The organism is Streptomyces sp. NPDC088730, from assembly GCF_044751215.1.
In the GTDB taxonomy this organism is placed as follows: Bacteria; Actinomycetota; Actinomycetes; order Streptomycetales; family Streptomycetaceae; genus Streptomyces.
Genome location: NZ_JBIVLK010000002.1, coordinates 1,052,164 through 1,107,265, shown reverse-complemented (window position 1 = coordinate 1,107,265; position 55,102 = coordinate 1,052,164). Strand labels below are relative to the sequence as shown.

The following is a 55,102-nucleotide window of genomic DNA, read 5'->3' as shown; positions in this document are numbered from 1 at the left end:
CGGCGCGCACCCAGCTGCTCCGGCGCCTGGACGCACTGCCGCCCAGCGACCGCAATCACCGCGCGCGGGCTCGGGCCGTGCGGCTCTTCGACGAGGCCATGTCCGGCGGCCGGGCCCCGGCCGAACTCCGAGGGGAGACCGCACTTGACTGAGCAGAGTCCGCCGGCCGGAGCGGGGACACAGCCGTCCCGGTTCCCGCACGACAGCACGGCACTCACCGCCTGGCTCACCGCCCTCGTCCGCAACCGCGAGTACGGAACGCTCGCCGAGCTCCGCCGGGACCGGGTCCGCACCAACGCGCACATCCGCGCGGGCTGGTTCGGAGGCGACGACCACCGCGACCTCTTCGAGCGGATGGCGTTCCTGTTCGCGCTCTACCACCAGGGACGTCCCGCACCCTCGTACGGCCACGGCAGCCTCGGCGCCGCGGCCCGCAGGATCGGGGACGGGACCGGGCGCGGGCCGGACAATCCGGGTGCCCAGCGGCTTCTGGACCGTGTCGTCGCCAGCCGGCGCATCCCCTGGCGCCACCTCCAGCACACGATCACCCGGCTGCGGTCCTGCGAACAGCCCCCACCGTCCTGGTCGGGTCTGACCGAGGACCTCATCCGATGGCACGACCGCAAAGCGCGCGTCGCCTATCGGTGGTCGGTCGAGTTCCACACTCCGCCGGGCGCGGCCGGAACTCACCGGACGGACCGATGACGCCACCGGCGGCTCCACCCACGATTCGACCGACGACGCGGAAGGACACCACCTCGTGACCGAGTCACCTCGCAGCCAGTTCCTCTCCTTGCACCTCATCGAGACGCTGGCCGCGGTCCTCCCGGTGCGCGACGAGAACGGGCAGCCCAAGACCCTCGTTTTCGGCGGCGTGGAACGCCACATGATCACGAGCCAGGCCCGCAGGCGTGCGGAGCGGGTCCACGCCCGTAACCGGGCCAACGCCGGCCGCGGGGCGCTCAAGGGACGCAGCATGGGCGTCCGCACCCGGGAGTGGGCCTTGCTCACCGGACGTGCACTCGAGTCCGCGCACGGCTGGGATGCGGACACGGCTCTGACCACGGCCCGAGCCGTGCTGGAGGCGAGCGGCCTCAAATTCGGCGACCCGAACAAGAAGACCGTGGCCCATCTGACCCGGGTGCTCATCTTCGCTCCGTCCGACGCCGGGGCGAGGATCGCACAGCACATCGTCGATCAGGCGGCGGAGGTCGAGGAGTGGCGCGGGGCCTATCTCGAAGCCCAGGCGCAGGCCGAGGCAGCCAAGAAGACGCGGCGCGGAGCGAAGAAGAAGGCCGCGGCACCGCCGGAGGCGGACGACGTCACGGTGGAAGCCGCGGCGGAAGCCTCCCTTCCTCCTCTGCCCAAGGCCACACGCGACGCCGTGCTGCTGGCGCTCGCCCCGCGCGACGCCGTGGACATCGCTCTCTACGGCCGCTTCCTCGCCGAGATTCCCGACTCGCCGAACGTCGACGGCGCCGTCCAGACGGGGCACGCCTTCACCGTGCACGAGTCGGAACAGATCGAGGACTTCTACGCGGCAGCCGATGACGCGAAGCTCGATCGCAAGCGCAATGCTCTCGACTTCCTCGACGCGGCGGACGACGCGGGAGCGGGCATGACCGGGTACCAGTCCCTGATCTCCGGCACCTTCTACCGCCACGCGGTTCTCGACCGCACCCAGCTCCGCACCAATCTACGGGTAGCCGGAATGGAAGAGGCCGAGGCCGAACAGGCCGCGTCCGAGGCGGAGAAGGAGTTCGTGAACTCCTTCGTCGAGGCATTCCCGGAAGCGAAGAAGAACTCCACCGCGTCCACCGGATCGCTCCCCGCGCTCGTCCTCGCCTTCGAAGGGGAACGCCCCTACAACTACGCCTCCGCCTTCCAGAAGGCGGTCGACGAGGGGCCCTCGTCGGCCGGCGGGGAAGGACCGGCCGGCCCCGCCGCCGTACGCAGGCTGCTGCGCCACCACACCTTCGTCAGCCGCCGCCGCGGCGACCTGCGTTCCGCGAGGGTGCTCACGTACGACCCCGAGATCGACCTGCTCCTGGGCGAGCTGGGGCTGCCGGAGTCGCTGTCCGTGGTGGAGCGGGCCGAGGACCTCACGCCGTGAGCGGAGAGACCGGGGCGCACGTCCTGCTCGTCCGGCTGGCCGGGCCTCTCCAGTCCTGGGGCGTCAACGGCAGGTTCTCCCGCCGCGACACCCACAGCCGCCCCACGAAGTCGGGCGTGATCGGCATGTGTGCCGCGGCTCTCGGGCTGCCCCGGGAAGAACCCCTCGGGGAACTCGCCGAGGTGCTCTTCGGGGTGCGGGCCGACCGGCCGGGCGTGCCGCTTCGCGACTACCACACGGTCGGCGGGGGAACGTATCCGCTGCGCCCGCGCGACCTCATCACCGACCACCAGCGGGCCGCCAGAGCGACGACGGAACCGCCGTCGGTCCCACCGCAGGATGCCTCGGAAGCCGGTCCGTTCGGCCGGGGGGAGCTGGAGGCCTGGTACGGATCGCCGAAGTACGTGGCCACCGACCCGGTGTCAGGAGCCCTTGTGTCCCGGGAGGTTCGCCGCCACAGCATGATCACAGAGCGCTGGTACCTCTCCGACGCCGCCTTCCTCGTCGGTCTGGAACACCCGGACACCAAGCTTTTGGAACGCATCGCCCACGCCCTGGAGCACCCGAGGCGGCTCCTCTGGCTCGGCCGCAAGGCCTGTCCGCCTTCGGGGGACCTCGCCCTCGGTATCGTCCCCGGCCCTCTCCGGTCGGCGTTCGAGACACATGCCCTGCTCCCCGATGCCGTCGGCCCCGAAAGCGGGCCGCAGGCCGCGGCGCGCGAACGCCCATGGGCCTGGATCGAGAGTCCGAGACCGCTCCCCGGTGTCGGCCCCCTGTCCGACCAGCCCGTGCGCTTCGGAGCGGACGGGGGCACCCACAGCCTCCGCTGGGAGACCCGTCACCGCATCACCATCGCCGCACACGCCCGTGGATGGGACATCATCCTGTGAACACGACCGCCGCCGCGTCGAACGCCCCGGCCGCCCGGTTCGTCGCCGCCCAGACCCTGCTGACCCTGGATTCCCGGCATCCGTACGCCGGTAAGTCACTCATCGACGCACAGGACATGCACCGGACCGTCATGAGCGGCTTCCCCGGCTGGGTGGACGACGGCAGCCCGGACCCGCGTGCCCAGATGGGCATCCTGTCGACCTGGACCCTCGACCTCCGCCAGGCGCGGCTCAACCTCGTGGTCCAGTCGTCGATCCCGGCGGACTGGAGCGGTATCCCCCAGAGGGCCTTGGCAGAGAAGCCGGAGCCCCTCACCATCGACCGCACCTTCCGCGTCGGTGACCAGGTCGCCTTCCGGACAGTCGTCAATCCGGTCCGCAGCGTTCCGCCTCCACCGGGCTCTCCGCCGAAGACCCGAGGTACCCGCGTCCCCCACACGCGCCCCGAACACGTGAAGGGATGGTTCGCGCGCCGCCTCCAGCCGCCCGGCGAACCCGCGGTCGCCCCGGACGGGGTCACCCGTATCGGCGCGGACACCGACACCGACCGGATCGCCGTGCGCATGCTTCCGCGCGTCTCCAGCCCGGCACCGCACAAGGGCCTGCGCATCGCCCGCGCGGAGCTCAAGGGCACCCTCACAGTCACCGACCCCAAGGCGTTCGTCGCGGCCCTCACCCAGGGCATCGGTCACGCGCGTGCGTACAGCTGCGGGCTGATCCTCGTGCGCTGAACCCCTTCGGCCGCGGCATGGTCCACGCGCGCCTGTGGGGATCCGCACGGGGCGTCCCGGCCATGCCGACGAAGTCCCCGCTCCCGTACAACCCCCCGGCCACGCCAGAGGTCTCCTGAGCGAACAAGCGTTCCCGCGTTGTCGCGGTTTCCGCATCTGTCACTTCACTCAGAGGTTTCCATGGCCCATGCTTCTCCCCGCCGTCGCGCCCTCCTCCAGACCGCCGGGGCTGTCGGCGCCGTTGCACTGATGGCGCTGGGTGCCGCGCCCGCGGGTGCGGCGGACTCGGACGCCGCCGGTCTCGCGCTGGGCAGGATCGGCCCGATCGACGGGGTGAAGCCGGGCAGCGAGCTCGGCCTGCCGGGTTCCTTCACCAACACGGGCACCGCGGCGCTCGACAAGGTCTGGATGGCCTGGTCCGTGACCCTCGGTCTCGGGTTCTCCCAGACACCCGCCAACTGCGCGACCCAGAACCTCGGCGGCGCCGACGAGATGCCGCAGTCCTTCGTCATGGTCTGCGAGTTCGACCAGACGGTGAGCCCCGGCGTCGTCTACGCGCCCGAGGGGCTGAAGCTGAAAGTAGCGGACAGCGCCCTGAACGACGAGCTGGCCGTGCGGGTCAGCGACAGCCGCATCGAGACCGGTACGGGCGATGAGGGCCCGCCGGATCAGGGCACCGGGCCCGCGGTGAAGCTGGTGGAACGACCCGACGAGACCCCGGCCGCCCCGGGCTCCACCGAGCCCGCCTGGCGCAAGACGAACGTGACCGCCAAGAGCACGGCCGACTTCCAGGTCACGGGCGCCCAGCTGAAGGGCAAGGTCGGCGACACGGTCCCGTTGTCCGTGAAGTTCACCAACGCGGGGCCCGGCTGGGTGGCCGGGGAGCCCTACACCTCCGTGACCCACATCCGCGTCAAGATGCCCGCCGGCACGACGGTCACCCAGTCGTCCTGCCAGAGCCAGGGGCAGGGGACGTACGACTGCGGCACCTACAACTCGTGGGTCTACGCGGACAGCGAGACCACCTACAAATTCAAGCTGAAGATCGACAAGGCGGTGGCCGGGGCCAAGGGCTCGGTGGCGCTCGAAAAGAAGCCCCGTCCCTTCGACCCGGTCAAGTCGAACGACACGGCGGACATCCTGCTCGACGTCGAGGGCGCGGACACGACGGGTGGCGGCGGCTCGACGTCCGGTTCGGGCGGTACGGGGACGGCCGGATCCGGCAGTTCGGGGACGGACGCGTCCGGCGGTTCCGGCTCCGGCGGTTCGGGCACGGGCGCGGCCGGCGGTTCCGGTTCTGCGTCAGGTTCCGGTTCGGCGTCCGGCTCAGGGGGCTCCGCCACCGGCGGCGGCTCCGCCCCGGGCTCCTCCGGCTCGTCCTCCTCAGGCGGTGACCTGGCGGCGACCGGCTCCGGTTCCGTCCTGCCCCTCGCGGCCGCGGCCGCCGGTGCCGTGGTCCTCGGGGCGGGCGGAGTCCTGGTGGCACGCCGTCGCGCCGCCCGGCAGCGGTAACGACGTCCGATCCGACGGGGCGGGCGCGAGCCTGTCCCGTCGCACGCCCCGCCGTCCCCGCCCGGACCCCGTCCGGGCGGTGGGGCGCGCCTCTCGGCCAGGCGGAAACAGCGCCGCAGTCTCGCGGACGCCCTGTCGCGCACCGGCCCCAGGCAGGAGACTGGACCTTCAGGCGGCCGGATGCGGGCCGGCCGAGAGGACCGGAACCGAGGGGGACACACATGCGGGACAGCCATCGCGCGGAAGCCGAACGGCTGTTGGTGCGGGCCGTGGAGGAGGAAGTGCGGCGCACCGGCGGACGGGCGGATTCCGGTGTGCTGATGACGCGTGCGCGGGGCGCCCTGGACTCCATGGCGTCGGGTGCGGCAGAGGAGTACACCTCGTACGTCCAGGCACTCGACGCCGCGGCGGCCGGAAAGCCGAAGTTCGACAAGGCCTCGCTCGGAACACCGTTGCTGGTGACCGGAGTTGCCGCGACGGCCGCTTTCGGGGCGGATCTGGCCCTCGGCACGGCGTCGGGGCTGGCGCTCGGCGCGGGGGCGGTCGTCGCGGTCGCGGGCGCCACCGCGACCGTCGCCAAGGTCACCGCCGCGCACTGGCCGGCCGCCTCCCGCCGGGCCGGAGCCCTCGGACAGCCGGGCGGTACGGAGCAGTTGAGACTGCAATGGCTGACGGCGCTGGAGGTACGCGGCATCCGGCCGTTCCTCGACCAGCAGCGGATGCTGACCGCCTCGTCCCGCACCCCGGCGAAGAAGGCCGCAACCGCCAAGGCCCGCACCGCCCCGGTCCTGCGCGGCGGGGACCGCAGCGCGGCGGCACGCATGCGCGCCGTCCTCGACCAGTCGTTCAGTCATCTCCCGTCCACCGATGGCCAGTTCGCCGGGCGGCGGGCCGAACTCACCAGGATCGGCCAGTGGGTACACGCGGCACGCGCGTCCACGGAGACGAAGCCCACCGTGGTCGTCCTGCACGGGCCGCCGGGCGCCGGGCGCACCACGCTGGCCGTGCGGGCGGCCCACGATCTGAAGGACCAGTTCCGGGGCGCGTGCGTGGTGGACCTGCGCGGCGGCGCGGACGGAGAGCCGCCGCTGCCGACCCGTGACGCGCTGCTCCACCTGCTGAACCGGCTGGGCGCGCCGCGCGAGCAGCTGCTGTTCCGGGACGGGGGCTCGGCCGGGCGCTCCGCGGGGTCCTCCGCCGAGCAGCAGGTGCGCCGGCTCAGCGAGTTGTACCACCAGCATCTGACCGGGACACCGGTGACGGTCGTCCTCGACGACGCCAGTGACGTGGAGCAGATCCGCACGCTGATCCCGGAGCGTTCCGACAGCCTGGTCCTGGTCACCGCCCGCCAGCCGCTCGAACTGCCCGGGTCCCTCCAGGCGTGGGTGCACCAGCTGGAGGTCGGGGCGCTGGACCCGGCGGGCGCGGAGGAGCTGCTGCGCGAGGCGTCCCAGGAGGAGGACCGGGGGCCGTACGACTACCCGTCCAGCGAGGCGATCGCCGAACTGTGCGGCGGGCTGCCGCTGGCGCTGCGGATCGCGGGCTCCTCGCTCGGGGAGCGCACTCCGAGCGCCCTGGCCGCGGACCTCGCCGCGTACGGCCCGGTGACACCGGTCGAGCGGGCGCTGTGGCTGCGGTACACGGACCAGTCGGAGCAGGCGCGGCGGCTGCTGCGGCGGCTCGCGCTGGCCGGGCGGGCCAGTCTGGGCGCCGCCGCGGCCGCCGCGCTGCTGTCGGCGGACGAGCAGGAGGCCGAGCGGCTGCTGACCGCCCTGTCCCGGGCCGGGCTGCTGGACCACGTACGCGGTTCGCGCTACCGGCTGCACGACCTCGTACGGGGCTTCGCGCTGGCCCGGCTGCTCGACGAGGAGGAGCCGGCCGAGCGCACGGCCGCGCAGGAACGGCTGATCGTGAACTACGCGGAGCTGGCCGGTGCGGTGATCCGGATGGTGGACGGCAAGATGTCCACCAGGGCCGGACAGTTCGGCTCGCACGGCTTCACCTCGCTGGACGCGGCGCTGCGCTGGCTGGACGAGGAGTCGAGCTTCATCACCTCCGCGCTGCGGCACGCGGAGGGCGTCGACCAGGCGGCGGTGCTCGACCTGCTGGGCGCGCTGTGCGACTACTGCCTGCTGCGCGGCGACCTCTACCGCCTCGGCGAGATCAGCGAGTTGACGCAGGCGGTCGACCAGGGGCTGCTGGAGCGCTCTGTGCAGTGGCGGACCGGGATCGCGGCCCGCCAGCTGGGCGAGCTGGACAAGGCACGCACCACACTGTCCTCCGTCGTCGGCCTGTACCGCGAGGCGCAGAACGACTCGGGTACGGCGCTGGCGCTCTGTTCGCTCGGCATCACCCTGCACCACCAGGGCAATCTGACCGAGGCGGCGGCCCGGCTGCGGGAGGCGCTGGAGCTGCAGACCTCCGAGGAGCAGGCCGGCGACCGGGCCTGGTCGATGCACGCGCTGGCCGCGGTGGAGCGTGACCGGGCGCACCCGGCCGAGGCTTTGGCGCTCCTGGACACGGCGCTGGCCCTGCATCGCGAGGGCGAGTCGCTGCACGGGGAGGCGTGGACGCAGTTCCAGCTGGGTCAGGTGTGGCTGCGGTTGGGCGATGTGGAGCGGGCCGAGCTCGCGCTGCGGACGGCCCTGGATCTGTACGGGCGCACCCGCGACGAGCGCGGCGAGGCGTGGGCGCTGACCCAGCTGGCCCGCGCCCGGCTGCTGGACGGCGATCCGGCCCCCGCGGTCGAGCAGCTGAACGCCGCGCTGTCCCGGCACCGCGACAACGAGGACGCCCGGGGCGAGGCGTGGACGCTGTACTACCTGGGCCAGGCCCTGGAGGAGACCGGCGAGACCGATCAGGCGGTACGGCAGCTGGAGCGGTCGCGCACGATGTTCTCCCGGATGCGGGACGTGTACGGGCTGGCGTGCGCCCGGCACCACTCGGGCCGGGTCACCCGCGACCAGCGGGCCGCCCAGACGGGCAACCTGCGCAACTCCGGTTTCGCCCGCCAGCTCCTGGTGGACGCGCGGGCCGACTTCCGGCGGATCGGGGTCGCCCACGGGGAGGCGTGGACGTGTCTGGAGCTGGCCCTGATCGACGCGGGCAACCAGCGCGCGCCGCAGGCGCTGGGCCTGTGCGGCGAGGCGGCCGGGCTGTTCGACTCGTACGGCGACGCGCGCGGCGCCGACTGGGCCCGCTTCCTGCGCTGCACGCTGCTGCCGTACGCCTCACCGGGCGGCATCGAGGTGGGCACGGTGGTGGCCCAGCAGGAACTGGCCGACCTGATCGCGGCCGGCCACACGAGCAGGGACGGCAAGCTGGAGGAGTGCGCGGAGGCGTTCCGGGTGGTCCTGAACCGCGGGGTGGACCTGGAGGACGGCTGGCAGGCCTGGCGCCTGGGCCTGACCCCGACCCGTCACGCCCGAGAGATCATGGGCGTCCCGGCCCCGACGTCCTGAGTCCTCCCGGCCGGAATCCGGCCCGCCCGGCGGCTGAGGCCGTCTTTCCACCCCGCCGGGCGGCCACTTTTCCGGCCCATGCCCAGCCCGGCGCGGTCCAGCCCAGCCCGGCGCGGTCCGGCCGGCGCTTGAGGACACCGGACGCACCGGTCCCGTCGGCGTCCGGGGGCGGATCGGTCACCGGCCTCCGGTACCGCCCCGCCCCCGCCCCACTACTTCCGCTTGACGGAACCCGCGGAACCCGCGGAACCGGCCGCAGCCGACGCCTTCGGCGTCCCCTGCGTACCCGGGACCTCCGGAGCCTCCTCGAAGTCGACCTTCCCCATGTGCCGGTTCATGGACTTCATCAACGCCCACACGCCCACCGCGAGCGCGGCGAAGACGATGAAGCCGAGGACCCCGGGGGTCACCTTGTTCTTGTCCAGTTCCTCGGCGAGCGGGACGAGGTGCGGCAGTGCCTGAGTCGCGTACATATCAGGCATTGTCGCGGATGCCCGCGAAGAGGTCGCTCTCGGGGAGGGAGGTATCGACGAGAGACTTCGCCAGCTCGTACTCCTCGGTCGGCCAGACCTCCTGCTGGATGTCCATCGGGACCCGGAACCAGCCGCCGTCCGGATCGATCTGGGTCGCGTGCGCGATCAGCGCCTTGTCACGGATCTCGAAGAAGTCCGCGCACGGAACATGCGTGGTCAGCGTGCGTTCCGCGCGCTCGAACTCCTTCCAGCGCTTCAGCCAGTCCGCGTACGGGGACTCCAGGCCGCGGGCCAGCAGTGCCTCGTGCAGCGCCACCGTGCGCGGCTTGTTGAAGCCCTGGTTGTAGTAGAGCTTCTGCGGCGTCCAGACCGGACCGAACTCCGCCTCGGGGAACCTCTCGGCGTCCGCCGCGCCCTCGAAGGCGATCATCGAGACCGTGTGGGTCATGATGTGGTCGGGGTGCGGGTAGCCCCCGTTCTCGTCGTACGTGGTGATGACCTGCGGCCGGAACGCGCGGATCTTGGCGACGAGGCGTCCGGCGGCGACGGTCTCGTCCTCCAGCGCGAAGCAGCCCTCGGGGAGCGGCGGCAGCGGGTCGCCCTCGGGCAGTCCGGAGTCGACGAAGCCGAGCCACTCCTGCTTGACGCCCAGGATCTCGCGGGCCTCGTCCATCTCCTTCCTGCGCACCTCGTGGATGTTCTCCTCGATGTACGCGTCGCCCTGGAGTTTCGGGTTGAGGATGGAGCCGCGCTCACCGCCCGTGCAGGTCACTACCAGCACGTCCACCCCCTCGGACACGTACTTGGCCATGGTGGCCGCGCCCTTGCTCGACTCGTCGTCGGGGTGGGCGTGCACGGCCATCAGTCGAAGCTGCTCAGTCAAGACTCGTTCCTCAGTGATCGGTCGCCATCAGGTTGCCGTCCCGCGGGGACGTCGGTGTGGGGTGGCGGTCGGGTGCCGGGTGGAGGCTTCTATAGTGACCGAACCGGGGGGCGGAAAATTCCTTCGATCCCCGGCACGGGAGGAACGATCATGACTGCGGTGCGCGAGGCGCCCCCCGAGAACCGCTACGGCCGCTCCGCGGACCAGCGTGCGGACCGCAAACTCAAGATCATCGGCTCGGTGCTGGGCGTCGCCCTGCTCGGCGTGATCGGCTGGATCGGCTACGACTACGTCTCGGGCCAGGGGGTCAGCGCCGAGGTGATCAAGTTCAAGGTCGTCTCGGACGACCGGGTCGAGGTGCATCTGGAGGTCCGCAAGGACCGGGATGCCAAGGGTTACTGCACGATCCGCTCGCAGCGCGAGGACGGCACCGACGTGGCCCGCAAGGACTTCCGCTTCGACGAGGACACCGACCGGATCGACCGCGTTCTCTCGCTGCGTACGACGTCCAGGGCGACCAGCGTCGAGCTACTGGGCTGCACGGACGACAACGGGGCGTCGCGTTGACCGCCGCACGCAGGCCCTGACCTGCTCTTGACGCCGCTGACCTGCGGTTCGGCAGGATAAGTCGGTTACCTTCTCCCCCTTTTCCCGGTGAATTGTTAGGCTCGTGGTTTCGCCCACCCGTGGAAGCGCATGCTTCGGGGTAGGGCGATGCTTTGTATTCCCAGTACCGACGAGGAGCACCCTGTGACCCAGACCAGCGAAAACGTCACCTGGCTCACGCAGGAGGCGTACAACCAGCTCAAGGCCGAGCTGGAGTACCTGTCTGGTCCCGCGCGCACGGAGATCGCCGTAAAGATCGCGGCGGCCCGTGAGGAGGGGGACCTGCGTGAGAACGGCGGGTACCACGCGGCCAAGGAGGAGCAGGGCAAGATGGAGCTCCGGGTGCGCCAGCTGACCCAGCTCCTGGAACACGCGAAGGTCGGCGAGGCGCCGGCCGACGACGGTGTGGTCGAGCCCGGCATGGTCGTGACGATCGCTTTCGACGGCGATGACGACGACACGACGACCTTCCTCCTGGCCTCCCGCGAGTACGCGAGCGCGGACATCGAGACGTACTCACCGCAGTCCCCGCTCGGGGTCGGCGTGAACGGCAAGAAGATGGGCGAGACCGCGGACTACGAGCTGCCGAACGGCAAGACCGCGACGGTGAAGATCCTGTCGGCGAAGCCGTACTCCGGCTGATCCGCACAGCTGCACAGCTCGGCAGATGACAGAGAGCAGAGAGCCCCGGCCGCAGGCGGCCGGGGCTCTCTGTTCGTCCTGTGCGGTCAGACGGCGACCGAGCGGTACTTGCGCACGGCCAGGGTCCGGAAGAACAGGATGATCAGCACGGACCAGATGAGCGAGGCCCAGACGGGGTGTTCCATGGGCCAGGCGCCCGTCACGGACTTCGGCACGCCCTCGATCGTGTTGCCGAACAGCTCGCGGGCCGCGGCCACCGTGGCACTGAACGGGTTCCACTCCGCGACGTACTGCAGGAACCTCGGCATGCCGTTGACCGGCACGAACGCGTTCGAGATGAAGGTCAGCGGGAACAGCCAGATCAGCCCGCCCGAGGTGGCCGCCTCCGGGGTGCGGACGGAGAGGCCGATGAGCGCGCCGATCCAGGTGAACGCGTAGCCGAGCAGCAGGAGCAGGCCGAAGCCCGCGAGCACCTCACCGATGTTCTCGTGGGTGCGCCAGCCCACGAGCAGCGCGACGGCAGCGAGTACCGCGAGCGTGATGGCCGTCTGCACCAGGTCGGCCAGGGTGCGGCCGGTCAGCACCGCGCCCCGCGCCATGGGCAGCGACCTGAACCGGTCGATGAGCCCCTTGTGCATGTCGTCCGCGATGCCCGCACCGGCGCCCGCGGTGGCGAAGGTGACGGTCTGCGCGAAGATGCCGGCCATCAGGAATTCCTTGTAGGCGCCGGCACTGACGCCCGCGCCCGGAATGGCGATCGAGCCGCCGAAGACGTACGTGAACAGCACCACGAACATGACCGGCTGGATGATCCCGAAGAGGATCATCTCCGGAATCCGGGTCATGCGGATGAGGTTGCGACGGGCGATGACCAGCGAGTCCCGCACGGACTGGCCGATACCGCCGCTCGACCTGGGTGCGCGGGTGGGGGCCGCCGTGTCGCTGAGGGCGCTCACTTCCCTGCCTCCGATCCGGCGGCCGCGGGCTGTCCGTCCGCCCCGTCGCCCTCGCTCTTCTGCTGTTCGGCCGCGTGGCCGGTGAGGGAGATGAACACGTCGTCGAGGGTCGGACGCCGCAGACCGATGTCGTCGATCTCCACGCCCCGGCTGTCGAGGTCGCGGATGATCTCGGCGAGGAGCTTGGCCCCGCCGTCGACCGGAACGGTCAGTTTGCGCATGTGCGGGACGACGGCGACCTCCCCCTTGCCCAGTGTGCCCAGGACGGAGCGGGCCGGATCGACCTGGTCCGGCTGGTGCACGACGACCTCGACGCGCTCGCCGCCGGTGCGGGCCTTGAGCTGGTCGGAGGTGCCGCGGGCGATGACGAGACCGTGGTCGATCACGCAGATGTCGTGGGCGAGGCGGTCGGCCTCCTCCAGGTACTGGGTGGTCAGCAGCAGCGTCGTGCCGCCCGCCACCAGCTCCTCGATGACCTCCCAGAGCTGCTGCCGGTTGCGCGGGTCGAGACCGGTGGTCGGCTCGTCCATGAACATGACCGGCGGGGAGACGACGAGCGCCGCCGCCAGGTCGAGCCGGCGGCGCATGCCGCCGGAGTACGTCTTGGCGGGCCGGTCCGCCGCGTCGGCCAGGTGGAACCGCTCCAGCAGCTCCCCCGCCCGGACCTTCGCGTCGCGCCGGCTCATCTGGTAGAGCTGGCCGACCATCTGAAGGTTCTCGCGGCCGGTCAGGTATTCGTCGACGGCGGCGAACTGGCCGGAGAGCCCGATCGAGCGCCGTACCTCGTTGGGCCTCTTCAGGACGTCGATGCCCGCGACGAAGGCGCTGCCGCTGTCGGGCCTGAGCAGCGTCGTCAGGACGCGCACGGCGGTCGTCTTGCCCGCGCCGTTGGGGCCGAGAAGGCCGAGGACGGTGCCTTCGGGCACGTCGAGATCGACACCGCCGAGTGCGGTGACGTCACCGAAGGTCTTGACCAGACCTTCGGCGTATATCGCGCCTGGCATATGGGGTTCCCCCAGTGGGTTTGGGTGACTTCCTCACAGATCCTAGATTTGCCCGCCTCTCCCCGCCCGGCGAACAGCGAAAGCGAACACATGTGCGCCGAAGGGCCGGGCGATGGCACAGTAACGCGATACATCGCGATACACAAGGCTCCGGTCTCGGAGCAACGGGCCGACGGAGCGGTTCAGTTCGGTCCGGTCCGGTCCGGTTGGTTCGGTCAGTTCGGGCCGGTTAGTTCAGTTCGGTTCAGTTCAGTTCAGTACCAGGTATCCCGCCTCGCGCAGCGCCGCCGCGACCTCGGCGCAGTGCTCCGGGCCCTTCGTCTCCAGATGGAGCTCCACCTCGGCCTCGGTGAGGCCGAGCCGGGGGTCGGTGCGTACGTGGCTCACGTCCAGCACGTTGGCATCGGCCACCGAGAGCACGGCGAGCATCGTCGCCAGCGCGCCGGGCCGGTCCGTCAGCCGCAGCCGCAGGCTCAGATAGCGGCCGGCCGCCGACATGCCGTGGGTCAGGATGCGCTGCATCAGCAGCGGGTCCACGTTGCCGCCGGAGAGCAGCGCCACCACCGGCCCGCGGAACGACTTCGGGTCGCTCAGCAGGGCCGCCACCGGGCTCGCCCCGGCCGGCTCCACCACCATCTTCGCCCGCTCCAGGCAGAGCAGCAGCGCACTGGACAGCTCGTCCTCCGACACCGTACGGACCTCGTCGACCAGCTCCCTGATCAGCGGGAAGGGGACATCGCCGGGCCGCCCCACCTTTATGCCGTCCGCCATCGTCTGGAGCGAGCCGACCGACACCGGGTGACCGGCGGCCAGCGAGGGCGGGTAGGCGGCGGCGCCCGCCGCCTGCACACCGACGATCCGCACATCGGGCCGGACCGCCTTCACCGCCACCGCGATGCCCGCGGCAAGACCGCCGCCGCCTATCCCGACGACGATGGTGCGCACCTCCGGGCACTGCTCCAGGATCTCCAGGCCGACCGTGCCCTGGCCGGCGATGATGTCCGGGTGGTCGAAGGGGTGGATGAAGACCGCCCCGGTCTCCCGGGCGTACTCCTGCGCCGCGGCCAGCGTCTCGTCGACGACATGGCCGTGCAGCCGCACCCGCGCCCCGTACTCGCGCGTAGCGGCGACCTTCGGCAGCGGCGCCCCGACCGGCATGAAGACCGTCGAGCCTACGCCGAGCAGCGCGGACGCGAGCGCGACGCCCTGCGCGTGGTTCCCGGCGCTCGCGGCCACCACGCCCGCCGCCCGTTCCACCTGGGACAGTCCGGCGATCCGTACGTACGCACCGCGCAGTTTGAACGAGCCGGTCCGCTGGAGGTTCTCGCACTTGAAGTGGACGGGAGCGCCCACCAGCTCGGTCAGATGGCGGCTGCCCTCCATGGCGGTGACCCTGGACACGCCGGAGAGCATCTTCTGCGCCCCCTTGATGTCATCGAGGATCAGCGGGGGGAACTGGGTGGCCGGCGGGAAGTTCATATGGCAAGTCTTGCAGCTGGAAGGGGTGGCGGCCGCCGCGAGGGATGGCGTCCTGCGCCGATGTCCGCAGGTTTGTGCAGCGCTGGTACGCGTTGCCCCGGGGCCGCGTACTCTGTCCCCCACCCATCCGACACCGCACGAAGAGAGCCTCCGGCCATGCCCCCTCAGGACATGACGACTGCCGCGTCTCCTTCCGGGGGCGCAGCCCCGGAGAACCCGGGTCCCGACCACCTCCTCGACGCCCTCCAGCACCAGGTGGCGGTCTTCGCCCGCCGTGCCGAGCAGACCCGCCTCGGGGGTGTCGGCCAGGTGCGCAACTCCATGGACCGGGCCGCGTACCTGCTGCTCAACCGGCTCGACCGGGAAGGTCCGATGGGCGTGAAGGCGCTGGCCGCGGGGATGGGGATCGACTCCTCGACCGTGACCCGGCAGGTCGCGCCGCTGGTGGACACCGGCCTGGTCAAGCGGACCTCGCACCCGGAGGACGGCCGGGCCGTCGTGCTCCAGCTCTCCCCGCGCGGGCAGGCCCGCCTCGACGAGGTCCGCGCCTCGCGGCGCGAGCTGATGTCCCAGGTGACGGACGACTGGGACGCCGAGGAGCGGGACACGTTCTGCGCGCTGCTCACCCGTTTCAACGCGGCGCTGGCCGCACGGCAGAGCGCGCACCAGCCGCCCGCCGCGGACTGAGGGCCCTGCCCAGGCCTCCCAGGCCTTGACCGGGGGCCCGCGGCGCGCTCGGATAACAGGGTGCGAGAACGCCAGGCGGGCCGACAGCGGCGCCGCGCCCAGGAGTTCGAGGCCTTCGTGGCGGGCGCGGCCGGCCGGCTGCTGCACGCCGCCACCCTGCTCACCGCGGAACCCGCCCGGCCGCCGGGTGCCAACGAGCTCGCGCAGCGGCTGCTGACGGCCGCGCTGGCCCGTACGTACGCGGACTGGAACCGGCTGCACGGCGAGGACCCGTACAACCGCACCCGGCAGGATCTGGCCACCCGGTTCGCGCGTGAGGCCTGGCGCCACCACCACTCGCACGGCGGGCTGCTGGCCGGGCTGACCCCGCAGGAACGGCTCGTCCTGGTGCTGCGGCTGCACGAGGGCGTCCCCGAGGAACAGACCGCGGCGCTGCTCGGACTGCCGGCGGACCGGGTCCGCGCGATCTGCAACCGCTCGGTGGCGACGATGCGCGGCACTCGCGGCCCCACCGTCCGGCGGGAGGCCGCGCCATGAGCGGGGTGGGCCGCAAGGAGGACGAGGTCCGGCGGATGCTGGAGGGGCCGCATCCGCAGGTGCCCGCCGATCTCGCGGAACGGGCGGTGGAGCTCGGCGGCCGGGTGCTGCGCCGGCGGCGGGCCCTGCGCCTGCTGGGGCTGCTGGTGCTGATCGCCGCGGTGGCGGTGTTCGCGGTGTGGGCGGTGACGGTCCAGCCCTGGCAGGCGCCGCCGGCCTTGACGACGCCGCCGCTGGGCGACTGGTAGCGGCGGTCTGCCGTCGGGGCGGCGCGCGGGTGCCGCGCACCGCCCCGGGGGCGTACCGCCGCTACCGGCCGGGGAGCCGGACTCAGCCGAGGGCCTGCGTCAGGTCGGCCAGCAGGTCGTCGCCGTTCTCGATGCCGACGGAGAGCCTGACCAGGTCGGCGGGGACCTCCAGCGGCGATCCGGCCGCGGAGGCGTGCGTCATCCGGCCCGGGTGCTCAAGCAGCGACTCGACGCCGCCGAGGGACTCACCGAGCGTGAAGAGCTTCGCCCGGTTGCAGACCTCTACCGCCGCCTGCTCGCCGCCCGCGACCCGGAAGGACACCATGCCGCCGAACGCCTTCATCTGCTTGGCGGCGATCTCGTGCCCCTGGTGCTCGGGCAGTCCCGGGTACAGGACGTGGCTGACCTTGGGGTGCCGGGTCAGCAGCTCCGCGACCTTGGTGGCGTTCTCGGTGTGCCGGTCCATCCGGACGGCGAGGGTCTTGATGCCGCGCAGCACCAGCCAGGCGTCGAAGGGGCCGGCCACCGCGCCCATCGCGTTCTGGTGGTACGCCAACTCCTCCGACAGCTCGGGGTCGTTGACGATCAGCGCACCGCCGACGACGTCCGAGTGGCCGCCCATGTACTTGGTGGTGGAGTGCACCACCACATCGGCGCCCAGGGCGAGCGGCTGCTGGAGGTAGGGGCTGGCGAAGGTGTTGTCGACGACCAGCCGCGCACCCGCCGAGCGGGCGACACCGGCGATGGCCGCGATGTCGGTGATGCCGAGCAGCGGGTTGGAGGGCGTCTCCACCCAGATCGCCCTGGTGCGCGGCTGGATCGCGGCCCGGACCGCCGCCACGTCCGAGGTGTCCGCGACCGAGAACTCCACGCCCCAGCGCGAGGCGACCTTCGCGAACAGCCGGAACGTGCCGCCGTAGGCGTCGTTCGGGATGACCACGTGGTCGCCGGGCGTCAGCAGCGTACGGAGCAGGCAGTCCTCCGCCGCCAGACCGGAGGCGAAGGCGAGCCCGCGGCGGCCGCCCTCAAGGGCCGCGAGGTTCTCCTCCAGTGCGGTGCGCGTCGGGTTGGCGCTGCGGCTGTACTCGTAGCCGCCGCGCAGCCCGCCCACGCCGTCCTGCTTGTACGTGGACACCTGGTAAATGGGCGGAACAACAGCGCCGGTGAGGGGATCGGCGGTGTTTCCCGCGTGGATCGCGAGAGTTTCGAAGCTGTGCTGGTCGCTCATGGGGGCGAGCGTAGTTCGTCGCGAGGGCGCTCACTGAGTCCCTGGGCCGTCCGGGGACAATGGGTGTATGGAGATTCTCTGGTTCCTGCTCGCGCTGTGCCTGCTCGCCGCCGTCGCCGGCCCGTACCTGCTGCGGCGCCGCGGCGGTATCCGGCAGGTGGCGCCCGGCTCCCCGGACGCCGCCGACCCGGACACCTACGGCTTCGCGCGCCAGGAGGAGCTCGACATCCGGATGCCGGGCCCCGACCAGGACCTGCTGGACGTCCTCGACGTCGTCCAGGGCACCCAGGAGTGGCGGGCCGCCTCGCAGCTGCTCTCCGGGACGCCGAAGGAGGGCGAGGTGCGGTGGCAGCGGGTGCAGGCGTTCGCCGGCGCCGCCTCGCTGGAGCTGGCGCAGCGTCCGGGTGCCGGCGGGGCGTGGCTGCGCAAGTGGCGGGCCGAGTCCCCGAAGGACGCGGGCGGCGCGGCCGTGCACGCGGAGTTCCTGGTCCAGCAGGCCTGGCGTTCGTCCACCGTGGGTACGGACGACTTCCGGATCATCCTGGAGGAGGCCCGTACGGTCGTCGGCGAGGCGGCCCTGCTGGCCCCGGGCGATCCCGTGCCGTACCTGGTGGAGCTGGCGGCGGCGCGTGGGCTCGGCTACTCCCACGAGGAGTTCGACCAGCTCTGGGCGAAGATCATCGACCGGGCGCCCGCGCACATGGGCGCGCACATCGCGGCGCTGCACTTCTGGTGCGAGAAGTGGCACGGCTCCCGCGAGGAGGCCGATCGCTTCGCCACCGCGGCGGCCGCCCGCGCCCCGCAGGGTTCGCTGCTGGCCGCGCTGCCGCTCTTCGCGCTGTACGAGCACCTGCCCGAGGTCAACATGGTGCGGAGCTTCTATCAGAGCCAGTCGGTGACCATGGCGGTCGAGGGCGCCCTGTTCGCGGTGCACGCGGCCCGCCCGGACGACCCGATGCTGGCCCACGTCCGGCACCTGCTGGTGCTGTTCCTGGTCCGGATGGAGCGCTGGTCGGAGGCGATGAACCAGTTCGTCCGCATCGACGGGCACGTGGGCGCGCTGCCGTGGTCGGAGAGCTCGGACCCGGCCGCCGAGTACACCGTGTACCGCGCGCTGGCGGTGGCCGGCTACGAGGCGAACGGCGGCAGCCCGGCGACGCTGCCGAGGTAGAGCGCCCGGCGCAGGGGGTGTGCGACGGTAGGCACCGACACGGCGACCGACTGACTGATGGGACCGGTACACCTCATGGCCCGACTGATACCCCTGATCCTGATCGGCCTCGGCCTCTACTTCTGGTTCAAGGCGCGCAAGCGGACCGCCGCCTACGTCGAGGACGCCGAGTCGGACAACGGCACGCCCCGCCGCTGAACGGGCGGCGGAACCTTCCGCGGAACCGGCGGCGGAATCCACGGCGGTCCCGGTGCGTTGTACGGACAGCACGCCGACCCACGAGGAGCCCCCGCATGTTCCTGCACCGCCGTACCCCGCAGCTCCCCACTCCGCAGGAGGCGCTGCGCGGCCGCCCCACCCCCGAGTTCACCGTCCCGTCCCGCCACACGGTCCTGGGCAACGCCCTGCTGGGCCCGTACCCGGAAGGGCTGGAGGTCGCGGACTTCGCGATGGGCTGCTTCTGGGGCGCCGAGCGCAAGTTCTGGCAGACGGACGGCGTCTGGACGACGCTCGTCGGCTACCAGGGCGGCTACACGGAGAACCCCGCGTACGAGGAGGTCTGCTCCGGCCTGACCGGCCACACGGAGGCCGTCCGCGTCGTGTACGACCCGCGCGTCGTCACGTACGAGCAGCTCCTGAAGGTCTTCTGGGAGTCGCACGACCCCACCCAGGGCTTCCGCCAGGGCAACGACGTGGGCACCCAGTACCGCTCCGCCGTCTACACCCACTCCCCCGCCCAGGCGGCGGCCGTGGCGGCGTCCCGCGAGGCGTACCAGAAGGTCCTCACGGGCTCCGGCCACGGCGAGATCACCACGGAGATCCTGCCCGCGGAGGGCCGCCCCTTCTGGCCGGCGGAGGCCGCGCACCAGCAGTACTTGGACAAAAACCCGGCGGGCTACTGCGGAATCGGCGGGACGGGCGTCTCGTGCCCGATCGGGGTGGCTCCGGCCGAGGGGTGAGCGGGTCCGGGGGCCGGACCTGCCACGGAGCGCCCGCACCGTTACGGCGTCACACGACCAAGCCCCGGCCGACACGGACCGGGGCTTGTCGCTTCCCTCCGCTCGGCCTTCAACCGGTGAAGGTGCCTTCCTCGCTGACACCGGTCAGAAACGCACGCCAGACGTGGTCACCGAGCACGATCACAGGGCCGAGGAGATTCTTGCTGTCCCGCACCGGAACAACGCCTCCTCCCACGGCTGCGATCTCCACACACGATGATTGGGCATTGCTGTAGCTGGATTTGACCCAAGATGCTTCGGCCAGATCAACCCTGTTCATAGCTCCCTGCCACTTCAGAGATCAGGCTTTGCGAAGCCTGATCGTCGCTCGCGTTGTTCCAGATATCCACGAAGGCGGCGTCATAGCTCGCCACCTCGGCCGGCTTGTCCAGGTAGAGATCGCCCGTGTATCCGTCCGCGTAGACAGTCGGGGGCTCACTCTCACTTCCGTCTCTGTTGGTGGGGAACCTCAGAACCTGGAAAGGTCCAGTCATGACCCCCAGGGGAAGCCCCGCGCTGAAGGGGACCACCCTTACCGTGACGTTCGGCAGGCTGCCGACATCCAACAGATGGCGAAGCTGTTTCGCCATCACTTTGTTACCGCCAACACAACGACGCAGCACAGCCTCGTTCACAACGACCTTGAGCCGGACTGGGGCAGTCGTGCGGGTCAGCAGAACCTGACGTGCGATGCGGAGATCAACCCTGCGATCCACCTCCTCGGAGTCCTCATCGGGCTTGCCCTTCCGGATGATGACGCGTGCGTACTCCTCGGTTTGCAGCAAGCCTGGAACCAACTCACTTTCATACCAGTCGACTTCTGAGGACGCTCAAATCCTTCCGTTCACGCGCTTGTTCTTCAGGTTCGATAGGCACTGAACGGTGTGGCACTTTCTAGCGCGAGATCCCGCTACGCGAGATACTTGTCGATGTCAGGGTCTTGGATCAGTTCCCGATTGATCTGCGTTCCGTTGGGGCGGTAGTTGAGGTGCACCACGGTTGATTCGTCGAACAGCCAGAAATCCTGCTCCGGCAGCCCTGGATTCGGTCGGTCCGTCAAATCAACTATTTGGCAGTTCTCCCCAGCTGCGACGTTTCCGGGAACGCACCACTCGAACAGATACCGGCTGTACGGCGTGAGCGGGCGGCACACGATCTTGGCCCGGGTCATCGTCCGCCCGGCCGCCGTATGATCCCGGACCGTCCGGTGCCATGACCCGTTGAAGCCCTCGGGCATCGACCCACCGGTCAGGAAGTCGCGGACCGTCTCAGCCTCCGCGGGCATGGTGTAGGTCTGGTGGACTTCCAGCCGGAACGCCGAGCGCTCGAAGTCGCGAAAGTACGCCTGCCACTCGTCCCCGTCCAGCAGTACGGGGCTAGAACCATCCACGGGCACGTGCGGCCTCCTTGAGGATGTCTTCCGGGATCAGTACGACCGACTCGCCATCCCGCGTCGGGTGGACCACGTCGTAGCCCTGGACGGCCAACATGCCCGGCTCCGGAGTGACGTACACGGTCGGGCAGTCGCCGTTCCCGCATTTGTCGGCGTCGCCGCTCCTGCACGGCCCGCCGGCAATCATCCGCAGTTCGTCCACTGAGACCCCCTTCGGTCTGTGTGATCAGCAAACTACGGACCGTCATGCCCGAGGGGCAAGGGTGGCCGTCGTCCAGTCACGAAGTCGCATAGACCCGTGGATGCGAGTCACCGGCCCGGACTGCCTGAGCCGCTAAGACGGTGGCGGGCTACGTGCGCTGCGCCTGACCTGCCCCAGCCCCCAAGCCGTAACTCTGGGGCCGACCATGAACATTCCACGGTGGGCCGTGCCTCCGTTCCCAGCGCGGTCTCAGCGTTCCCGGCCTCCGCGCTCGGACAGCACCTGGAGGCAGAGGCATACGGGATTGCCCGCGGGCGCAGCGGCGATTGCAGCCCGGCGACCACGACCGCCTGCGGACCCACGTACTGAGAGGCTGGGCAGCATGGATTGGCACGGACCTGCGGGCGGCTCGCGGACAAGGTGACGGACCCCGATTCGCGGTGGCTGGCGACGGTGGCGTCCGGAGCGCGGAGGGAGAGGAGGTCAGTACGGGCCGCTACCCGGTGGTGAACGTGGCGACCGCGTGGGAGCTGCGATCCATGCCGGAACTCACCGCGCCACCGGCGCATGTCCGCTCATCCCTCCCCCAGCGATGCGCCGATCATTTGCCTGATCTTGAGCGCGCACCGGTTTTGGTTGGCGAGCCCTGGATGGTCCAGCAGGTGTTTTCCGGCCACATCCATTTAGATGATCAAACAGTTGACGCATGGAAAATGGTGGCCTGCTGCGCTCATTTTCGGGCATACCGGTTGGCAAGAACGGCCGGTTTGGGACGTTCCGCGTCTGCCGTCCGGAAAAGTCGCCTGCATGAAGTGAAGATCCCGTGACGACGCGCCGAGCTCGGCCGCCGGTGAAGGCCGGCTCCGACAGCTTCGAGCAGGCCGTCGCGGCGTACGGGAGCGCGGGTGGGGGCCACCGGATCGACCGCGACCCCCACCGCACAGGAACTCCCGGTCAGATCAGGCCCTGCGCCAGCATCGCGTCCGCGACCAGTTCGAATCCGGCGATGTTGGCGCCGACCACGTAGTTGCCGGGGCGGCCGTAGCGTTCCGCCGTGGTGTAGCAGGAGTCGTGGATGTGACGCATGATCTCCGCGAGGCGCTCCTCCGTGTGGGAGAACGTCCACGAGTCGCGCGAGGCGTTCTGCTGCATCTCCAGGGCGCTGGTTGCGACGCCGCCCGCGTTGGCCGCCTTGCCGGGGGCGAAGGCCACGCCCGCCTCCTGGAGGACGCGGACGGCCTCGGGGGTGGTGGGCATGTTGGCGCCCTCCGCGACGGCCTTCACGCCGTTGCGTACGAGGGTCAGCGCGTCGGCCTCGTGGAGTTCGTTCTGCGTGGCGCAGGGCAGGGCCACGTCGCAGGGGACGTTCCAGACGCCGGTGCCGGGGACGAACACCGCCTCGGCGCGGCGTTCCGCGTACTCGGCGACGCGGCCGCGGCCGGCCTCCTTGATCTCCTTGAGCAGGGCGAGGTCGATGCCCTTCTCGTCCACGACGTAACCGTCGGAGTCGGAGCAGGTGACCACGGTGGCGCCGAGCTGCTGGGCCTTCTCGATCGCGTAGATCGCGACGTTGCCCGAGCCTGAGACGGCGATGCGCTGGCCGTCGAGGGACTCGCCCCGGCTGCGGAGCATCTCGGCGGTGAACATGACGCAGCCGTAGCCGGTCGCCTCCGTACGCACCAGGGCGCCGCCCCAGCCGAGGCCCTTGCCGGTGAGGACACCGGACTCGAAGCGGTTGGTGATCCGCTTGTACTGGCCGAAGAGGTAGCCGATCTCGCGGCCGCCCACGCCGATGTCCCCGGCCGGGACGTCGGTGTACTCGCCCAGGTGGCGGTGGAGTTCGGTCATGAACGACTGGCAGAACCGCATAATCTCGGCGTCCGAGCGGCCCTTCGGGTCGAAGTCCGAGCCGCCCTTGCCGCCGCCGATGGGCATGCCGGTGAGGGCGTTCTTGAAGATCTGCTCGAAGCCGAGGAACTTCACGATGCCGAGGTTGACCGAGGGGTGGAAGCGCAGTCCGCCCTTGTACGGGCCGAGGGAGCTGGAGAACTCGACCCGGAAGCCCCTGTTGACGTGGATGTCGCCCGCGTCGTCCGACCACGGCACCCGGAAGATGAGCTGGCGCTCCGGCTCCGTTATGCGCTCGATGATCCGGGCGTCCACGAACTCCGGCCGCTGGGCCAGCACCGGGCCGAGCGTTTCGAGCACCTCCCGGACCGCCTGGTGGAACTCCTTCTCGCCCTGGTTGCGGCGGAGGATCTCCGCGTACAGCGGCTCAATGACGCGGTTCTCGGCGGCGTGCGGGATTGCGGAGTCAGGGGTGGCCGTCATCTGATCAAGACCTTCCATGGGTCGGCTCATCGCGAAGGCGCCCCCGTCCCGGAGGGCGCCAGGTCCCCCCTCCCCATTGAGGGCGTCGCCCGGATAGCGCGGGTACCACGCGCTCACGACTGCGACGTACAGGACCGTTGTGACCTACCGAGTCTCCCAGTGGGACCGCCGAATCCTCCATGCCATCCACATGGTGAATCCCGGCCGGCCCGGTGCGGGCCGGGCGCGGAGGCCTTGCCCCGGGCCGGTTCCGGACGGAACGACCGGGTTGGGGCGTATGCCCGGACACCCCCCGAAGTGGTGAACCTCACAGTGCGCCGACAGCCGCTGTGAGGTCCGGCGGGCGGCCCTCAGTACTCGTGGTCGCGGGGTGTGCGCAGCATCCACAGGCGCACGCCCGACGCCAGGACGACCACGCCCGAGACGACGCTCAGGGCGATGTGCAGGCCTTCCCGCCCGTCCATGAAGTTGAGGGAGACGTTCGCGACGATCGCGGCGAGGAGCACGATCCAGAGCAGCGGCTTCACGGGGTTCCTCCGAAGGCTCGGGGCGGGATGGGGCGAGGGACGCGGGCCGGGCCGGTGTCCGGCCCGCGTCACCATGCTTCCGCCCGGCGGGCCCCGGCACGAGGGTGCCGGCCCCCGGACCGGTGGTGCAGCCTGCTACACCACGGCTCCGGCGCGCAGGGCGGCGGCGGTCGCCCTGGGGTCGTAGTCCGGTGCGACGCCGTCCACCAGCACCACGTCGCCGGGGATGTTCCTGGTCCGCAGCGGGGCCAGCTCCTGATAGGCGGGCGAGGCGTACCAGGTGCGGGCGGCCTCGATCGTCGGGAACTCCAGGACCACCACGGCGCCCGGCCAGTCGCCCTCCACGACCTCGACCGGCGAGACGTGCACCAGGAAGCGGCCCCCGTGCGGATCCATCGTCGACTGGATTCCGTCGATGTAGTCGATCACCTCCCCGTTGGGGAGGCCGTCGGGCTGCAGGTGAGCGATCGCGTACGCGGTCATGGTCTCGTCCTCCGGTCTTCGTCCGCTGGTGCACACCATGCTGCCGGGGGCGGCGGGAGGCGTCGATTACCCCTGGGGTAGGGGGAGCGCGCTGCCCGGTCCCGGCCCATGGTGACGGAGGATCAGAGATGATGCCGCCATGAAGACATCGCGGGGGAGCCACCGGGCGCGGGCTCCCCACCAGCCTTACCGGTCAACGCCGTTGGCCGGACATACGCCCTCCGGATACGGCCCCGCGCGGCCCACGCACATACCCGGCCGGACCGGGTACCGCACACCGCCACGGGCCGGGGAGACCCGCCGCTATCTCGCGGTGGGCCTCGACTGCTATCTCTGCCTGGTCACCGCCGGGTTACTGGCCCGGCCGCACGTGGACACGGCGTCCCCCTCCGGAGACGTCGCCCTGCTGCTCGGGCCGGTGCTCGCCCTCTCCTTCCTCAACCAGGTCGTGCTCACCGCGCTCGTCGGCGCCGGAGCCGGAAAACTGATCATGGGCATCCGGGTCGTGAGCCTGCCGGACGGCGGCCGCCCGGGGCCGGGGCAGCTCGTGCGGCGCTGGCTGCACGGCCTGTGCTGGCTGCCGCTCCAGCCCTGGTACGGGCTCCGCGCCCACCTCGCCCGTACCGGCGACGGCCACGGGCCCGCCGCACGCGGCTGCGAGGAGGGCGATCCCTACGCGGAGCCGTACGCGGACCCGGCGGGGGTGCGCCAGGTCCGCCGGAGCGATCTCGCCGCGCACCGCCGGGCCGCCGCGGGACGGGCCGCGGGACGGGTCGTGTGAGGCTGCACCTTCCGCCCGCCCGAGGCCGCGCCTTCCGCCGGCAACAGCCCGACGGGTGCGGGGCGTTCAGGCCGCCGCGTTCTCCGTGATGGTGACCTTGCCCTTGCGGATGGTCGCGAGCCGCGGCGCCCGGCGGGCGATCGCGCTGTCGTGGGTGACCATGATGAAGGTGAGCCCGTGCTCCTTCCACATGGTCTCCAGCACCTCCATGATCTCGTCGCGCATGGACTCGTCGAGGTTGCCGGTGGGCTCGTCCGCGAGCAGCACCTTGGGCTGCTTGACCAGGGCCCTGGCTATCGCCACCCGCTGCTGCTGGCCGCCGGACATCTCGCCGGGGAGGTGGCCGAGGCGCTCGCCGAGGCCGACCGAGTCGAGCGCCTCCGCGGCTCTTCTGCGCCGCTCGGACGCCTTGCCGCCCAGCGGTACGAGGGCGGTCTCGACGTTCTCCTGGGCGGTGAGCGTCGGGATGAGGTTGAAGCTCTGGAAGACGAAGCCGATGTTCTGCGCGCGCACCTTGGTGAGCCTGGCCTCGCTGAGCTTCGCGAGGTCGACGCCGTCGAGCTCCACGCTGCCGGCCGTGGGGCGGTCCAGGCCGCCGAGCATCTGGAGCAGCGTGGACTTGCCGCCGCCGGTGGGGCCCTGGATGACCAGGCGGCCGCCGTCCTCGATGGTCAGGTCGACGCCGGCGAGCGCGTGGACGGTGGACTTGCCGCGCGTGTAGCGCTTGGTGACGCCTTGAAGGGTGTACATGGGTCAACTCCTGCTGGGCGGTGGGGAGACGGACTATTCGACGCGGCGCAGAGCGTCGGCGGGACGCAGCCGGGAGGCGCGCCAGCCGCCGAAGGCGCCCGCGATCAGCCCGCCCGCCACGGCCAGGGCGACGGCGATCAGGATGATGGAGAGGGAGACGGGCGCGGTCAGCGCGATGTCGAGGGACTTGGCGGCGCTCTGCCGGCCGGGGCCGCCGCCGCCCGTCATTCCGCCGCGCATCCCGCCGCCCCCGCCGCCGGAGGAGCCGAGCTGGGCGGTGAGGGTGGGGCTGACGGCGGTGACGGCGTACGCGCCGGCCAGGCCGACCGCGATGCCGAGGACGCCGCCCATCAGGCCGTTGACGAGGGCCTCGCCGACGACCTGGCGGGTGACCCGGCCGCTCTTCCAGCCGAGGGCCTTGAGCGTGCCGAACTCCCGTACCCGGCGGCTGACCGCGGAGGAGGTGAGCAGTCCGGCCACCAGGAAGGCCGCGATCAGCACGGCGACGGAGAGCCATTTGCCGACGCTGGAGGCCAGGTCGGAGGCGGTGGACAGGGAGCCGGAGACGGTGTCGGCGAGATCGGCGGAGGTGGTGACGGTGGTGCCCGTGAGGTTCTTCTGGATGGCGGTCTTGACGCCGTCGATCCGCTGCGAGTCCGCGGCCTTCACGTAGACCGTGGTGACCTTGTCCTTGGCGTCGGCCAGGGTCTGGGCCTGCTGGAGCGGGAGGTAGAGGTTGGCGGCCGCGTCGCCGCTGTCGGCCGCCGAGACTCCGACGATGGTGAACTTCGTGCCGTGGACGGTCACCGTCTTGCCGACGGTGAGCTTCTTCTCCTTGGCGTACGCGGCGTCGACGACGGCCACCTTGGCGTTGGTCTCGGTGGACTTGAACGTGCGTCCCGCGGTGATCTTCGACGAGGTGAGCGGGCCCAGGTCCTGCTTGGTGACGTCGGTGCCGTAGACCGTGTAGGAGTTGACGTCGAACGAGGCGCCGCCGCCCTTGACCTCGCCCTGCGGCTGGCCGCCGCCCCCGAAGCCGCCCCGGCCGCCCTGGGACGTACCGCCGTCCTGCTTGAACTCACCGCGCTTGAACTGGCCGTCCACCTTCATGACGGTCATGCTCAGCCCGCCGACGGCGTCGGCGACGCCGTCCTGCTCGCCCACCTTGTCCACCGTGGTGGCGGCCAGCGTCTGGAAGCCCTGGACCATCACCCGGTCCGTGCTCTGGGTCGAGTCGTCGCCGTCCTCCTTGGCGTCGAACTCGAACCGGGGCCGCTCCGTGCCCGAACCGGGCGCCGCGGCGGCCTTGGTGACGGTCATGTCGGTGCCGAGGCCGTACAGCGATTCCAGGACCTTGTCCTGGGCCTTGCTCATGCCCGAGGAGACCGAGCTGACGATGATGACCAGCGCAATGCCGAGGCCGAGCCCCGAGGCGACGACGAGCGCCGCCTTTCTGCGGCGGCGCAGCTCGCGCCGGAGGTAGGTGAAGAACATGGCGCGAGGTTATGGAGCGGTTGTGATGGCGGGTTAAGGCCACGATGAGAGACGGATGAGAACGCTCCGGATACGCCGCAGGCGGCGGCACCCGTGATCCGTGGGGATCGGGGTGCCGCCGCCTGCGGTGAGGGGATCGGGGCGGGCGGTCAGGCCGCGGAGCCCGCCGTCCACTGGGCCCAGCTCATGTTCCAGCCGTTGAGGCCGTTGTCGGGCTGGATGGTCTTGTCCGGGGAGTTCTTGATGACGACCACGTCACCGATCATGGAGTTGTTGTAGAACCAGGCGGCGGGCTGGCTGGCGTCGCCCGCGCCCTTGACGTCGGCGAGCCCGACGCAGCCGTGGCTGGTGTTGGCGGTGCCGAAGATGCCCTTGCCCCAGTAGTTGCCGTGGATGAAGGTGCCGGACGTGGAGAGCCGCATGGCGTGCGGCACGTCCTTGATGTCGTACTCACCCTTGCCGTCGTCGTCCGTGAAGCCGACCGTGGAGCCGTCCATCCGGGTCTCCTTGTACTTCTCGGAGATCACCATCTGTCCGTTGTACGTGGGGTTCTCCGGCGATCCGGCGGAGATCGGGATGGTCTTGACCGTCTTCCCGTTCTGGGCGACGGTCATCGTGTGCGTCTTGGCGTCCACGGTGGAGACCTGGTTGCGGCCGATCTTGAAGGTGACCGTCTTCTGCTGCACGCCGTAGACGCCGTCCGAGCCCTCGACGCCGTCCAGCGCCAGCTTCAGGGTGACGGTGGAGCCGCCCTGCCAGTAGTCCTGGGGGCGCAGGTCCAGCCGCTGGGCGTTGAACCAGTGGCCGACGACCTGCTGGCCGCTGCTGGACGTCACGGTGATGCCGTCCTGGACGGCCTTCTTGTCCGTGATCGCCTTGTTGAAGTTGATCGAGACGGGCATGCCGACGCCGACGGTGGAGCCGTCCTCGGGGGTGAAGTTCCCGATGAAGCTGTTGGCGGGCGACACGGTGGTGAAGGAGGAGTTCTCGTGCGCCTGGCGGCCCTTCGAGTCCTTCGCCGTGGCGTTGATCTTGTACGTGGTCGAGCGCTCCAGCTGGACGTCCGGCTTCCAGGTGGTGCCGTCGGCGGAGAGGGTGCCCTTGACGCTCGCACCGGCCGCCGTGGTCATCGTGACGACCGTCAGCTTGCCCTTGGCGACGGTGACCTTCGCGTCGTTGTTGATGCTCGCGTTGGTCGCGCCGTTCTTCGGAGAGATCGCTATCTGCGCCTCCGAGGTCTCCTCGGCCGCCGCCTTGTCGACCTCGGCCGCCTGTGACTTCTTCGAGCTGTCGGGGCTCGCGCCCTTGTCGCCGCCGTCGCTGCAGGCCGTGAGCACCAGCACGCCGCCGAGCAGTGCGGACGCGGCCATGAGGCCCTTGCGCCGCTTGCTGTCCGTCATCACACGCTTCTCCATCGTTGCCGAAATCCCCGAAAACCCCGAGCCAGGCCGTTGACCGGCGATACCCGTCAATGTTCCAAGAACCCCCTGAAAGGGTTACCCGTTCCACATCCGCGGGGGATGTGGGGAACACCACTCATCGGCGTATCGGTATCCGCGGTGGTTCCCGTGCGGTGGTTCTGTGCTCCACCACGTGGGTGCCGCCGGGGTCCGGCCCTGTTGTGCGGCAGCTTCGCGGTCCGGTGGGCCGGCTGTCACGCGCACCGGCCCCGGGCCGCCGGAGACGGGCCGGGGCCGGTGGCTCTCCACCTGTTTACGCCCGCCGCTCCGCACTGCCGTCGTCGTCGTTCTCCTCCCCATTGTGCGGGACGCGGGAGGCGGCTTCGCCGTCCTCGTCCCCGTACTCCTCGTCACCGTCCTCGTCATCGTCTTCGTCGAGGTCCCATCCCTCCGGGTCCTGCGGGTCGTAGGCGATGCTCTCGCTGCTCCAGGAGGCCTGGGTCAGCTCGACCCCGGGTACCTCGCTGACCAGGTCGAACGGGTCGATCAGTGAGGCGAGGGCCTCCGCACCGTCTTCCCGGACCGCGGTCTCGGCATGCGTCCGCTCCTCGGCGGAATCGCCGCCGGGCTCGCCGTACTCGGCCGCGAGGCTCTCCAGAGCGGTTCCGCTCAGGGCGTCGGCGTCCGTGATCTCCAACACCATTTCGACCCGAAGGCGAACATAACGTGACGTCTCAGATGTGCTCATACGCCGGAGCGTAAGCTCCCGGCCGCCCCGGCTTTCCCACGACCCGCTGCTTTCACTAGCATCGCCCGCAGCACCGGCCGCAGGCCTAACTCGCGGCTGTCACAAGGGGGATCGATTCCGTGGCCAGCACCAGCCGCCCGCTCCTGACCGCCACTGCCGCGGGAACGCTGCTGTGCGCCCTCTGGTTCGTCCCGACGGCCACCGCGACGGGCGGGACCGCCGACGTCCAGGACACGCCGGACCGGACGGCAGCCATCGCGGCGATGGGCGCCACCGACGCGGAGAGCGCGAAGCTCGCGGACACCGGTACGGGGACCGACACGACCCCGTATCTGATCGGGGGCATGGCGTTCCTGGGCATCGGCGCGGGCTTCGTCACCTACTCCGCCCGCCGCACGGGCCCGCTGCCGGCGCGCTGACGGTCACGCGGCAGCGGGCGGTACGACAGACCCTCGGGCCTGCCGTCGGACCGCCGTCCGCCGCCCGACGCCAGCCCCCGGCCACGATCCGCCGGACGGGCCCTAGGCGAGCTTCCCCGTCACCGCCTCCACCGCCGCGACGAGCCCGCCCGCGCGCACGAAGGCGTCCGCGGCGGCCAGGTCCGGCGAGAGGAAGCGGTCAGGCCCCGGGCCCTCCGCACCGGCCGCGCGCAGCGCCTCGACGGCCGCCAGCGAGGCGGGCGCCGGGGTCAGCCCCTGCGCGGCCCGCAGCTCGACCGCGCGGGTGGCCGCGTACAGCTCGACGGCGACGATCCGGGCGAGGTTGTCCACGGCGGTACGGAGCTTGCGCGCCGCCGACCAGCCCATCGAGACGTGGTCCTCCTGCATCGCGGAGGACGGGATCGAGTCCGCGGAGGCCGGTACGGCGAGCCGCTTCATCTCGCTGACCAGGGCCGCCTGGGTGTACTGGGCGATCATCAGGCCGGAGTCGACGCCCGCGTCGTCCGCGAGGAACGGCGGCAGCCCGTGCGAGCGGTTCTTGTCGAGCAGCCGGTCGGTGCGGCGCTCGGTGATCGAGCCGAGGTCGGCGGCGACGATCGCGAGGAAGTCGAGGACGTACGCGACCGGCGCGCCGTGGAAGTTGCCGTTGGACTCGACCCGCCCGTCGGCCAGCACCACCGGGTTGTCCACGGCGGCGGCGAGTTCGCGGTCCGCGACGAGGACGGCGTGGGCGAGGGTGTCCCGGCCGGCGCCGTTGACCTGCGGGGCGCAGCGCACCGAGTAGGCGTCCTGGACACGCGGGGCATCGTCCTGGTGGTGACCGGTGAGGCCCGAACCGGCCAGCACCCGGAGCATGTTGTCGGCGCTGGCGCCCTGGCCCGGGTGCGGGCGGATGGCGTGCAGCTCAGGGGCCAGGACCTTGTCCGTGCCGAGCAGGGCCTCCAGGGAGAGGGCCGCGGTGATGTCGGCCGAGGTGTAGAGGTTCTGGAGGTCGGCGATGGCCATGACGAGCATGCCGAGCATCCCGTCGGTGCCGTTGAGGAGGGCGAGGCCCTCCTTCTCGCGCAGCTCGACCGGGGTGATGCCGTGGGCGGCGAGGAGCTCGCCCGCGGGGCGCACGGTGCCGTCGGGGCCCTCCGCCTCACCCTCGCCCATCAGGGTCAGCGCGCAGTGGGAGAGCGGCGCCAGATCGCCGGAGCAGCCGAGCGAACCGTACTCGTGAACGACGGGTGTGATCCCGGCGTTCAGGACGTCGGCCATGGTCTGCGCGATCTCGGGCCGCACTCCCGTGTGGCCCGAGGCGACCGTCTTCAGCCGGAGGAACATCAGCGCCCTGACGACCTCGCGCTCGACCCGGGGGCCCATGCCGGCCGCGTGCGAGCGGACGATGTTGCGCTGGAGCCGGGCGCGGAGCTCCGGGCTGATGTGGCGGCTGGCCAGTGCGCCGAATCCGGTGGAGACGCCGTAGACCGGCTCGGGCTTCGCGGCGAGCGCGTCGATGACCTCGCGGGCGGTGGCGAGTGCGGCCACCGCGGCGGCGGAGAGTTCGACACGGGCGTTGCCGCGGGCCACGGCGATGACGTCCTGGGCGGTGGTACCGGACGTCCCCACCACGACTGTATGCATATCCATATTCAGAAGCGTACGGATTGAATCTCTTCATGTCACTAGTGGTCGCCGGGTTGACCCCTTACCGATCGAACCGCGTGACCACCGACCGGTCCGGGTGGCCGCGGCCGTGACCACCGACCGGACCGCGCGGCTCAGGGGCGGTTGCCGCGCAGCCGGCGGCGGTCGTGGGCGGCCTTGGGCGGGGAGTCGGCGAGCCGGATCACCTCTCCGTCGCGACCCGCCACCACGGGCCGCAGCGAGCGGGCGGCCTTCGCCCGGTACTGGGCCGCGTCCGCGAGCCGGAACAGCCGCCGGGCGGAGACCACCGGTCCGATCGGGTCGCCGGTGGAGGCGATCCCGCAGGCGACCCCGTTGCCGAACTCCAGCTCGGCCGCCCGCTCGCACAGCTCGGTGGCCACCGCGACCACCTCGTCCGCGCCGGGCCCCACCGCCAGCAGGCAGAACTCGTCCCCGCCGAGCCGGGCAGAGAGCGCTCCGGGCAGCATCGCGCCGCACCGGGACAGCACCGAGCCGAAACGTTCCAGCAGACGGTCACCGACCGCGTGGCCATGGGTGTCGTTGACCCACTTCAGCCCGTTGAGATCGCAGACGGCCAGACTGACCACCGAACCGTCCGCCCGGTGCCGCTCCACCGCCTCGTCGAGGCGCATATCGACGGCCCGCCGGTTGGCGAGGCCGGTCAGCGGGTCGGTGAAGGCCAGCTTGCGCACCTCCTCCAGCCGCTCCGTCTGGGAGATCCCGGCGGCCACGACGGCGGCCAGCACGGTGGCGAAGTCCGCGTCCGCCCGCCCGAACACCGGCTCCCCCACCGGCCGCGCCACGTACAGCTCGCCCCAGGCCCGGCCGTGCAGCACGATCGGCGCCACCACGCAGCAGCCCCGCCCGCGCCGGCGCAGGGCCGCCACCCGCTGATGGCAGTAGCCCCGCCGGTAACCGTGCGCACCCGCCGCCCCGGCCTCCCCGCCGGCGCCGGCGGGCCCCGGCTCCACCGGGCCGTCGGCCGTCTCCACCCAGGCGTCCGGCTCACCGCCCCCGGCCCAGCGTTCGTGGAGGAACTCGGTGATCTCCGGGAACTGGTGCACCGGATACGTCTCCTCGTCGGGGAACTCCTCCTCCCCCGCGGCCCGGTCGCCGGCGTTCACCAGGACCCGCAGCCGCCCGCGTCCGCGCTCCCAGACCGACAGCGCGGCGAAGCTGCCGCCCAGCGCCTCGCACGCCCCCAGCGCGGCCGCCCGCCAGCACCCCCGCGGGGTGTGCGCCGCCGCCATCGCCTGTGCAAGCGAAACCACGGCCCGGAGCCGCGCATCATCACCACCCATCACAGCAGCTTATGTAGATTTGTGGTGATTTGATCAGTTTGCAATCATGATCATGTGCACTGTGTCGCCTCGCGGCCACCAAGCGTTACGGTCGCGTCATTCGCGGGCCAGTTCGGCTTCCGCTTCTCGTTGAACGCGGCGACCCCCTCCGCGCGGTCGCCGGAGAAGGCCACGGAGCGCCACGCGGAGTCCTCCACCTCCAGGCCGGCCCGCAGATCGAGCCCGTGCCCGAGCCGCAGCGCCCGCTTGGCCGCCCGCAGGCCCACCGGGGAGTTCCCCGCGATCCGCCCGGCCAGCGCCAGCGCCTCGGTCCGGTCCTCGCCCGCCGCCACCAGCTCGTCGACCAGCCCCAGCTCCCGGGCCTCCGCCGCCTCCACCCGGCGGGCGGTGAAGACCAGCTCGGCCGCCCGCGCCGCCCCGACCCGGCGCGGCAGCAACTGGGTGCCGCCGCCGCCCGGGATGACCCCGACGGAGACCTCGGGCAGGCCCACCAGCGCGGTGGCGTCGGCCACGATCAGATCGCAGGACAGCGCCAGCTCGAAGCCGCCGCCGAGCGCGAACCCGTGCACCGCGGCGATCGTCGGCATCGACAGCTCCAGGACACCGGTGTAGGCGGCGCGGGCGGTGGGCCGCTGCCGCACCAGGTCGGCGTCGGTGAAGGAGTTCCGCTCCTTGAGGTCCGCCCCCACGCAGAAGGCCCGTTCGTGGCTGGAGGTGAGGACGGTGACGCGCACGTCCGGGTCCGCGGCGAGCGCGGCACAGGCGGCGGCGATCGAGCGCGCCATGTCGGTGGACACCGCGTTCATGGCCTTGGGCCGGTCGAGAACCAGCTCGGCGACGTGCTCCAGGCCCTCGTGACCCCGTACGAAGACGAACTCCCCGAACCGCTGCTCGGACGTGACGGTCATGGCTGCACCCCTGTTCGGTTAACGAGCGTTACCGGAGGGATCTTAGAGCTCTCCCGCACAAGGGGGTCCGGAACGGACCAGGAGCCGTCGCGCGCTCTGCCGGGCAGCCCGTCGGGGCGGGGTCAGGAGCCGCCGCGACGGGCCAGTAGCCACGGTTCGACGACGCCGAGACCGCGCACCGGGCGCTGCCACATCGGCTGGAGCCCGTAGCGGTACTTGGGCACCGGCCTCGGCTCCTCGCCGTCCGCGCCCTCCCGCCCCGCGCGCTCGGCGGCAGCGGCGGCCTCCTCCGCGGCCCGCGCCTCGGAGGCGGGGGCGTCGCCGGTACGGGTCAGCTCCTCCGCGAACGCCCCGTCCACCAGGACGGCGTCCTTCGGCGCTATCGAGGTGAGCCGGCTGGCGAGGTTCACGGTGGTGCCGAACACATCGCCCATCCGGGTGGTGACCGTGCCGAACGCGATGCCGACGCGCAGCGCGGGCATCTGCTCGTCCAGCGTCATCGCCTCGATCAGGCGCAGCGCGATCTCGGCCGCGGTGCCCGCGTCGTCGGCGGCGAAGAGGACCTCGTCGCCGAGGGTCTTGATGAGCCGGCCGCCGTGGGCGGCGACCAGGTCGGCACAGGTGGTCTCGAAGGCCTCGACGAGTTCGCCGAGCTCCTCCTCCTCCAGCCGGCGGGTGAGCCGGGTGAAGCCGACGAGGTCCGCGAAGCCGACGGCCAGCCGGCGGTCGACCATCTCGTCGTCGTCCGCCGCCTGCACGACCCGGCCGGTGGCGGCGGCGAGCTGGCGCCGCCACACGTAGACCAGGAACTCCTCCAGCTCCGGCAGGAGCAGCTCGACCAGCGGGTAGGTGACCTCGGTACGGGTCATGCCGGGCTCGGGCGGCTCGGTCAGGCCCTCCAGGAACGAGTCGATCTGCCACTCCGCCAGCCGGGCGGTGGTCTGTCCGGTGGACCGGGCCACCTGGATCGCCATCGGCTCGCTCAGCAGCCCGGCCTCGACCAGACCGGAGAGCCGGCGCAGCGCCAGCACGTCCGCCTCGGTCAGCGCCTTGGCCTGGCCGATGTCCGCGAAGCCCATGGCCCGCCAGAACCGTGACGCCAGGTCCATCGAGACGCCCGCGGTCCGGGCGGCCTGGAACGGGGTGTAGCGCCGGTCGGCGCCCAGGATCAGCGCTTCCAGCCTGATCGCGAGGGGATCGTCGGTCGGCTCTGCCGTGTGGTCGACTTCGTGATGGGGTGTCGCGTGGACCGATGGGTCCGACGAGGGCTCCGAGCCATCGCCGGACGTCGTGTCGTCGACGGTCACCAGCCGCCTCCTGCCCGTTCCCTGCGCACTGCCCTGCCGATCTGTCGGTGGATCGCCTCAACGATACGGCAGGTGTGCCCTACCTCACGTCCTCAGTCCGCCCCGGCCTGGGGCGCGCCGCTCAGGTCAGACCGCCCCCTGCGCCCCTCAGGTGCACGATGTCACCCGCGGAGACCGGCTCCTGGAGACCGTCGCCGGCCGACAGGACGAGGCGCCCGTCCCCGTCGATCGCCACCGCCTCCCCGGTGAGCGTGCGGTCGCCCGGCAGCTGGGCCCGCACCGTGCGCCCGAGCGTCGCGCAGCCCGCCGCGTACGCCTCCTGGAGGCCGCTCGCGGCCGCGTCCCCGTCCGCCGCACGCCACTTCCCGTACCACTGCTCCAGTGACCGCAGCACGCCCCTGAGCAGCGTCTCGCGGTCGGTGGAGACCGCTCCGGCCAGGGCGAGCGAGGCGGCCGTGGGGGCGGGCAGCTCGTCCTCGCGCAGGGAGACGTTGAGGCCGATGCCGATGACGACGCCGTCCCCGGCGCGCTCGGCCAGGATGCCGCCGGCCTTGCGCTCCTGGGTGCCGACGGTGACCAGCAGGTCGTTGGGCCACTTCAGTGCCGTGTCGACGCCCGCGGACCTCGCCAGGCCCGTCGCCACCGCGACCCCGGTGAGCAGCGGCAGCCAGCCCCAGCGCTGGACGGGCACCGCGCCCGGCGTCAGGTAGACGGAGAAGAAGAGGCCGGAGCGGGCCGGTGCGGTCCAGGTCCGGTCCAGGCGTCCGCGCCCCGCCGTCTGCTCCTCCGCGACGAGCACGGTGCCCTCGGTGAGTCCGGCGGCGCGCGCCGCGAGGTCGGAGTTGGTGGACCCGGTGGCGTCCACGACGTCGAGGGCGCTCCACAGGCCGTCCGGCCGGAGCAGACCGCGCCGCAGCGCGGGAACGTTCAGGGGCGGCCGGTCCAGGTCCGACCAACGGCTGTGAGACGCATCCGAGGGTGTCATGCAAGCCACCCTAGGTGTGTCAAACGACGCACTGCCGAACCGTATCCGCGCCGATACGCTACGGGGCAGTAGCTGTTCATCCGCTGATCAGCAGCACAGTCGTCCCCGTGACCAGGCAGGGAGCCGCAACCCGATGTCCGAGCCGGAAGAGACCGACATCCACACCACCGCGGGCAAGCTCGCGGACCTGCAGCGCCGCATCGAGGAGGCGACCCACGCCGGGTCCGCCCGCGCGGTGGAGAAGCAGCACGCGAAGGGCAAGTTGACGGCGCGCGAGCGCGTGGACCTGCTGCTGGACGAGGGCTCCTTCGTCGAGCTCGACGAATTCGCCCGGCACCGCTCGACGAACTTCGGGATCGAGAAGAACCGGCCGTACGGGGACGGTGTCGTCACCGGGTACGGCACGGTCGACGGCCGCCCCGTCTGCGTGTACTCGCAGGACTTCACCATCTTCGGCGGCTCGCTCGGTGAGGTCTACGGTGAGAAAATCGTCAAGGTGATGGACTTCGCGATGAAGACCGGCTGCCCGGTCATCGGCATCAACGACGGCGGCGGCGCGCGTATCCAGGAAGGCGTGGCGGCGCTGGGCCTCTTCGCGGAGATCTTCCGGCGCAATGTGCACGCCTCCGGTGTCGTCCCGCAGATCTCGCTGATCGTCGGACCGTGCGCGGGCGGCGCGGTCTACTCCCCCGCGATCACCGACTTCACGGTCATGGTCGACCAGACCTCGCACATGTTCATCACCGGGCCCGACGTCATCAAGACGGTCACCGGCGAGGACGTCGGCTTCGAGGAGCTGGGCGGCGCCCGCACCCACAACACCACCTCCGGGGTGGCGCACCACATGGCGGGCGACGAGAAGGACGCCATCGAGTACGTCAAGTCGCTGCTCTCCTACCTCCCGTCGAACAACCTCTCCGAGGCCCCCTCCTTCCCGGAGGAGGCGGACCTCGCGGTCACCGACGAGGACCGCGAGCTGGACACGCTGATCCCGGACTCCGCGAACCAGCCGTACGACATGCACACCGCGATCGAACACGTGCTGGACGACGGCGAGTTCCTGGAGACCCAGGCCCTGTTCGCGCCGAACATCCTCACCGGCTTCGGCCGGGTCGAGGGCTATCCGGTCGGCATCGTCGCTAACCAGCCGATGCAGTTCGCCGGCTGTCTGGACATCAACGCGAGCGAGAAGGCCGCGCGCTTCGTCCGCACCTGCGACGCGTTCAACGTGCCGGTGCTGACCTTCGTGGACGTGCCCGGCTTCCTGCCCGGCGTCGACCAGGAGTACGGCGGCATCATCCGGCGCGGTGCCAAGCTGATCTACGCGTACGCGGAGGCGACCGTCCCGCTGATCACGGTGATCACCCGCAAGGCGTTCGGCGGCGCGTACGACGTCATGGGCTCCAAGCACCTGGGCGCCGACATCAACGTCGCCTGGCCGACCGCGCAGATCGCCGTCATGGGCGCCCAGGGCGCCGTCAACATCCTGCACCGCCGCACGATCGCCGCCGCGGAGGATCAGGACGCCACCCGCGCCGAGCTGATGGCGGACTACGAGGACGCGCTGCTCAACCCGTACGTGGCGGCCGAACGCGGCTACGTGGACGCGGTGATCATGCCCTCGGAGACCCGGGCCCACGTGGTCAAGGGACTGCGGCAGCTGCGGACCAAGCGGGAGTCGCTGCCCCCGAAGAAGCACGGCAACATCCCTCTCTAGAAAGGGCTCTGGCCATGATCAAGGTCGTACGGGGCAACCCGACCCCGGAAGAACTGGCGGCCGCGCTCGCGGTCGTCCAGGCACGCGCCGCCGCGGTGGCCGCCGTCTCGTCCGGGACGCCGGAGCTGCCCGGACAGTGGTCCGACCCCGGCCGGGTCGCCCGGCGCGGCCGCCATCTGCCGGGGCCGCGGGCCTGGGCGCGTACGTACTGGCCCGGTTAGCCGGTACGGGCGAGGCGGTTGTTGAGTACGCGTACTCAGGCGCGGGCCCGGCCCCCGCAGCAGGATCGGAGGCATGCTGTGGTCCGATCCCGAGAACAAGCCGCCGAAGGAACTGCGCGACGCCCAGGACATGATGCGGCGCGTGGGTCTGGTACTCGCGCTGGCCATGGTGGTCGCGATGTTCGTGAGCGGCACCCGGTGACGGTGCGGACCCCCTCCCCCGGCGCCGGGGCCGCTCGCACCGGCTGATTTGTACGATGGCGCGCATGACTGATCCCGCGCCCCGCCGCCTCGTGCTCGCCTCCGCCTCCCCCGCCCGCCTCGGTCTGCTCCGGCAGTCGGGCTTCGCGCCCGAGGTGATCGTCAGCGGGGTGGACGAGGACGCGCTGAGCGCCCCGACCCCCGCCGAGCTGGCGCTGGTGCTCGCCCAGGCAAAGGCCGCCGCAGTCGCCGCACTGCCGGAGGTCGCGGGGGCCCTGGTCATCGGCTGCGACTCGGTGCTCGAACTCGACGGCCAGGCGCTCGGCAAACCGGCCGACGCCGAGGAGGCCACGGCCCGCTGGAAGTCCATGCGGGGCCGGTCCGGGGTGCTGCGGACCGGCCACAGCCTGACCGACACCGCGAGCGGCCGGACCGTCTCGGAGACCGCGTCCACGACGGTCCGCTTCGGTGAGCCGACGGACGCCGAGATCGCCGCCTACGTGGCCTCCGGCGAACCCCTGCACGTGGCGGGCGCCTTCACCCTGGACGGACGCTCCGCGCCGTTCGTGGACTCCATCGACGGTGACCCGGGCAACGTCATCGGGCTCTCCCTGCCCCTGCTGCGGCGGCTCCTGGGCGAGCTGGGGATCACCGTCACCGAGCTGTGGGCCTGAGCGGGGGGCGGCCGGTGGGCCTGACCTGAGGCGGCCGGTCGCGCTGACCCGAGGCGGCCGGTGGGCCTGAGCGGAGGCGGCCGGTCGCGCTGACCCGAGGCGGCCCGTGGGCCTGAGCGGAGGCGGCCCGTCCGGGTCAGGCGGGGGCCGGGGCGACCGGCTTCTCGGTGTCCGCCCCGGTGTCCGCCCCGGTGGCCGGCTCCTCGCGGCCGGGCCCGTAGGCCACCAGCGTCAGCACGATCAGGCCGAGCACCACCATCATGGACACGAACGCGGTCCAGCCGATCAGTCCCACCGCGAGCGCGCCCAGCACCCCGTGGATGACGGCGCAGCCGATGAGGACGACCCTGGCGATCCGGCCGGGGGCCCGGTCGCGGACGCCGGTCAGCAGGAGGAGCACACCGCACAGCAGCAGGAACAGTCCGGAGATCCCGCCCAGCACCCAGGCGCCGTTGGCCATGGCACCGGGGTCCGTCCCCGCCAGGGACATGTCCTGGTTCTTGACGAACGTCGCCATGACACCGTTGACGATCACGACACCCACGGCTTCCGCGAACAGCACGATCGCGGATATGAATGCCACCGGCCTGCGCACCACGGCGCTCACCCCCTGTTACCTGCAGTACGTGCGATAGCGCGGACCCTACTAACCGGTAATGGCCGGGACAAGGGTTTCGACCGCTCCAGGGCTCCGCGGGCGGCAATGCGGACACCCCGCGGCACGGGCGGCCGGGGTGCCAGGCAAAGAAACGCGCGGCCGTTAGTAGGAATCAGACAAAGAAACACCTGGCGTCGCTGCCCGTACCGACAGAGACCTGGACCACACCTCGTGGCTACTGTGCGGTTATGGTTCCCGGCGTACCGTGGTTCCACAAGGGATTTCGCGACTTGAGCAGGCCTCGAATCACACTCCGTGTGGGCAAGCTCACCATTGGGGACGGGTCGTAGGGCCGTGTCGGTAGTCCCTAAACTCAGCTTGTTTCAAGGAGGGAGCCATCGTGCGCAAGGTGCTCATCGCCAACCGTGGCGAAATTGCTGTCCGTGTTGCCCGTGCTTGCCGGGACGCGGGGATCGGGAGCGTGGCCGTCTACGCGGACCCGGACCGCGACGCGTTGCACGTGCGTGCGGCCGATGAGGCATTCGCGCTGGGCGGTGACACTCCGGCCGCCAGTTATCTGGACATGGCCAAGGTCCTCCAGGCCGCCGCGGACTCCGGGGCGGACGCGATCCACCCCGGTTACGGGTTCCTCTCGGAGAACGCCGAGTTCGCGCAGGCCGTGCTGGACGCCGGGCTGACGTGGATCGGGCCGCCGCCGCAGGCGATCCGGGACCTGGGCGACAAGGTCGCCGCCCGTCACATCGCGCAGCGCGCCGGTGCCCCGCTCGTCGCGGGTACCCCCGACCCGGTCTCGGGTTCGGCCGAGGTCGTCGCGTTCGCCGAGCAGAACGGGCTGCCGATCGCGATCAAGGCCGCGTTCGGCGGTGGCGGGCGCGGGCTGAAGGTCGCCCGCACGCTGGAGGAGATCCCGGAGCTGTACGACTCCGCGGTCCGTGAGGCGGTCGCCGCGTTCGGACGCGGGGAGTGCTTCGTGGAGCGCTACCTCGACAAGCCCCGGCACGTGGAGACGCAGTGCCTGGCCGACACCCACGGCAACGTCGTGGTCGTGTCCACCCGTGACTGCTCGCTCCAGCGCCGCCACCAGAAGCTCGTGGAGGAGGCCCCGGCCCCCTTCCTGTCCGAGGCGCAGAACGCGGAGCTGTACACGGCGTCCAAGGCGATCCTGAAGGAGGCCGGCTACGTCGGCGCCGGCACGGTCGAGTTCCTGGTCGGCGCGGACGGCACGATCTCCTTCCTGGAGGTCAACACCCGCCTCCAGGTCGAGCACCCGGTCACCGAGGAGGTCACCGGCCTGGACCTCGTGCGCGAGATGTTCCGCATCGCCGACGGTGAGGAACTCGGCTACGGCGACCCGGTGATGCGCGGGCACTCCTTCGAGTTCCGGATCAACGGCGAGGACCCGGGCCGCGGCTTCCTGCCCGCCCCCGGCACCGTCACCCTGTTCGCCCCGCCGTCCGGTCCCGGTGTCAGGCTCGACGCGGGCGTCGAGTCCGGCAGCGTGATCGGCCCCGCCTGGGACTCGCTCCTCGCGAAGCTGATCGTGACGGGCGCCACCCGTGAGCAGGCGCTGCAGCGGGCGGCCCGCGCGCTGGGCGAGTTCACCGTGGAGGGCATGGCCACCGCCATTCCCTTCCACCGCGCCGTCGTCACGGACCCCGCGTTCACCGCGGACCCGTTCACCATCCACACCCGCTGGATCGAGACGGAGTTCGTCAACGAGATCCCGGCCTTCGCCGCCCCCGCGGACGCGGACACCGACGAGGAGTCCGGCCGCGAGACGGTCGTCGTCGAGGTCGGCGGCAAGCGCCTGGAGGTCTCGCTGCCCTCCTCGCTCGGCATGAGCCTGGCCCGTACCGGGCTCGCGGCCGGTGCCAAGCCCAAGCGCCGTGCGGCCAAGAAGTCCGGCTCCGCGGCCTCCGGCGACACCCTCGCCTCCCCGATGCAGGGCACCATCGTGAAGATCGCCGTGGAAGAGGGCCAGGAGGTCAAGGAGGGCGACCTGATCGTCGTCCTGGAGGCCATGAAGATGGAGCAGCCGCTCAACGCGCACCGCTCCGGCACGGTCAAGGGCCTGACCGCCGAGGTCGGCACTTCCCTCTCGTCCGGCGCCATGATCTGCGAGATCAAGGACTGATCCCCGCTCCTCGCGTTCCGCCGGCGCCCCTGTCATGTCGTACGACGTGGCGGGGGCGCCGTCCGTCGGCCACCGAAGCCGCCGGTCTCCCGGGCCACTGGGCCGTACGGGCGATGGCATCCTGGACCCCCGCGGCGAATCAGGGAGGACTGCGCGATGGCGACGAGCACAGCAGGGACACCGGCCCGGCCCATGCGCGCCGACGCGCGCCGCAATTACGACCGGCTGCTGGCGGAGGCCCGTACCGCCTTCGCGGAGCACGGCACGACGGCGTCCCTGGAGGATGTCGCGCGGTCCGCGGGGCTGGGGATCGGCACGCTGTACCGGCACTTCCCCACCCGGCACGCGCTGATGAGCGCGGTCTTCCAGGAGGCGGTGGCCGACCTGATCGCCCGCTCCCGCGAGCTGGCCGGGGCGGAGCGGCCGTGCGAGGCGCTGGTGGAGTGGCTGGGCACCATCATCACTCATGCGGGTGAGTACCGCGGGCTGGCCCAGGCCCTCATGTCGACGTGCCGGGACGAGACTTCGGCGCTGTCCCGCTGCAATGTGCCGATGCGCGAGGCGGGTTCGGTGCTGCTGGCACGGGCGCAGACGGGCGGGGCGGTGCGCGCGGAGGTGTCCATCGACGACCTCATGCAGCTCACGAACGCGATCGCGCTGGCCGCCGAGCAGTCACCGGACGATCCGGGTCTGGCGGACCGGCTGCTGACGCTGACGGTGCGGGGGCTGAGTTGCTCAGGCCCTTCCGGGAGCCGGTCAAGCCTCCCCGAAGACCGTCCAAGCCCCTGCGGAGGCCGTTCAAACCCCTCCGGCGGTTGAGGAGCGGGGCCCGGGGCAGCGCCCCGCACGGCTACCGCCGCCGCAGGTCCGCCACTCTCGCCCGGTCCACCGGGCCCTGGTCCGTCAGCGCCGCCGCCCCCCGCACCGGCTGCGCGTGCGTGCGCCGCTGTCCCGGGAGCGGCATGTCCCGGCGGTTGCCCCGCCCGGACGCCCCCGGTTCGGCCGACGCCGGGGCCGGGGCACCCCCCGGGCCCGCCACCGCGATCTGCACGCCCTGGTCGGCCAGGGCCTGAAGCTCCGCCGCCGCGCGGTCGTCGTGCGCGGCCGGTTCGTCCGTCACGAGCCGGGTGATGAGGTCGGTCGGCACCGTCTGGAACATGGTGTCGGCGCCGAGCTTGGTGTGGTCGGCCAGGACCACCACCTCCCCGGCCGCCTGCACCAGTGCCCGGTCCACGCTCGCGGAGAGCATGTTGGACGTGGAGAGCCCGCGCTCGGCGGTGAGGCCGCTCCCGGAGAGGAACGCCCGCGAGACCCGCAGCCCCTGGAGCGACTGCTCGGCCCCGCTGCCCACCAGGGCGTAGTTGGAACCGCGCAGGGTGCCGCCGGTCATCACCACCTCCACCCGGTTGGCGTGGGCGAGCGCCTGGGCGACCAGCAGCGAGTTGGTGACCACGGTCAGACCGGGGACCCGCGCGAGCCGGCGGGCCAGCTCCTGCGTGGTCGTACCGGCGCCGACCACGATGGCCTCGCCCTCTTCGACGAGACCGGCGGCCAGGTCGGCGATGGCGGTCTTCTCGGCGGTGGCGAGGTGGGATTTCTGCGGAAAACCGGACTCCCGCGTGAAACCGCCGGGCAGGACCGCACCGCCGTGCCGGCGGTCGAGGAGTCCTTCTGCCTCCAGTGCCCGCACGTCCCGCCGTACGGTCACTTCGGAGGTCTGGACGACGCGGGCGAGCTCACGGAGCGATACCGCCCCGTTGGCGCGCACCATTTCGAGGATCAATTGACGACGTTCTGCAGCGAACACGAAACTGACAGTAACGCGAGCACCGGAGAGTTCTCAGCAGTTTGCGCTGAATTGCAGAAGATGTACATACAAAGGGCCGCCAAGTGGTATAGGCGGCCCTGTTGTTGTTCCCTACTGATCGCAGGTGGTCGCGGGACCGCCCGAGTTGACGGGAGTTGCCGGGGAATGCCGGGCCCGCCGGGGGTTCCGCAGGGGAGCTATCCCTCGCCCGCCTGCTTACGGGTGTGCAACTGGCGGGCCACTTCCGCGATCGATCCCGACAGGGACGGATACACAGTGAAGGCGTTTGCGATCTGTTCCACCGTCAGATTGTTGTCGACAGCGATCGAGATGGGGTGGATCAGTTCACTCGCCCGGGGTGCGACGACACAGCCGCCGACCACGATGCCGGTGCCGGGGCGGCAGAATATCTTGACGAAGCCGTCCCGGATGCCCTGCATCTTGGCGCGCGGATTGCGCAGCAGCGGCAGTTTGACGACCCGGGCGTCGATCTTGCCCGAGTCGACGTCGGACTGGCTGTAGCCGACCGTGGCGATCTCCGGGTCGGTGAAGACGTTCGAGGAGACCGTCTTCAGGTTCAGCGGGGTGACCGCGTCCCCGAGGAAGTGGTACATGGCGATCCGGCCCTGCATCGCGGCGACCGAGGCGAGCGCGAAGATCCCGGTGACGTCACCGGCCGCGTAGACACCCGGTGCGCTGGTGCGGGAGACCTTGTCGGTCCAGATGTGGCCCGATTCCTTGAGCCGGACCCCGGCCTCCTCCAGCCCCATGCCCGCGCTGTTCGGGATCGCGCCGACCGCCATCAGGCAGTGCGAGCCGGAGATGACCCGGCCGTCGGCCAGGGTGACCTCGACCCGGTCGCCGACGCGCTTGGCGGACTGCGCGCGGGAGCGGGCCATCACGTTCATGCCCCGGCGCCGGAACACGTCCTCCAGGACGGCGGCCGCGTCCGGGTCCTCGCCCGGCAGCACCCGGTCCCGGGACGAGACGAGCGTGACGCGGGAGCCGAGGGCCTGGTAGGCACCGGCGAACTCTGCGCCCGTGACACCGGAGCCGACGACGATGAGTTCCTCGGGGAGCTCGTCGAGGTCGTAGACCTGGGTCCAGTTCAGGATGCGCTCGCCGTCGGGAAGCGCGTCCGGGATCTCCCGGGGGTGCCCGCCGGTCGCGATCAGCACGGCGTCGGCGGTGAGTGTCTCCTCGGTGCCGTCGGCCGCGGTCACGACGACGCTGCGGGAGCCGTCGGCGGCCTGGAGTCCCTCCAGCCGGCCGCGTCCGCGCATCACCCGGGCGCCCGCGCGGGTGACGGAGGCGGTGATGTCGTGGGACTGGGCGAGCGCGAGGCGCTTCACCCGTCGGTTGACCTTGCCGAGGTCGACGCCGACCACGCGCGCGGCCTGTTCTATGTGCGGGGTGTCGTCCGCGACGATGATGCCGAGCTCCTCGTACGAGGAGTCGAAGGTGGTCATCACCTCTGCCGTCGCGATCAGGGTCTTCGAGGGCACGCAGTCGGTGAGCACGGACGCGCCGCCGAGGCCGTCGCAGTCGACAACGGTCACCTCCGCGCCGAGCTGGGCGCCCACCAATGCCGCCTCGTACCCGCCGGGTCCGCCGCCGATGATCACGATCCGGGTCACGAAAAGTCCGCCTCGCGTTTCTCGTCCCGCGGCCGTCTGCTGTCCCGGCCGGGGTCCGGGGGGTCGCCCCGGGGGAATGCAGTACGTACTTCATTGTCCCGCACGCGCCAAGCTGCTTCGCCCCGGGGCCCTCCATACGTGCACCGGGGCCCCGGTGCCGGGGCGGCGGACCCCCCGAGCGGGCGTCTTCCTCACCGGAATCGACCTCACCGGGGCCACCTCCCGTACCCTCGACCCCATGTCGCTCTACGCCGCATACGCCGGCAACCTCGACGCGCGGCTGATGACGCGCCGCGCACCGCACTCGCCGCTGCGCGGAACCGGCTGGCTGAACGGCTGGCGGCTGACGTTCGGCGGGGAGCAGATGGGCTGGGAGGGCGCGCTGGCCACGGTGGTCGAGGCGCCGCGCTCGCAGGTCTTCGTCGCCCTGTACGACCTGGCTCCGATGGACGAGGACTCCATGGACCGCTGGGAGGGCGTCGGCCTCGACATCTACCGGCGGATGCGGGTCCGGGTGCACACCCTGGACGGCGAGGAGCCGGCCTGGATGTACGTGCTGAACGGTTACGAGGGCGGGCTGCCCTCCGCCCGCTACCTCGGCGAGATCGCGGACGCCGCGGACTCGGCGGGCGCCCCGCACGACTACGTGATGGAACTCCGCAAGCGCCCCTGCTGACCCCTGCGGACCGGCCCTTCTGTGCGAAAGCACGAACGGACGCCGCGAGTCTCTGTACGGGAACATCTACGCGCGTAGGGAATCAGCGGTTACGCTCATCCGCGTGAACGCATCAGTTATTCCGGACCACATCCAGGGCGACCCGCGCGCCGCCGCCGACGACGCCGCCGCCCGCCTGCGCGAGCTGACCGGTGCCGAGACCCACGACGTCGCACTCGTGATGGGCTCCGGCTGGGCACCCGCGGGCGATGCGCTCGGCACCCCGGAGGCCGAGTTCCCGGTGACCGCCCTGCCGGGATTCCCGGCCCCCGCCGTCGAGGGCCACGGCGGCACGATCCGCTCGTACCTGATCGGTGAGAAGCGCGCCCTGGTCTTCCTGGGCCGCACGCACTTCTACGAGGGCCGCGGCGTCGCCGCCGTGGCGCACGGGGTGCGTACCGCGGTCGCGGCGGGCTGCAAGACCGTCGTGCTGACGAACGGCTGCGGCGGACTGCGCGAGGGCATGCGCCCCGGGCAGCCGGTCCTGATCAGCGACCACATCAACCTCACGGCGGCGTCGCCGATCATCGGCGCCAACTTCGTCGACCTGACCGACCTGTACTCGCCCCGGCTGCGGGCACTGTGCAAGGAGGTCGACGAGACCCTCGAAGAGGGCGTGTACGTGCAGTTCCCCGGCCCGCACTACGAGACGCCCGCCGAGATCAACATGGTCCGCGTGATGGGCGGCGACCTGGTCGGCATGTCCACCGTGCTGGAGGCGATCGCGGCCCGGGAGGCCGGGGCCGAGGTCCTGGGCATCTCGCTGGTGACGAACCTGGCCGCCGGGCTGAGCGGGGAGCCGCTGAACCACGAGGAGGTCCTCCAGGCGGGCCGTGACTCCGCGACCCGGATGGGCTCGCTGCTGGCGCGCCTGCTGGACCGCATCTGACGGGTCCGTCCCCGGGGGCGCCGCCCCCGGGCCCCGTTCCCGATCGCCGGAGAGGCCCGGTCCGCCCGCCGCGGGCGCCCCCTCACCCGGCGACCTCCACCAAGACCACCAAGGAAGGCGGACGACCGTGACGACTCAGGACCTCGTCGCGCGGGCCAGGACCTGGCTCGCCGAGGACCCCGACCCCGACACCCGCGAGGAGCTGGCCAAGCTCATCGAGGCGGAGGACCTGGCCGAGCTCGGCGCACGGTTCGCCGGCACCCTCCAGTTCGGCACCGCGGGCCTGCGCGGTGAGCTGGGGGCGGGTCCGATGCGGATGAACCGCGCCGTCGTCATCCGCGCCGCCGCCGGGCTCGCCGCGTACCTGAAGGACCAGGGGCAGGCGGGCGGCCTCGTCGTCATCGGGTACGACGCCCGCTACAAGTCCACCGACTTCGCCCGCGACACCGCCGCCGTGATGACCGGGGCCGGGCTGCGGGCGGCGGTGCTGCCCCGCCCGCTCCCCACCCCCGTACTCGCCTACGCCATAAGGCATCTGGGCGCCGTCGCGGGCGTCGAGGTGACCGCGAGCCACAATCCGCCGCGCGACAACGGCTACAAGGTCTACCTGGGCGACGGCTCGCAGATCGTCCCCCCGGCGGACGGCGAGATCGCCGCCGCGATCGCCGCGGTCGGCCCGCTGGACACCGTGCCGCGCCCGGACGACGGCTGGCAGACCCTCGGTGACGAGGTGCTGGACGCCTATCTGGCACGTACCGACGCCGTACTGGCCGACGGTTCGCCGCGCACGGCCCGCGTCGTCTACACCGCCATGCACGGCGTCGGCACCTCGGTCCTCACCGCGGCCTTCGACCGGGCGGGCTTCCCCACGCCGGTCCTCGTCCCCGAACAGGCCGAGCCGGACCCCGCGTTCCCCACCGTCGCCTTCCCCAACCCGGAGGAGCCCGGCGCGATGGACCTCGCCTTCGCCACCGCGCGGCGCTCGGACCCCGACCTCGTCATCGCCAACGACCCGGACGCCGACCGCTGCGCCGTCGCCGTCCCGGACCCGGCGGCGGACGGCGGCTGGCGGATGCTGCGTGGCGACGAGGTCGGCGCGCTGCTCGCCGCCCATCTGGTCCGCCGCGGGGTCACCGGCGTCTTCGCGGAGTCGATCGTGTCGTCGTCCCTCCTCGGCCGGATCGCGCAGAAGGCGGGCCTCGGCTACGAGGAGACGCTGACCGGCTTCAAGTGGATCGCCCGGGTGGACGGCCTGCGCTACGGCTACGAGGAGGCGCTCGGCTACTGCGTCGACCCGGACGGGGTCCGCGACAAGGACGGCATCACCGCCGCGCTGCTCGTCGCGGAACTCGCCTCCGTACTCAAGGAGCAGGGCCGCACCCTGTCCGACCTGCTGGACGAACTCGCGGTCGAGCACGGGCTGCACGCCACGGACCAGCTGTCGGTGCGGGTCGAGGACCTGTCCCTCATCGCGGACGCCATGCGCCGCCTGCGCGAGCAGCCCCCGGCCGCCCTCGCCGGACTCGCCGTCACCTCGGCCGAGGACCTCGCGCACGGCACCGAACTGCTGCCGCCCACCGACGGCCTCCGCTACCGGCTGGAGGGCGCCCGGGTCATCGTCCGCCCGAGCGGCACCGAGCCCAAGCTCAAGTGCTACCTGGAGGTCGTGGTGCCGGTCCCCTCGGCCGGCGGACTGCCCGCGGCCCGCGCACGCGGCACGGAACTGCTCGACGGCATCAAGCGGGACCTGGCGGCCGCGGCGGGGATCTGACTGCCCCCACCCTCCCGTGTGTCGGTCCTGGATGTCGGCTGCGGCACGGACGCCGGCTGACGCGTGCCAGGAACCAGGGCTATCGGGGCCGGCTCCTCGACCCCGATAGCCCTGGACCGTGCCCGGCGCCGGGCACGGCATCGAATGGGTGGAGCGCACCACGGAAGGCGGTAGCCGCGGCCCCCTCAGGGGCGGAGGAGCCACCGGGCCTACGCCGGCTCAGGACGCCAGCGCACCGGTGCGGGCAGCGAACTCCCGCAGCCCCTGTACGCGGGCCGGCCCGTACAGCAGATCCGACGTCAGTGCTCGCAGCGCGGGACGACGCACCTCTTGCGGCGCTTCCTGCTCGACGTGGCGCAACGCGGTGAACGTCTGTGGCGCGTCGCCCATCGCGTGGTGCATCCGGGCGATGTCGGTCCAGGCACGGGCCCTGCGCTCTGCCGTCAGGATGTGGCCGATGTTCAGCCCGGCAGCCACGTTCACGCCCTCGTCCGGTGTGCCCAATGCGTTGAGTGCACCGATCCGGTAGATGTCGACCTGTGCCCGGGTGGCCTCGACGGTGAACAGGCCGGGAATGTCAGGGAGTCGCCGGACGTCCTCCTCGGCCTCATCGAGCAAGGCCAGCGAAGTCGACCGGTTGCCGCCCGTTGCGGCGGAGTAGGCGCCGGTGAGGAGCAGCGTCGTCCGCACCGCGGCAGAACGCTGCTCAGCGGCGTCCAGCTCCGCGGCCTCACGCGTGAGGAACTGGACGGCGGACGACCATCGGCCGGAGCGTCGCATCGTGATCGCCAGGACGCGAGAGGCCTCACCGACCGGTACCGGCGAGCCGCTCTCCCGGGCCGCCGAGAGCGCCCGATCGGCTGCCACCCATGCCGCGTCGGAGTGCTGCTTCGATGCCAGCTCGGCGGTCAGCACGTAGGCCCTGGCCAGGACTGCGGAGGCCTGCTGCCGTGCGTGGCCGGTGGCCGCGTCCCGGGTCGCCGCAGCCGTGGCCAGCAGACCCGGCAGCGCGCGGCCGAGATCGGTGTAGTGGGCGGCCCGAAACGCCGTGCGCGCTTTGATCGTCTGCGCGGTCAGGAGCGGCAACGCCACCGGGTCAGCAGCCGGCAGCCGGAACAGGGCATCCTCCAGCCCGGCGGCCGGGTCCCCGGACGAGGTCGCGGCAGCCGCGGCGCCCGAGCCCACGATGGCCGTCGCCCCGGCGGCGAACGCCCCAGTCAGTAGCTTTCTGCGACGCACCGCATTCTCCTCGTCAGCCGGGCCCACAACCGTCACCGTAGCGACCGCTGCCCCAACCGGAACAGCGGAACCGCGCATCCGCTCGGGCTGGATGCCCAACACCTCGCACATGCGTAGCAGCGCGGAGTGCTCCGGCCTCAGTTTGTTCGCCTCGATCCGCGAGATCGCCGACGCCGAGTACCCGCACGCCGCACCCAACTGCGTCTGCGTGATCCGGGCAGTGGCTCGGGCGCCGCGGATGATGGCGCCGATGTCGGGACCGGTTGCCATGCCCATAGGCACCTCCTGGGCGGGGGCTACCGAACGTAGCGCCGTTGCCCGCCCGGCGACAGGGCGCGCGGAGGCACACGGTGTGCGTGCCCCGCACGCTGTGTGCGGATGAGCCCCGGGCCATCCCTCACGTGTCATCAGGGCCGGGATGGTGGCCTGGCAGACGGACGGCATACCCAGCCGCCTCGCTGCTCGCACTTGCACCGGAGGCACCCCCATGGACAAAGTGCTCGTCACTGGCGGAGCCGGCTTCATCGGCTCACACTTCGTCAAGCGCATCCTGCAAGCCGACGATGTCGCCCAGGTGACCGTCCTCGACGCGCTCACCTACGCGGGACACGTCCAAAACCTCGGCGAGGCTTTCCTCAACCCGAAGCTGACGTTCGTTCACGGCAACATCGTCGACGCCGACCTTGTAGACCGGCTGATGCAGAACCACACCGTGATCGTCCACTTCGCCGCAGAGTCCCACGTCGACCGGTCGTTCTTCACCGCCGGCACGTTCCTGACCACGAACGTGCTCGGCACCCAGACCCTCGCCGACGCCGCCATGCGCCACGGCATCCAGCGCTTCGTCCACGTCTCCACGGACGAGGTGTACGGGCCGCTCCTCGAAGGCGCCGCGACAGAGGACGCCCCACTGCACCCCACGGTGCCCTACGCCGCCTCGAAGGCGGCCAGCGACCTTGTCGCCCTGAGCTACTACCACACCTACGGCGTCCCCGTGTGCGTAACCCGCTCCTCGAACAACTACGGTCCCTACCAGCACCCCGAGAAGATCATCCCGCTATTCGTGACCCGTCTCCTGCGGGGCCGTCCTGTCACCCTTCACGACCGCGGCCAGCACGTTCGCAACTGGCTCCACGTCGAGGACAACTGCGCCGCGATCGAACTCGTCCTGCGCGACGGGGCCCCGGGTGAGGTCTACAACATCGGCGGCGGCACCGACCTCACCAGCCGCGACCTCACCGGCGAACTGCTGCGCATCTGCGGCACTGACTGGCAATCAGTCAGCTACGTCCCGGACCGGCGATGCAACGACCTGCGCTATGCCATGGACTGGACGAAGATCTCCGACCAGCTCGGCTACCAGCCCGCCCACGACCTCGGCACCGGGCTCGTCGAAACCGTGGACTGGTACCGGCACAACCCGGACCGGTGGGCCCCGCTCGCGCGCAACCCGCACGCTCCGATGCCCGCCGTCCACATCGCCCAGAGGCCGGAGGGTGACCATGCCCATTGACCAGGCCCCCATCCGCCGGATCCTCGTTACCGGCGTCGGCGCCAACCCCGGCTTCGGCCTGACGCGCAGCCTCCAGCGCCTCGGACACAAGGTCATCGCAACCGACGCGAACCCTCTCGCGCCAGGGCTCCTCCTGCCCGACACTCTGCCCTGGGTGACCCCCCGCGCGGATGACCCCGACTACCCCACGGCCATCGCCGAGCTGTGCCACGAACTCGCCGTCGATGCGGTCGTGGCCGGCATCGAGAACGACGTCCCTCCACTCGTCGCGATGCTGCCCGAACTGGCCGCGATCGACGTGCGCCTGTGGCTCCCGGACGCCGAGTCCGTGAGGGTCTGTATCGACAAGACCGAGTTTCACGACGTGCTCACCGCTCACGGCATCGAGACCCCCCGCACCTACCGCCCCCAAGAGATCGACCAGGTTGCCGAGGGCACGGAGCTGGTCGTCAAACCGCGACGCGGCCAGGGCGCCCAAGGCGTCCACTTCTGCCAGACGCGGGAGCACGCCCGCGTCCTATGTGAACTCGTCCCGGACGCTCTTGTGCAGGAACGAGTCCACGGGCAGGAGTTCACCGCCGACTGCCTCGTCGACCGCACCGGACGGGCATCGGTGATCCTGCGCCGCCGGGATCTGGTGAAAGCCGGTCTCTCCGCCGTCTCCACCACGTTCCACGACCCCACGGTGCGCGCCCGCGTCGAGCAGACGCTCACCGCCGTCCGTGCCGCCGGCCTGTCCTGTGTGCAGGGATTCATCACAGCCCAAGGCACCGTCACGATCACAGAACTGAATGTCAGGATCGCCGGCGGCTTCGCGCTGGCCGAGGCCGCTGGTGCCGACCTCGTGGGCCAGATGGTCAACGGCCTGTTCGGGCAGCCCGTCGACCACGACCGACTCACCTACCACCCGGCGAAGTACCTCACCAACTACGTCGAGACCCTGGCCGTCGGCGACGCCGCCACGCTCGCCATGACAAAGGGAGACCTGCCGTGACCACCGCCCCCGCTGCCTCCGGCACCCAGCGCAACGCCAGCCCCTACCTCTACGGACAGGAGGCCGCGGCAGTCGCGCAGGTTCTGGAATCCGGCCAGTACGGACACACCGCCCTCACTGAGGAGTTCGAGGACAGGGTCGCCGCGTTCCTCGGCGTTACCGACGCGGTGGCCGTCTCCTCCGGCACCGCAGCCCTCCATACCGCCCTGCTCGCCGCCCGGGTCGGACCCGGAGACGAGGTGATCGTCCCCTCCATGACGTTCTGTGCGACCGTCCAAGCCATCCGCGCCGTCGGGGCCACTCCACGATTCGTGGAGATCAACCCCGCCACCCTGTGCGTGGACCAGCAGGTCGTCCTGGACGCGGTCACCGAGTCGACGGCCGCCGTCGTCCCGGTCCTGTTCGGTGGCCGAGCCGTAGACCTCAGCCCCATCCACAGCGCGCTGGAGGAACGCGGGATCGCCGTCATCGAGGACGCCGCCCACGCCTTCGGGTCCCTCAACGGCACCCGCCGCGTCGGCGCCACCGGGGCCTTGACCTGCTTCTCGTTCGGGCCGATCAAGAACCTCACCTGCGGCCAGGGCGGCATGGTCATCCCGCGCACCCCGGAGGAAGCCGACACGATCCGCCGTCTCCGGCTCCTCGGCGTCACCCAGTCCCAGACCGAACGCGCGAGCACCACCTGCCGTGTGGACTCCTTCGGGCTGCGCTATCAGCTGTCGGGCATCAACGCGGCAATCGGCCTGGCCCAACTCGGTCACTTCGATACGACCGTGGAGACCCGGCGCCGCCTGTGGGGCACCTACCGTGACGCTCTGCGCACGCTGGAGGGCGTAACCCTGGTCGACGTCGGCCCGCGGACGGCCGTGCCGCACCTGTGTCAGGTTCGTGTCGGCCGGCGCGACCAGGTGTTCCAGGAGGTGCGATCCCGAGAGATCGGCGTCGGCGTCCACTACCCGCCCAACCACCTCCAGCCAGCGTTCGCGCCGTGGCGGCGGGCACTTCCCATTACCGAACAAGTCGGCCAGGAAATCCTGAGCCTGCCCTTCCACCAGCACCTCACCGAAGACCAGATCAACCGGGTGGTGGCCGACCTGGGACAGGCCATCAAGACAGCGAGGGCCGTGCGGTGAACATCCTGACGGTGTGCCTGGGGAACTACTGCCGCTCCCCGTTCGCGGCGCTCGTCCTCGACCACCACGGCAGTGAAGACGTACAGGTCCGTTCGGCCGGGCTGATCGGCAAATGGCGGGACCGGCCCGCCAACTCCGCCATGATCAAAGCGGCCGGCCGGCTGGGCTACGACCTCAGCGCCCACCGTGCCCAGCGGATCACGCTGGAGATGCTGGACTGGGCCGACACCGTACTGACGATGGACACCGCAGTCCTCGAAACACTGCGCACGATCTGCACCGAGGACAACGCGCCGAAGCTCGGCCTCTACCTGGGCGACCGGGACGTCCCCGACCCGATGGGCCAGGACCAGGACGCGTTCAACAGATGCGCCGTGCTGATCGAGACCGGCACCGCCCTGCACATCGGCCGCCACCCGTAACGCCCCGCACCGGTCAGCCGGACACGGCGGAGAGGATCACGTCCACGAGCCGGTCCGCCGCGTCCGGCCTGCCGTGCGCCCGCGCCCGCTCCGCCATTGCATCCCGTCGCCCAGGGTCCGTGAGAAGCGGGCCAACCGCGTCCCGCAGACTCGCCTCCGTCACCTCGCCCAGCAGCGCGACGGCGGCACCGGCCTCCGCCAAGTGCCGCGCGTTGTGCGCCTGCTCGTTCCCGGCCGACGTCGCAAGCGGGACGAACACCGCCGGCTTACCCAGCGCGGTAAGCTCGGCCAGCGTCCCGGCACCGCTCCGTGAGATCACGACATCGGCCAGCGCCAGCACGTCCGGGAGCTCCGGACCCACAAACCCGGCGAGGTAGTACCTGCTCGCCAACTCCGACGGCAGACCACCCGCGTGGCGCCGCAGCTCCTCCACGTTCGCCGGCCCGCACTGGTGGACCACGTTGGCCCGCTCCAGCAGCCATGGGAGAGCGTCCCGAACGACGGCGTTGATCTGCTGCGCCCCCTGAGCCCCGCCCGTGACGTAGACGGTTGGCAGCCGCCGGTCGAAGGCCGCCAGCCCCAGGGCCTCTACCGCCTTGTCCGGATGCCCCGACAACACCTCGGGACGCACCGGGTTACCCGTCACAACCGCAGCGCTCCGGACCGACTCCGGCAGCAACGCCACCGTGGATTCCGAAGACACCGCGATCCTCGCCGCCGAGCCCGCCAACTTCCGGTTCGCCAGACCGAGGCGCACCGTCTGCTCATGGAGGACCAGCGGGCGTCGGCACAGTCGGGCACCCAGCCCAGCGGGAACGGCCACGTACCCGCCCGTCGCGAGCACCACGTGGGGCCGGAACTCCGCGATGATCTTCCGGGCCTGGGCCACGCCGAGCGGTACGCGTGCCATGTCCTTCGCGTTGGCCGGGCTCAGCATCTTCAGCGGATTGCTGGAGCGCCGGATCTTGCCGGTGGCGACCGTAGTGAAGGCGATGCCCTCCGCCGGTGCGACGCGTGCCTCCAGGCCGTCGGGCGTCCCGATCCACAGCACGTCGAGCGACCGGCCCTCACCGGCCAGGCGCTCCCGCAACGCACGG

Annotated in this window: 57 protein-coding genes and 1 pseudogene (2 of these 58 running past the window's edge); 31 read left to right on the top strand and 27 right to left on the bottom strand. The window is 71.4% G+C overall.

Features of this window, described 5'->3' with window-relative positions; genetic code table 11:
* From ACIP89_RS11930 to ACIP89_RS11900, 7 genes are all read left to right on the top strand, one after another.
* On the top strand, positions 1-152 hold the 3' end of the coding sequence (locus ACIP89_RS11930; protein ID WP_402114518.1) for a type I-E CRISPR-associated protein Cse1/CasA. 1,453 nt of this gene lie to the left of the window's left edge; the window shows 152 of its 1,605 coding nt (coding positions 1,454-1,605); the start codon falls outside the window, past its left edge; its stop codon occupies positions 150-152.
* Positions 145-705: a type I-E CRISPR-associated protein Cse2/CasB gene (gene casB, locus ACIP89_RS11925; RefSeq protein ID WP_401931868.1), complete on the top strand. Its 561-nt coding sequence runs from the start codon at positions 145-147 to the stop codon at positions 703-705. The genes ACIP89_RS11930 and casB overlap by 8 nt, the downstream gene beginning before the upstream one ends.
* A 55-nt stretch (positions 706-760) precedes the next feature.
* Positions 761-2,113 (top strand): type I-E CRISPR-associated protein Cas7/Cse4/CasC, encoded by a 1,353-nt coding sequence (locus tag ACIP89_RS11920; RefSeq protein WP_402114515.1) that lies wholly within the window; start codon positions 761-763, stop codon positions 2,111-2,113.
* Positions 2,110-3,003, top strand: a complete 894-nt coding sequence (cas5e, locus tag ACIP89_RS11915) for a type I-E CRISPR-associated protein Cas5/CasD (RefSeq protein WP_402114512.1) — start codon at positions 2,110-2,112, stop codon at positions 3,001-3,003. The genes ACIP89_RS11920 and cas5e overlap by 4 nt, the downstream gene beginning before the upstream one ends.
* Positions 3,000-3,734 carry a type I-E CRISPR-associated protein Cas6/Cse3/CasE gene (locus tag ACIP89_RS11910; RefSeq protein ID WP_402114510.1) on the top strand — a complete coding sequence of 245 codons (735 nt, stop codon included), beginning with the start codon at positions 3,000-3,002 and terminating at the stop codon, positions 3,732-3,734. The genes cas5e and ACIP89_RS11910 overlap by 4 nt, the downstream gene beginning before the upstream one ends.
* Before the next feature lie 180 nt (positions 3,735-3,914).
* On the top strand, positions 3,915-5,246 hold the full coding sequence (locus ACIP89_RS11905) for a hypothetical protein (RefSeq protein WP_402114507.1): 1,332 nt from the start codon (positions 3,915-3,917) through the stop codon (positions 5,244-5,246).
* A 221-nt stretch (positions 5,247-5,467) separates the two neighbouring features.
* Positions 5,468-8,707 carry a tetratricopeptide repeat protein gene (locus tag ACIP89_RS11900; protein ID WP_402114505.1) on the top strand — a complete coding sequence of 1,080 codons (3,240 nt, stop codon included), beginning with the start codon at positions 5,468-5,470 and terminating at the stop codon, positions 8,705-8,707.
* Positions 8,708-8,919: 212 nt separating this feature from the next.
* On the opposite strand, the gene ACIP89_RS11895 is transcribed toward ACIP89_RS11900, so the two are convergent.
* Both ACIP89_RS11895 and mca read right to left on the bottom strand, forming a co-directional pair.
* Positions 8,920-9,180: a hypothetical protein gene (locus tag ACIP89_RS11895; RefSeq protein ID WP_402114502.1), complete on the bottom strand. Its 261-nt coding sequence runs from the start codon at positions 9,178-9,180 to the stop codon at positions 8,920-8,922.
* Between the two features lies 1 nt (position 9,181).
* Entirely contained in the window at positions 9,182-10,063 is an 882-nt protein-coding gene (gene mca / locus ACIP89_RS11890) for a mycothiol conjugate amidase Mca (protein WP_401929670.1), read from the bottom strand.
* Positions 10,064-10,213: 150 nt separating this feature from the next.
* Between mca and ACIP89_RS11885 the strand changes: the two genes are divergently transcribed.
* Entirely contained in the window at positions 10,214-10,630 is a 417-nt protein-coding gene (locus ACIP89_RS11885; RefSeq protein WP_401929672.1) for a DUF4307 domain-containing protein, read from the top strand.
* A gap of 183 nt (positions 10,631-10,813) precedes the next feature.
* On the top strand, positions 10,814-11,311 hold the full coding sequence (gene greA, locus ACIP89_RS11880) for a transcription elongation factor GreA (RefSeq protein ID WP_024488974.1): 498 nt from the start codon (positions 10,814-10,816) through the stop codon (positions 11,309-11,311).
* Between the two features lie 86 nt (positions 11,312-11,397).
* On the opposite strand, the gene ACIP89_RS11875 is transcribed toward greA, so the two are convergent.
* From ACIP89_RS11875 to ilvA, 3 genes are all read right to left on the bottom strand, one after another.
* Complete coding sequence (locus ACIP89_RS11875) at positions 11,398-12,267, bottom strand: ABC transporter permease (RefSeq protein WP_401929675.1); 870 nt, start codon at positions 12,265-12,267, stop codon at positions 11,398-11,400.
* The gene (locus tag ACIP89_RS11870) at positions 12,264-13,271 is read right to left on the bottom strand and encodes an ATP-binding cassette domain-containing protein (RefSeq protein WP_401929677.1); all 1,008 of its coding nucleotides are present in this window, start codon (positions 13,269-13,271) and stop codon (positions 12,264-12,266) included. Before ACIP89_RS11870 ends, ACIP89_RS11875 begins: the two co-directional genes overlap by 4 nt.
* Before the next feature lie 249 nt (positions 13,272-13,520).
* Positions 13,521-14,750 carry a threonine ammonia-lyase gene (gene ilvA, locus ACIP89_RS11865; protein WP_401929679.1) on the bottom strand — a complete coding sequence of 410 codons (1,230 nt, stop codon included), beginning with the start codon at positions 14,748-14,750 and terminating at the stop codon, positions 13,521-13,523.
* 156 nt (positions 14,751-14,906) lie between these two features.
* Between ilvA and ACIP89_RS11860 the strand changes: the two genes are divergently transcribed.
* From ACIP89_RS11860 to ACIP89_RS11850, 3 genes are read left to right on the top strand one after another with little or no spacing between them, the layout of a single operon-like run.
* Positions 14,907-15,437: a MarR family winged helix-turn-helix transcriptional regulator gene (locus tag ACIP89_RS11860; protein WP_401929681.1), complete on the top strand. Its 531-nt coding sequence runs from the start codon at positions 14,907-14,909 to the stop codon at positions 15,435-15,437.
* Between the two features lie 60 nt (positions 15,438-15,497).
* Positions 15,498-15,974, top strand: a complete 477-nt coding sequence (locus ACIP89_RS11855; protein WP_402114499.1) for a sigma factor-like helix-turn-helix DNA-binding protein — start codon at positions 15,498-15,500, stop codon at positions 15,972-15,974.
* Positions 15,971-16,222 (top strand): hypothetical protein, encoded by a 252-nt coding sequence (locus ACIP89_RS11850; RefSeq protein WP_401929683.1) that lies wholly within the window; start codon positions 15,971-15,973, stop codon positions 16,220-16,222. The genes ACIP89_RS11855 and ACIP89_RS11850 overlap by 4 nt, the downstream gene beginning before the upstream one ends.
* A gap of 82 nt (positions 16,223-16,304) precedes the next feature.
* Here the strand turns inward: ACIP89_RS11850 and ACIP89_RS11845 are convergent, their stop codons facing one another.
* Positions 16,305-17,450, bottom strand: coding sequence for a cystathionine gamma-synthase (locus ACIP89_RS11845; protein ID WP_401929685.1), 1,146 nt, complete (start codon positions 17,448-17,450; stop codon positions 16,305-16,307).
* A 67-nt stretch (positions 17,451-17,517) separates the two neighbouring features.
* Between ACIP89_RS11845 and ACIP89_RS11840 the strand changes: the two genes are divergently transcribed.
* The 3 genes from ACIP89_RS11840 (at position 17,518) to msrA (ending at position 19,580) form a co-directional block, all read left to right on the top strand.
* Positions 17,518-18,621 carry a hypothetical protein gene (locus ACIP89_RS11840; protein WP_402114496.1) on the top strand — a complete coding sequence of 368 codons (1,104 nt, stop codon included), beginning with the start codon at positions 17,518-17,520 and terminating at the stop codon, positions 18,619-18,621.
* A 75-nt stretch (positions 18,622-18,696) separates the two neighbouring features.
* Entirely contained in the window at positions 18,697-18,819 is a 123-nt protein-coding gene (locus tag ACIP89_RS11835) for a hypothetical protein (protein ID WP_280118752.1), read from the top strand.
* Positions 18,820-18,914: 95 nt separating this feature from the next.
* On the top strand, positions 18,915-19,580 hold the full coding sequence (msrA, locus tag ACIP89_RS11830) for a peptide-methionine (S)-S-oxide reductase MsrA (RefSeq protein WP_402114493.1): 666 nt from the start codon (positions 18,915-18,917) through the stop codon (positions 19,578-19,580).
* Positions 19,581-19,689: 109 nt separating this feature from the next.
* Here msrA and ACIP89_RS11825 read toward each other — a convergent pair whose 3' ends face one another.
* The 4 genes and pseudogenes from ACIP89_RS11825 to ACIP89_RS11810 all read right to left on the bottom strand — a co-directional run bounded on the left by ACIP89_RS11825 (position 19,690) and on the right by ACIP89_RS11810 (position 21,214).
* On the bottom strand, positions 19,690-19,899 hold the full coding sequence (locus ACIP89_RS11825) for a DUF397 domain-containing protein (protein WP_402114491.1): 210 nt from the start codon (positions 19,897-19,899) through the stop codon (positions 19,690-19,692).
* Positions 19,886-20,434 (bottom strand): annotated as a pseudogene (locus ACIP89_RS11820) (DUF5753 domain-containing protein); the annotation flags it as partial. The pseudogene ACIP89_RS11820 and the gene ACIP89_RS11825, both read right to left, overlap by 14 nt.
* Positions 20,435-20,529: 95 nt before the next feature.
* Positions 20,530-21,015 (bottom strand): DUF6879 family protein, encoded by a 486-nt coding sequence (locus ACIP89_RS11815; protein WP_402114488.1) that lies wholly within the window; start codon positions 21,013-21,015, stop codon positions 20,530-20,532.
* The gene (locus ACIP89_RS11810; RefSeq protein WP_402114485.1) at positions 20,996-21,214 is read right to left on the bottom strand and encodes a hypothetical protein; all 219 of its coding nucleotides are present in this window, start codon (positions 21,212-21,214) and stop codon (positions 20,996-20,998) included. The genes ACIP89_RS11815 and ACIP89_RS11810 overlap by 20 nt, the downstream gene beginning before the upstream one ends.
* 539 nt (positions 21,215-21,753) lie before the next feature.
* Here ACIP89_RS11810 and ACIP89_RS11805 point away from each other — a divergent pair.
* Complete coding sequence (locus ACIP89_RS11805; RefSeq protein ID WP_402114482.1) at positions 21,754-22,041, top strand: hypothetical protein; 288 nt, start codon at positions 21,754-21,756, stop codon at positions 22,039-22,041.
* A gap of 127 nt (positions 22,042-22,168) precedes the next feature.
* On the opposite strand, the gene gdhA is transcribed toward ACIP89_RS11805, so the two are convergent.
* From gdhA to ACIP89_RS11790, 3 genes are all read right to left on the bottom strand, one after another.
* Positions 22,169-23,545 carry an NADP-specific glutamate dehydrogenase gene (gene gdhA, locus ACIP89_RS11800; protein WP_401929702.1) on the bottom strand — a complete coding sequence of 459 codons (1,377 nt, stop codon included), beginning with the start codon at positions 23,543-23,545 and terminating at the stop codon, positions 22,169-22,171.
* A 350-nt stretch (positions 23,546-23,895) separates the two neighbouring features.
* Positions 23,896-24,072, bottom strand: a complete 177-nt coding sequence (locus ACIP89_RS11795; RefSeq protein ID WP_401929704.1) for a hypothetical protein — start codon at positions 24,070-24,072, stop codon at positions 23,896-23,898.
* 135 nt (positions 24,073-24,207) lie between these two features.
* Positions 24,208-24,555: a DUF1330 domain-containing protein gene (locus tag ACIP89_RS11790; protein ID WP_401929706.1), complete on the bottom strand. Its 348-nt coding sequence runs from the start codon at positions 24,553-24,555 to the stop codon at positions 24,208-24,210.
* Between the two features lie 250 nt (positions 24,556-24,805).
* On the opposite strand from ACIP89_RS11790, the gene ACIP89_RS11785 reads away from it, so the two are divergent.
* Positions 24,806-25,336, top strand: a complete 531-nt coding sequence (locus ACIP89_RS11785; RefSeq protein WP_402114598.1) for an RDD family protein — start codon at positions 24,806-24,808, stop codon at positions 25,334-25,336.
* Positions 25,337-25,402: 66 nt separating this feature from the next.
* On the opposite strand, the gene ACIP89_RS11780 is transcribed toward ACIP89_RS11785, so the two are convergent.
* The 4 genes from ACIP89_RS11780 to ACIP89_RS11765 all read right to left on the bottom strand — a co-directional run bounded on the left by ACIP89_RS11780 (position 25,403) and on the right by ACIP89_RS11765 (position 29,683).
* Positions 25,403-26,086, bottom strand: a complete 684-nt coding sequence (locus tag ACIP89_RS11780) for an ABC transporter ATP-binding protein (RefSeq protein WP_073732467.1) — start codon at positions 26,084-26,086, stop codon at positions 25,403-25,405.
* A gap of 33 nt (positions 26,087-26,119) precedes the next feature.
* A complete protein-coding gene (locus tag ACIP89_RS11775; RefSeq protein WP_401931832.1) occupies positions 26,120-27,580 on the bottom strand; it encodes an ABC transporter permease in 1,461 nt (486 codons plus the stop codon).
* 149 nt (positions 27,581-27,729) lie between these two features.
* A complete protein-coding gene (locus ACIP89_RS11770; RefSeq protein ID WP_401931830.1) occupies positions 27,730-28,995 on the bottom strand; it encodes an Ig-like domain-containing protein in 1,266 nt (421 codons plus the stop codon).
* A gap of 298 nt (positions 28,996-29,293) precedes the next feature.
* Positions 29,294-29,683 (bottom strand): hypothetical protein, encoded by a 390-nt coding sequence (locus ACIP89_RS11765; protein ID WP_402114479.1) that lies wholly within the window; start codon positions 29,681-29,683, stop codon positions 29,294-29,296.
* 164 nt (positions 29,684-29,847) lie between these two features.
* Between ACIP89_RS11765 and ACIP89_RS11760 the strand changes: the two genes are divergently transcribed.
* Positions 29,848-30,147 (top strand): LPXTG cell wall anchor domain-containing protein, encoded by a 300-nt coding sequence (locus ACIP89_RS11760; RefSeq protein ID WP_401929716.1) that lies wholly within the window; start codon positions 29,848-29,850, stop codon positions 30,145-30,147.
* A gap of 102 nt (positions 30,148-30,249) precedes the next feature.
* Here ACIP89_RS11760 and hutH read toward each other — a convergent pair whose 3' ends face one another.
* The 5 genes from hutH to ACIP89_RS11735 form a co-directional block, all read right to left on the bottom strand.
* On the bottom strand, positions 30,250-31,800 hold the full coding sequence (gene hutH, locus ACIP89_RS11755) for a histidine ammonia-lyase (RefSeq protein WP_401929718.1): 1,551 nt from the start codon (positions 31,798-31,800) through the stop codon (positions 30,250-30,252).
* Positions 31,801-31,931: 131 nt separating this feature from the next.
* Complete coding sequence (locus ACIP89_RS11750; protein ID WP_401931827.1) at positions 31,932-33,119, bottom strand: diguanylate cyclase domain-containing protein; 1,188 nt, start codon at positions 33,117-33,119, stop codon at positions 31,932-31,934.
* A 50-nt stretch (positions 33,120-33,169) separates the two neighbouring features.
* Entirely contained in the window at positions 33,170-34,027 is an 858-nt protein-coding gene (locus ACIP89_RS11745; RefSeq protein ID WP_402114477.1) for an enoyl-CoA hydratase/isomerase family protein, read from the bottom strand.
* Positions 34,028-34,149: 122 nt separating this feature from the next.
* Complete coding sequence (locus ACIP89_RS11740; RefSeq protein ID WP_371776459.1) at positions 34,150-35,334, bottom strand: adenylate/guanylate cyclase domain-containing protein; 1,185 nt, start codon at positions 35,332-35,334, stop codon at positions 34,150-34,152.
* Positions 35,335-35,455: 121 nt separating this feature from the next.
* Positions 35,456-36,319, bottom strand: a complete 864-nt coding sequence (locus ACIP89_RS11735) for a biotin--[acetyl-CoA-carboxylase] ligase (protein WP_401929725.1) — start codon at positions 36,317-36,319, stop codon at positions 35,456-35,458.
* 133 nt (positions 36,320-36,452) lie between these two features.
* On the opposite strand from ACIP89_RS11735, the gene ACIP89_RS11730 reads away from it, so the two are divergent.
* The 4 genes from ACIP89_RS11730 to ACIP89_RS11715 all read left to right on the top strand — a co-directional run bounded on the left by ACIP89_RS11730 (position 36,453) and on the right by ACIP89_RS11715 (position 39,132).
* Entirely contained in the window at positions 36,453-38,036 is a 1,584-nt protein-coding gene (locus tag ACIP89_RS11730) for an acyl-CoA carboxylase subunit beta (RefSeq protein ID WP_401929727.1), read from the top strand.
* A 14-nt stretch (positions 38,037-38,050) separates the two neighbouring features.
* On the top strand, positions 38,051-38,257 hold the full coding sequence (locus ACIP89_RS11725; RefSeq protein ID WP_207319618.1) for an acyl-CoA carboxylase epsilon subunit: 207 nt from the start codon (positions 38,051-38,053) through the stop codon (positions 38,255-38,257).
* Positions 38,258-38,330: 73 nt separating this feature from the next.
* On the top strand, positions 38,331-38,459 hold the full coding sequence (gene mmpB / locus ACIP89_RS11720) for a morphogenic membrane protein MmpB (protein ID WP_260255621.1): 129 nt from the start codon (positions 38,331-38,333) through the stop codon (positions 38,457-38,459).
* 55 nt (positions 38,460-38,514) lie between these two features.
* Positions 38,515-39,132 carry a Maf family protein gene (locus ACIP89_RS11715; protein ID WP_401929730.1) on the top strand — a complete coding sequence of 206 codons (618 nt, stop codon included), beginning with the start codon at positions 38,515-38,517 and terminating at the stop codon, positions 39,130-39,132.
* 136 nt (positions 39,133-39,268) lie between these two features.
* Here ACIP89_RS11715 and ACIP89_RS11710 read toward each other — a convergent pair whose 3' ends face one another.
* Positions 39,269-39,739: a hypothetical protein gene (locus ACIP89_RS11710; protein WP_402114474.1), complete on the bottom strand. Its 471-nt coding sequence runs from the start codon at positions 39,737-39,739 to the stop codon at positions 39,269-39,271.
* A 391-nt stretch (positions 39,740-40,130) separates the two neighbouring features.
* Here ACIP89_RS11710 and ACIP89_RS11705 point away from each other — a divergent pair, with 391 nt between their 5' ends.
* Both ACIP89_RS11705 and ACIP89_RS11700 read left to right on the top strand, forming a co-directional pair.
* Positions 40,131-41,885, top strand: a complete 1,755-nt coding sequence (locus ACIP89_RS11705; protein WP_401929734.1) for an acetyl/propionyl/methylcrotonyl-CoA carboxylase subunit alpha — start codon at positions 40,131-40,133, stop codon at positions 41,883-41,885.
* Positions 41,886-42,041: 156 nt separating this feature from the next.
* Entirely contained in the window at positions 42,042-42,704 is a 663-nt protein-coding gene (locus ACIP89_RS11700) for a TetR/AcrR family transcriptional regulator (RefSeq protein WP_402114471.1), read from the top strand.
* Positions 42,705-42,735: 31 nt separating this feature from the next.
* Here ACIP89_RS11700 and ACIP89_RS11695 read toward each other — a convergent pair whose 3' ends face one another.
* Positions 42,736-43,692, bottom strand: coding sequence for a DeoR/GlpR family DNA-binding transcription regulator (locus tag ACIP89_RS11695; protein WP_402114468.1), 957 nt, complete (start codon positions 43,690-43,692; stop codon positions 42,736-42,738).
* A 197-nt stretch (positions 43,693-43,889) separates the two neighbouring features.
* Positions 43,890-45,329: an NAD(P)H-quinone dehydrogenase gene (locus tag ACIP89_RS11690; protein WP_402114465.1), complete on the bottom strand. Its 1,440-nt coding sequence runs from the start codon at positions 45,327-45,329 to the stop codon at positions 43,890-43,892.
* Between the two features lie 238 nt (positions 45,330-45,567).
* Between ACIP89_RS11690 and ACIP89_RS11685 the strand changes: the two genes are divergently transcribed.
* The 3 genes from ACIP89_RS11685 to ACIP89_RS11675 all read left to right on the top strand — a co-directional run bounded on the left by ACIP89_RS11685 (position 45,568) and on the right by ACIP89_RS11675 (position 48,704).
* Entirely contained in the window at positions 45,568-46,005 is a 438-nt protein-coding gene (locus ACIP89_RS11685; RefSeq protein ID WP_024490113.1) for a gamma-glutamylcyclotransferase, read from the top strand.
* A 103-nt stretch (positions 46,006-46,108) separates the two neighbouring features.
* Positions 46,109-46,933: a purine-nucleoside phosphorylase gene (locus tag ACIP89_RS11680; protein ID WP_073732485.1), complete on the top strand. Its 825-nt coding sequence runs from the start codon at positions 46,109-46,111 to the stop codon at positions 46,931-46,933.
* A gap of 127 nt (positions 46,934-47,060) precedes the next feature.
* Positions 47,061-48,704, top strand: a complete 1,644-nt coding sequence (locus ACIP89_RS11675) for a phospho-sugar mutase (protein WP_402114462.1) — start codon at positions 47,061-47,063, stop codon at positions 48,702-48,704.
* Positions 48,705-48,923: 219 nt separating this feature from the next.
* On the opposite strand, the gene ACIP89_RS11670 is transcribed toward ACIP89_RS11675, so the two are convergent.
* Positions 48,924-50,219: a multiprotein-bridging factor 1 family protein gene (locus tag ACIP89_RS11670; RefSeq protein ID WP_402114459.1), complete on the bottom strand. Its 1,296-nt coding sequence runs from the start codon at positions 50,217-50,219 to the stop codon at positions 48,924-48,926.
* Positions 50,220-50,430: 211 nt separating this feature from the next.
* Between ACIP89_RS11670 and rfbB the strand changes: the two genes are divergently transcribed.
* Genes rfbB through ACIP89_RS11650 form a run of 4 tightly spaced genes read left to right on the top strand, consistent with a single transcriptional unit; the run spans position 50,431 to position 54,005 of the window.
* Positions 50,431-51,456, top strand: a complete 1,026-nt coding sequence (gene rfbB, locus ACIP89_RS11665; RefSeq protein ID WP_402114457.1) for a dTDP-glucose 4,6-dehydratase — start codon at positions 50,431-50,433, stop codon at positions 51,454-51,456.
* The gene (locus tag ACIP89_RS11660; protein ID WP_401931804.1) at positions 51,446-52,450 is read left to right on the top strand and encodes an ATP-grasp domain-containing protein; all 1,005 of its coding nucleotides are present in this window, start codon (positions 51,446-51,448) and stop codon (positions 52,448-52,450) included. Before rfbB ends, ACIP89_RS11660 begins: the two co-directional genes overlap by 11 nt.
* On the top strand, positions 52,447-53,583 hold the full coding sequence (locus ACIP89_RS11655; protein ID WP_402114454.1) for a DegT/DnrJ/EryC1/StrS family aminotransferase: 1,137 nt from the start codon (positions 52,447-52,449) through the stop codon (positions 53,581-53,583). The genes ACIP89_RS11660 and ACIP89_RS11655 overlap by 4 nt, the downstream gene beginning before the upstream one ends.
* A complete protein-coding gene (locus ACIP89_RS11650; RefSeq protein ID WP_402114452.1) occupies positions 53,580-54,005 on the top strand; it encodes a low molecular weight phosphotyrosine protein phosphatase in 426 nt (141 codons plus the stop codon). Before ACIP89_RS11655 ends, ACIP89_RS11650 begins: the two co-directional genes overlap by 4 nt.
* A 13-nt stretch (positions 54,006-54,018) precedes the next feature.
* On the opposite strand, the gene ACIP89_RS11645 is transcribed toward ACIP89_RS11650, so the two are convergent.
* A protein-coding gene (locus tag ACIP89_RS11645; RefSeq protein ID WP_401929755.1) for a UDP-N-acetylglucosamine--N-acetylmuramyl-(pentapeptide) pyrophosphoryl-undecaprenol N-acetylglucosamine transferase crosses the window boundary here: on the bottom strand, positions 54,019-55,102 show its 3' portion. 98 nt of this gene lie beyond the right edge of the window; 1,084 of the gene's 1,182 nt are visible here — the last part of the coding sequence; its start codon lies beyond the right edge, outside the window; it ends in the stop codon at positions 54,019-54,021.

What these genes read in the sequence shown, in the direction of transcription:
- ACIP89_RS11905 (WP_402114507.1), top strand. Translation starts at nt 3,915, where the DNA reads ATGGCCCATGCTTCTCCCCGCCGTCGCGCCCTCCTCCAGACCGCCGGG.
- ACIP89_RS11900 (WP_402114505.1), top strand. Translation starts at nt 5,468, where the DNA reads ATGCGGGACAGCCATCGCGCGGAAGCCGAACGGCTGTTGGTGCGGGCC.
- ACIP89_RS11895 (WP_402114502.1), bottom strand. Translation starts at nt 9,180, where the DNA reads ATGTACGCGACTCAGGCACTGCCGCACCTCGTCCCGCTCGCCGAGGAA.
- ACIP89_RS11885 (WP_401929672.1), top strand. Translation starts at nt 10,214, where the DNA reads ATGACTGCGGTGCGCGAGGCGCCCCCCGAGAACCGCTACGGCCGCTCC.
- ACIP89_RS11870 (WP_401929677.1), bottom strand. Translation starts at nt 13,271, where the DNA reads ATGCCAGGCGCGATATACGCCGAAGGTCTGGTCAAGACCTTCGGTGAC.
- ilvA (WP_401929679.1), bottom strand. Translation starts at nt 14,750, where the DNA reads ATGAACTTCCCGCCGGCCACCCAGTTCCCCCCGCTGATCCTCGATGAC.
- ACIP89_RS11860 (WP_401929681.1), top strand. Translation starts at nt 14,907, where the DNA reads ATGCCCCCTCAGGACATGACGACTGCCGCGTCTCCTTCCGGGGGCGCA.
- ACIP89_RS11850 (WP_401929683.1), top strand. Translation starts at nt 15,971, where the DNA reads ATGAGCGGGGTGGGCCGCAAGGAGGACGAGGTCCGGCGGATGCTGGAG.
- ACIP89_RS11845 (WP_401929685.1), bottom strand. Translation starts at nt 17,450, where the DNA reads ATGAGCGACCAGCACAGCTTCGAAACTCTCGCGATCCACGCGGGAAAC.
- ACIP89_RS11840 (WP_402114496.1), top strand. Translation starts at nt 17,518, where the DNA reads ATGGAGATTCTCTGGTTCCTGCTCGCGCTGTGCCTGCTCGCCGCCGTC.
- ACIP89_RS11835 (WP_280118752.1), top strand. Translation starts at nt 18,697, where the DNA reads ATGGCCCGACTGATACCCCTGATCCTGATCGGCCTCGGCCTCTACTTC.
- msrA (WP_402114493.1), top strand. Translation starts at nt 18,915, where the DNA reads ATGTTCCTGCACCGCCGTACCCCGCAGCTCCCCACTCCGCAGGAGGCG.
- ACIP89_RS11825 (WP_402114491.1), bottom strand. Translation starts at nt 19,899, where the DNA reads ATGAACAGGGTTGATCTGGCCGAAGCATCTTGGGTCAAATCCAGCTAC.
- ACIP89_RS11805 (WP_402114482.1), top strand. Translation starts at nt 21,754, where the DNA reads ATGCCGGAACTCACCGCGCCACCGGCGCATGTCCGCTCATCCCTCCCC.
- gdhA (WP_401929702.1), bottom strand. Translation starts at nt 23,545, where the DNA reads ATGACGGCCACCCCTGACTCCGCAATCCCGCACGCCGCCGAGAACCGC.
- ACIP89_RS11790 (WP_401929706.1), bottom strand. Translation starts at nt 24,555, where the DNA reads ATGACCGCGTACGCGATCGCTCACCTGCAGCCCGACGGCCTCCCCAAC.
- ACIP89_RS11780 (WP_073732467.1), bottom strand. Translation starts at nt 26,086, where the DNA reads ATGTACACCCTTCAAGGCGTCACCAAGCGCTACACGCGCGGCAAGTCC.
- ACIP89_RS11775 (WP_401931832.1), bottom strand. Translation starts at nt 27,580, where the DNA reads ATGTTCTTCACCTACCTCCGGCGCGAGCTGCGCCGCCGCAGAAAGGCG.
- ACIP89_RS11770 (WP_401931830.1), bottom strand. Translation starts at nt 28,995, where the DNA reads ATGGAGAAGCGTGTGATGACGGACAGCAAGCGGCGCAAGGGCCTCATG.
- ACIP89_RS11765 (WP_402114479.1), bottom strand. Translation starts at nt 29,683, where the DNA reads ATGGTGTTGGAGATCACGGACGCCGACGCCCTGAGCGGAACCGCTCTG.
- hutH (WP_401929718.1), bottom strand. Translation starts at nt 31,800, where the DNA reads ATGGATATGCATACAGTCGTGGTGGGGACGTCCGGTACCACCGCCCAG.
- ACIP89_RS11750 (WP_401931827.1), bottom strand. Translation starts at nt 33,119, where the DNA reads ATGGGTGGTGATGATGCGCGGCTCCGGGCCGTGGTTTCGCTTGCACAG.
- ACIP89_RS11745 (WP_402114477.1), bottom strand. Translation starts at nt 34,027, where the DNA reads ATGACCGTCACGTCCGAGCAGCGGTTCGGGGAGTTCGTCTTCGTACGG.
- ACIP89_RS11735 (WP_401929725.1), bottom strand. Translation starts at nt 36,319, where the DNA reads ATGACACCCTCGGATGCGTCTCACAGCCGTTGGTCGGACCTGGACCGG.
- ACIP89_RS11730 (WP_401929727.1), top strand. Translation starts at nt 36,453, where the DNA reads ATGTCCGAGCCGGAAGAGACCGACATCCACACCACCGCGGGCAAGCTC.
- ACIP89_RS11725 (WP_207319618.1), top strand. Translation starts at nt 38,051, where the DNA reads ATGATCAAGGTCGTACGGGGCAACCCGACCCCGGAAGAACTGGCGGCC.
- mmpB (WP_260255621.1), top strand. Translation starts at nt 38,331, where the DNA reads ATGCTGTGGTCCGATCCCGAGAACAAGCCGCCGAAGGAACTGCGCGAC.
- ACIP89_RS11715 (WP_401929730.1), top strand. Translation starts at nt 38,515, where the DNA reads ATGGCGCGCATGACTGATCCCGCGCCCCGCCGCCTCGTGCTCGCCTCC.
- ACIP89_RS11700 (WP_402114471.1), top strand. Translation starts at nt 42,042, where the DNA reads ATGGCGACGAGCACAGCAGGGACACCGGCCCGGCCCATGCGCGCCGAC.
- ACIP89_RS11685 (WP_024490113.1), top strand. Translation starts at nt 45,568, where the DNA reads ATGTCGCTCTACGCCGCATACGCCGGCAACCTCGACGCGCGGCTGATG.
- ACIP89_RS11670 (WP_402114459.1), bottom strand. Translation starts at nt 50,219, where the DNA reads ATGGGCATGGCAACCGGTCCCGACATCGGCGCCATCATCCGCGGCGCC.
- rfbB (WP_402114457.1), top strand. Translation starts at nt 50,431, where the DNA reads ATGGACAAAGTGCTCGTCACTGGCGGAGCCGGCTTCATCGGCTCACAC.
- ACIP89_RS11660 (WP_401931804.1), top strand. Translation starts at nt 51,446, where the DNA reads ATGCCCATTGACCAGGCCCCCATCCGCCGGATCCTCGTTACCGGCGTC.